Annotated in this window: 44 protein-coding genes, 1 tRNA gene and 1 pseudogene (1 of these 46 running past the window's edge); 19 read left to right on the plus strand and 27 right to left on the minus strand. The window is 73.1% G+C overall.

The window, feature by feature from the left end; translation table 11 throughout:
- The 11 genes from ACZ4XX_RS01935 to ACZ4XX_RS01985 form a co-directional block, all read right to left on the minus strand.
- Positions 1-1,244: the 5' portion of a hypothetical protein gene (locus tag ACZ4XX_RS01935; protein ID WP_468506056.1), read on the minus strand. It extends 1,477 nt beyond the left edge of the window; only the first 1,244 of its 2,721 coding nucleotides appear in the window; it begins with the start codon at positions 1,242-1,244; its stop codon lies beyond the left edge, outside the window.
- Complete coding sequence (locus ACZ4XX_RS01940; protein WP_468506057.1) at positions 1,241-4,909, minus strand: tubulin-like doman-containing protein; 3,669 nt, start codon at positions 4,907-4,909, stop codon at positions 1,241-1,243. Before ACZ4XX_RS01940 ends, ACZ4XX_RS01935 begins: the two co-directional genes overlap by 4 nt.
- Before the next feature lie 22 nt (positions 4,910-4,931).
- Positions 4,932-7,316 carry a VWA domain-containing protein gene (locus ACZ4XX_RS01945; RefSeq protein WP_468506058.1) on the minus strand — a complete coding sequence of 795 codons (2,385 nt, stop codon included), beginning with the start codon at positions 7,314-7,316 and terminating at the stop codon, positions 4,932-4,934.
- 8 nt (positions 7,317-7,324) lie between these two features.
- Positions 7,325-7,771, minus strand: a complete 447-nt coding sequence (locus ACZ4XX_RS01950) for a Pycsar system effector family protein (RefSeq protein ID WP_468506059.1) — start codon at positions 7,769-7,771, stop codon at positions 7,325-7,327.
- Between the two features lie 251 nt (positions 7,772-8,022).
- Positions 8,023-9,792 carry a hypothetical protein gene (locus ACZ4XX_RS01955; RefSeq protein ID WP_468506060.1) on the minus strand — a complete coding sequence of 590 codons (1,770 nt, stop codon included), beginning with the start codon at positions 9,790-9,792 and terminating at the stop codon, positions 8,023-8,025.
- Positions 9,789-12,194: a hypothetical protein gene (locus ACZ4XX_RS01960; protein ID WP_468506061.1), complete on the minus strand. Its 2,406-nt coding sequence runs from the start codon at positions 12,192-12,194 to the stop codon at positions 9,789-9,791. Before ACZ4XX_RS01960 ends, ACZ4XX_RS01955 begins: the two co-directional genes overlap by 4 nt.
- Positions 12,195-13,375: 1,181 nt before the next feature.
- Positions 13,376-14,101 (minus strand): Crp/Fnr family transcriptional regulator, encoded by a 726-nt coding sequence (locus ACZ4XX_RS01965; RefSeq protein ID WP_468506062.1) that lies wholly within the window; start codon positions 14,099-14,101, stop codon positions 13,376-13,378.
- A gap of 521 nt (positions 14,102-14,622) precedes the next feature.
- On the minus strand, positions 14,623-17,193 hold the full coding sequence (locus ACZ4XX_RS01970) for a polynucleotide kinase-phosphatase (protein WP_468506063.1): 2,571 nt from the start codon (positions 17,191-17,193) through the stop codon (positions 14,623-14,625).
- Entirely contained in the window at positions 17,190-18,680 is a 1,491-nt protein-coding gene (locus ACZ4XX_RS01975; RefSeq protein WP_468506064.1) for a 3' terminal RNA ribose 2'-O-methyltransferase Hen1, read from the minus strand. The genes ACZ4XX_RS01970 and ACZ4XX_RS01975 overlap by 4 nt, the downstream gene beginning before the upstream one ends.
- Before the next feature lie 324 nt (positions 18,681-19,004).
- Positions 19,005-20,147 (minus strand): homocysteine S-methyltransferase, encoded by a 1,143-nt coding sequence (gene mmuM, locus ACZ4XX_RS01980; RefSeq protein WP_468506065.1) that lies wholly within the window; start codon positions 20,145-20,147, stop codon positions 19,005-19,007.
- Positions 20,148-20,754: 607 nt separating this feature from the next.
- A tRNA-Pro gene (locus ACZ4XX_RS01985) sits at positions 20,755-20,826 on the minus strand.
- A 203-nt stretch (positions 20,827-21,029) separates the two neighbouring features.
- Here ACZ4XX_RS01985 and ACZ4XX_RS01990 point away from each other — a divergent pair.
- The gene (locus ACZ4XX_RS01990; protein WP_468506066.1) at positions 21,030-21,248 is read left to right on the plus strand and encodes a hypothetical protein; all 219 of its coding nucleotides are present in this window, start codon (positions 21,030-21,032) and stop codon (positions 21,246-21,248) included.
- 517 nt (positions 21,249-21,765) lie between these two features.
- Here ACZ4XX_RS01990 and ACZ4XX_RS01995 read toward each other — a convergent pair.
- The 3 genes and pseudogenes from ACZ4XX_RS01995 to ACZ4XX_RS02005 all read right to left on the minus strand — a co-directional run.
- Entirely contained in the window at positions 21,766-22,335 is a 570-nt protein-coding gene (locus ACZ4XX_RS01995) for a hypothetical protein (RefSeq protein WP_468506067.1), read from the minus strand.
- A gap of 688 nt (positions 22,336-23,023) precedes the next feature.
- Entirely contained in the window at positions 23,024-23,521 is a 498-nt protein-coding gene (locus ACZ4XX_RS02000) for a recombinase family protein (RefSeq protein ID WP_468506068.1), read from the minus strand.
- Positions 23,499-23,666: pseudogene (locus tag ACZ4XX_RS02005) on the minus strand (LLM class F420-dependent oxidoreductase); the annotation flags it as partial. The gene ACZ4XX_RS02000 and the pseudogene ACZ4XX_RS02005, both read right to left, overlap by 23 nt.
- 249 nt (positions 23,667-23,915) lie before the next feature.
- Here ACZ4XX_RS02005 and ACZ4XX_RS02010 point away from each other — a divergent pair.
- Positions 23,916-24,152, plus strand: coding sequence for a hypothetical protein (locus ACZ4XX_RS02010; protein WP_468506069.1), 237 nt, complete (start codon positions 23,916-23,918; stop codon positions 24,150-24,152).
- Between the two features lie 242 nt (positions 24,153-24,394).
- Here ACZ4XX_RS02010 and ACZ4XX_RS02015 read toward each other — a convergent pair whose 3' ends face one another.
- The 4 genes from ACZ4XX_RS02015 to ACZ4XX_RS02030 all read right to left on the minus strand — a co-directional run bounded on the left by ACZ4XX_RS02015 (position 24,395) and on the right by ACZ4XX_RS02030 (position 27,354).
- Positions 24,395-24,880, minus strand: a complete 486-nt coding sequence (locus ACZ4XX_RS02015) for a DUF6099 family protein (protein WP_468506070.1) — start codon at positions 24,878-24,880, stop codon at positions 24,395-24,397.
- Between the two features lie 127 nt (positions 24,881-25,007).
- Positions 25,008-25,400, minus strand: a complete 393-nt coding sequence (locus ACZ4XX_RS02020; protein ID WP_468506071.1) for a nucleotide pyrophosphohydrolase — start codon at positions 25,398-25,400, stop codon at positions 25,008-25,010.
- 54 nt (positions 25,401-25,454) lie between these two features.
- Positions 25,455-26,867, minus strand: a complete 1,413-nt coding sequence (locus tag ACZ4XX_RS02025) for an AAA family ATPase (RefSeq protein ID WP_468506072.1) — start codon at positions 26,865-26,867, stop codon at positions 25,455-25,457.
- Positions 26,868-26,922: 55 nt separating this feature from the next.
- Entirely contained in the window at positions 26,923-27,354 is a 432-nt protein-coding gene (locus ACZ4XX_RS02030) for a cell division protein SepF (RefSeq protein WP_468506073.1), read from the minus strand.
- Positions 27,355-27,530: 176 nt separating this feature from the next.
- Between ACZ4XX_RS02030 and ACZ4XX_RS02035 the strand changes: the two genes are divergently transcribed.
- Positions 27,531-28,016, plus strand: a complete 486-nt coding sequence (locus ACZ4XX_RS02035; protein WP_468506074.1) for a VOC family protein — start codon at positions 27,531-27,533, stop codon at positions 28,014-28,016.
- 150 nt (positions 28,017-28,166) lie between these two features.
- Here ACZ4XX_RS02035 and ACZ4XX_RS02040 read toward each other — a convergent pair whose 3' ends face one another.
- Entirely contained in the window at positions 28,167-29,084 is a 918-nt protein-coding gene (locus tag ACZ4XX_RS02040; protein WP_468506075.1) for a LysR family transcriptional regulator, read from the minus strand.
- Positions 29,085-29,155: 71 nt separating this feature from the next.
- Here ACZ4XX_RS02040 and ACZ4XX_RS02045 point away from each other — a divergent pair, with 71 nt between their 5' ends.
- Complete coding sequence (locus ACZ4XX_RS02045) at positions 29,156-29,818, plus strand: maleylpyruvate isomerase family mycothiol-dependent enzyme (protein WP_468506076.1); 663 nt, start codon at positions 29,156-29,158, stop codon at positions 29,816-29,818.
- A 91-nt stretch (positions 29,819-29,909) separates the two neighbouring features.
- Here ACZ4XX_RS02045 and ACZ4XX_RS02050 read toward each other — a convergent pair whose 3' ends face one another.
- From ACZ4XX_RS02050 to ACZ4XX_RS02060, 3 genes are all read right to left on the minus strand, one after another.
- Positions 29,910-30,470: a MarR family winged helix-turn-helix transcriptional regulator gene (locus ACZ4XX_RS02050; protein ID WP_468506077.1), complete on the minus strand. Its 561-nt coding sequence runs from the start codon at positions 30,468-30,470 to the stop codon at positions 29,910-29,912.
- A gap of 49 nt (positions 30,471-30,519) precedes the next feature.
- Positions 30,520-31,743: an aminotransferase-like domain-containing protein gene (locus ACZ4XX_RS02055; RefSeq protein WP_468506078.1), complete on the minus strand. Its 1,224-nt coding sequence runs from the start codon at positions 31,741-31,743 to the stop codon at positions 30,520-30,522.
- A gap of 218 nt (positions 31,744-31,961) precedes the next feature.
- A complete protein-coding gene (locus tag ACZ4XX_RS02060; RefSeq protein WP_468506079.1) occupies positions 31,962-32,651 on the minus strand; it encodes a GntR family transcriptional regulator in 690 nt (229 codons plus the stop codon).
- Positions 32,652-32,777: 126 nt separating this feature from the next.
- Between ACZ4XX_RS02060 and ACZ4XX_RS02065 the strand changes: the two genes are divergently transcribed.
- Together ACZ4XX_RS02065 and ACZ4XX_RS02070 are read left to right on the plus strand one after the other, a co-directional pair.
- Positions 32,778-34,025 (plus strand): SLC13 family permease, encoded by a 1,248-nt coding sequence (locus tag ACZ4XX_RS02065; RefSeq protein WP_468506080.1) that lies wholly within the window; start codon positions 32,778-32,780, stop codon positions 34,023-34,025.
- 73 nt (positions 34,026-34,098) lie between these two features.
- Positions 34,099-34,554: a tellurite resistance TerB family protein gene (locus ACZ4XX_RS02070; protein WP_209497293.1), complete on the plus strand. Its 456-nt coding sequence runs from the start codon at positions 34,099-34,101 to the stop codon at positions 34,552-34,554.
- A 91-nt stretch (positions 34,555-34,645) separates the two neighbouring features.
- On the opposite strand, the gene ACZ4XX_RS02075 is transcribed toward ACZ4XX_RS02070, so the two are convergent.
- Positions 34,646-35,692 (minus strand): M56 family metallopeptidase, encoded by a 1,047-nt coding sequence (locus ACZ4XX_RS02075; RefSeq protein ID WP_468506081.1) that lies wholly within the window; start codon positions 35,690-35,692, stop codon positions 34,646-34,648.
- Positions 35,693-35,697: 5 nt separating this feature from the next.
- On the minus strand, positions 35,698-36,102 hold the full coding sequence (locus ACZ4XX_RS02080) for a BlaI/MecI/CopY family transcriptional regulator (RefSeq protein WP_030322777.1): 405 nt from the start codon (positions 36,100-36,102) through the stop codon (positions 35,698-35,700).
- A gap of 156 nt (positions 36,103-36,258) precedes the next feature.
- Here ACZ4XX_RS02080 and ACZ4XX_RS02085 point away from each other — a divergent pair, with 156 nt between their 5' ends.
- Positions 36,259-36,753, plus strand: coding sequence for a hypothetical protein (locus ACZ4XX_RS02085; RefSeq protein WP_468506082.1), 495 nt, complete (start codon positions 36,259-36,261; stop codon positions 36,751-36,753).
- A 157-nt stretch (positions 36,754-36,910) separates the two neighbouring features.
- Positions 36,911-38,341, plus strand: coding sequence for a flotillin family protein (locus ACZ4XX_RS02090; protein ID WP_468506083.1), 1,431 nt, complete (start codon positions 36,911-36,913; stop codon positions 38,339-38,341).
- Between the two features lie 134 nt (positions 38,342-38,475).
- Here the strand turns inward: ACZ4XX_RS02090 and ACZ4XX_RS02095 are convergent, their stop codons facing one another.
- Together ACZ4XX_RS02095 and ACZ4XX_RS02100 are read right to left on the minus strand one after the other, a co-directional pair.
- Positions 38,476-39,741 (minus strand): cation:proton antiporter, encoded by a 1,266-nt coding sequence (locus ACZ4XX_RS02095; RefSeq protein WP_468506084.1) that lies wholly within the window; start codon positions 39,739-39,741, stop codon positions 38,476-38,478.
- A gap of 7 nt (positions 39,742-39,748) precedes the next feature.
- Complete coding sequence (locus tag ACZ4XX_RS02100; RefSeq protein ID WP_468506085.1) at positions 39,749-40,219, minus strand: cation:proton antiporter regulatory subunit; 471 nt, start codon at positions 40,217-40,219, stop codon at positions 39,749-39,751.
- Between the two features lie 213 nt (positions 40,220-40,432).
- Here ACZ4XX_RS02100 and ACZ4XX_RS02105 point away from each other — a divergent pair, with 213 nt between their 5' ends.
- Both ACZ4XX_RS02105 and ACZ4XX_RS02110 read left to right on the plus strand, forming a co-directional pair.
- Positions 40,433-41,383: a sensor histidine kinase gene (locus ACZ4XX_RS02105; protein WP_468506086.1), complete on the plus strand. Its 951-nt coding sequence runs from the start codon at positions 40,433-40,435 to the stop codon at positions 41,381-41,383.
- Positions 41,380-42,066, plus strand: a complete 687-nt coding sequence (locus ACZ4XX_RS02110) for a response regulator transcription factor (RefSeq protein ID WP_468506087.1) — start codon at positions 41,380-41,382, stop codon at positions 42,064-42,066. Before ACZ4XX_RS02105 ends, ACZ4XX_RS02110 begins: the two co-directional genes overlap by 4 nt.
- A gap of 20 nt (positions 42,067-42,086) precedes the next feature.
- On the opposite strand, the gene ACZ4XX_RS02115 is transcribed toward ACZ4XX_RS02110, so the two are convergent.
- Positions 42,087-45,170 carry a BREX system ATP-binding domain-containing protein gene (locus ACZ4XX_RS02115; RefSeq protein ID WP_468506088.1) on the minus strand — a complete coding sequence of 1,028 codons (3,084 nt, stop codon included), beginning with the start codon at positions 45,168-45,170 and terminating at the stop codon, positions 42,087-42,089.
- Positions 45,171-45,640: 470 nt separating this feature from the next.
- Between ACZ4XX_RS02115 and ACZ4XX_RS02120 the strand changes: the two genes are divergently transcribed.
- The 9 genes from ACZ4XX_RS02120 to ACZ4XX_RS02160 all read left to right on the plus strand — a co-directional run bounded on the left by ACZ4XX_RS02120 (position 45,641) and on the right by ACZ4XX_RS02160 (position 54,394).
- Positions 45,641-46,123, plus strand: coding sequence for a hypothetical protein (locus ACZ4XX_RS02120; RefSeq protein WP_468506089.1), 483 nt, complete (start codon positions 45,641-45,643; stop codon positions 46,121-46,123).
- Positions 46,120-46,977: a thioesterase II family protein gene (locus tag ACZ4XX_RS02125; RefSeq protein ID WP_468506090.1), complete on the plus strand. Its 858-nt coding sequence runs from the start codon at positions 46,120-46,122 to the stop codon at positions 46,975-46,977. Before ACZ4XX_RS02120 ends, ACZ4XX_RS02125 begins: the two co-directional genes overlap by 4 nt.
- Positions 46,974-47,996, plus strand: coding sequence for a class I SAM-dependent methyltransferase (locus tag ACZ4XX_RS02130; protein WP_468506091.1), 1,023 nt, complete (start codon positions 46,974-46,976; stop codon positions 47,994-47,996). Before ACZ4XX_RS02125 ends, ACZ4XX_RS02130 begins: the two co-directional genes overlap by 4 nt.
- A gap of 341 nt (positions 47,997-48,337) precedes the next feature.
- On the plus strand, positions 48,338-49,261 hold the full coding sequence (locus ACZ4XX_RS02135; RefSeq protein WP_468506092.1) for an AfsR/SARP family transcriptional regulator: 924 nt from the start codon (positions 48,338-48,340) through the stop codon (positions 49,259-49,261).
- Between the two features lie 105 nt (positions 49,262-49,366).
- Positions 49,367-49,885, plus strand: coding sequence for a group II truncated hemoglobin (locus ACZ4XX_RS02140; protein WP_468506093.1), 519 nt, complete (start codon positions 49,367-49,369; stop codon positions 49,883-49,885).
- Between the two features lie 337 nt (positions 49,886-50,222).
- The gene (locus ACZ4XX_RS02145) at positions 50,223-51,500 is read left to right on the plus strand and encodes a Cmx/CmrA family chloramphenicol efflux MFS transporter (RefSeq protein WP_468506094.1); all 1,278 of its coding nucleotides are present in this window, start codon (positions 50,223-50,225) and stop codon (positions 51,498-51,500) included.
- Between the two features lie 82 nt (positions 51,501-51,582).
- The gene (locus ACZ4XX_RS02150; RefSeq protein ID WP_468506095.1) at positions 51,583-52,332 is read left to right on the plus strand and encodes a methyltransferase; all 750 of its coding nucleotides are present in this window, start codon (positions 51,583-51,585) and stop codon (positions 52,330-52,332) included.
- A 124-nt stretch (positions 52,333-52,456) separates the two neighbouring features.
- On the plus strand, positions 52,457-53,920 hold the full coding sequence (locus ACZ4XX_RS02155) for an NAD(P)/FAD-dependent oxidoreductase (RefSeq protein ID WP_468506096.1): 1,464 nt from the start codon (positions 52,457-52,459) through the stop codon (positions 53,918-53,920).
- Between the two features lie 66 nt (positions 53,921-53,986).
- Entirely contained in the window at positions 53,987-54,394 is a 408-nt protein-coding gene (locus tag ACZ4XX_RS02160; protein WP_468506097.1) for a RidA family protein, read from the plus strand.
- Positions 54,395-54,509: the final 115 nt, after the last annotated feature.

The following is a 54,509-nucleotide window of genomic DNA, read 5'->3' on the forward strand; positions in this document are numbered from 1 at the left end:
AGATGGGCGAGCCCGGCGGCGAGCACACCGACCGCCGGACCGAGGACCCAGCCGAGGACCGGCCAGACCCCTGCGAGCAGGGCCAGGAGGCCGGTCACGGCGAAGGCGACCGGCCGCGACCCGCCCGCCGTGAAGGGGTACCGGCCGCCGAGCCGCCGCAGCCGCTCCCGCCCGCAGATCGCGTCCAGCCGGGCGAGCCGGGAGGCGCTGCCGACGGGCGCGGTGCGTGCCGAGAGCGCGGCGAGCCGGGCCGCCACGGAGCGCAACGGCAGTCCCTTGCCGATCAGTTCGTGGGTGTGGTCACGCAGGGCCGGCACGATTCCGGCCCGCGAGATCTCCCGTGGCATCTCCGGCAGTTCGATGCCGCGGTCCCGCAGCACTCCCCGGTGCTCGACGGTGAGCCGGCTGCCGCCCGCGGCGGCGAACGCGTCCGCGACGGCGGTCCGGAACCGCTCCAGCTCCCCCGTCACCCGCTCGATGTCGCCCGGCAGATCGACCGTACGGCCGGCCCCGGTGAGGAGTCCCGCCGCGCCGCGCACCCGGTGGTAGCCGTCGACGGCGTCCTGGACGGCCTCGTCGCAGGTGGCGAGCCGTAGCCCCGCCCGGCCCTGGGCAGGCAGCCAGCGGTGGTCGGCGAGCGAGCGGGGAAGTCCCTCGTCGAGCAGCAGCGCGAGCGCGGGCGGCACCTGCTCGGCCGAGGCGGTGCCGGCCGGGACCTCCGGTCCGGTGAGCCCCTCCACCGCCTGCCGCCAGGCGCGCGCCCGGGCCTCGTCGGTGAGGTCGTGCTCCAGGACGCGGACGGCGGGCACGGCGACGCCGTGGACCACCTCGCCGAGCGCGCGCAGCACCGCGTCGAAGACCTCGGGGGTGGAGAGGACGTCGACGAGCGGACGCAGCACGGCCTCGGCGGGGACGCCGTCCTCCATCGTGTCGAACACCCACAGGACACCGGCGGCGGGCGGACGGAGGGTGAGGGTGCGGCGTACGGTCCGCTCGCCCCGGACGCCGACGGCCAGACAGACGATGCGGGCCGGCCCGTAGGAGGAGAGCCGCTCGTACAGCAGCTGATGGGAGACGAGCCGGTCGGCCTCGTCGAGCACGAGGAAGCGGCGCTCGCCGCCGGTCTGCGGGGTGTCGAGGGCGGTGCGCACGAGGGCGTCGGGGTCGTTCGGCCCCGACGCCCGCAGGTCGAGGCAGACGGCGTGGCCGGGCAGCGGCCGTTCGGGGAGGACGCGCGCGCTCACTCCGCCTCCCCGGCCCGGTCGCGGCGGTAGGGCTCGTCGTCGAAGTCGGGTCCGTAGTCGGGACCGAAGTCGGCACCGTAGTCGGGTCCGAGGTCGGGTCCGAAGTCGGGATCGAAGTCGGGTTCCGGCTCCGTCTCCCAGTCGTCCCCGAAGGCGGAGTTCCGCCGGGGCGGCTGCGCCTCGGGGCCCGGGCCGGGGGTGTCGCCGTTCCCGTAGGCGGTACGGGGATCGGGTACGAAGGCGCTCCCGCTCCCCGGACGGGGGTCGTCGTCGTACCCCGGACGGGCGCTGCTCTCGTACGCAGGACGAGCGTTGCTCTCGTACGCAGGACGGGTGTTGCTCTCATACGCAGGACGGGTGTTGCTCTCGTACGCGGGACGGGCGCCGTTCTCGTACGCCCGGGGGCGCCGCACCCCCCGCGGGCCGCCGCCCTGCCCGTACCCCTGCGCCTGCGCCTGCGTGTGCGCCCGGCCCCGATTCTGCCCCTGGCCCCGGCCAGGGCTCCCGCCCCGACCGGACGTCGCTCCGGCCCGTGGCGCGTGGCGCTCGTACAGCAGCCGCAGGCTCGACCGGGTCGCCCGGGCCGCTCTCGGGAAGCGCATGTCGAGGGCGCCGGGGAAGGTGACCTCCCAGAAGTGGCGCAACGGAGCGAGCCACTCGATGTCCGATTCGCCGTACTCCCCGTATTCGGCGACGAGTTCGTCGATCAGGGCGAGCTGGCGCGGCGCGACCTGCTCCACGAAGTGGGTGAAGAGCGCCGACGGCGGCGCCGGGACCTGCGCGAGGCCCTTGGGCAGGGCCTGCATGAGGCGTTCGCAGAACTGCTCGATGATCTGCCCCTCGTCGAGCAGCGCCCAGCGCTCGTACGCGCGCAGCAGCCCCGCCCAGCTGGTGAGCGAGCCGTCGAAGTCCTCGAGGCGCAGGGACATCGTCGCGGACTCGCCGTCCTGCAGCCGGATGCGGACGCGGTGGGGCGAGCCGGCCGGGCCCTCCGTGTCGACGTGCCCGTTCCACATGGCGCAGAGCAGCCGGTGCAGGATGCGCTGCCGGTCGTGCTCGGTGGAGACCAGCCAGTCGTCCTCGTAGCCGAGCCGCTGGCGCCAGTGCAGGAAGTCGTCCTCGCCGGCCGAGTCACGGGCCTCGGACCAGAGGCTGAGGACGTTGCGGACCTCGGAGATGTCCGTGAGGTTCATGCCGCTGCGGAAGAAGACGACGGTGATGGAGTCGGTGTCGCCGGCCCGGCTCTCCGGGGTCACCCGGGAGGGCAGGTTGAGTGCCTGCTCCAGGTATTCGCGGGCGCGCCCGTCGGACTCGCTCGCCGGATGCACGATGAGGATCTTGAGCGGTCCGCTGCCGTCCGGGACGAAGCCCACCGGGATGAGTCCGGCGAGGCGGGAGCGGAACTGGTCGAGCCAGCGCGGGTCGATCTTCGCCTCGGCCGTCTCGTCGCCCGCGGCGGCCCGGAGCAGCAGCTCCATGGAGGGCAGCAGGGGGCGCGCGAAAGCGTCCTCGTTGGCCTCGCCGAAGAGCCGCTTGACCCGTCGTTCGACGACCTGCTTGATCTCCTTGACCGCCGCGCTCGTCGATCGGCGGACCGCGTCGAGAGCCCGTCGCCAGTCCTCGGGGCCGACGATCCGGCCGAGCAGGCTCGCGGCGTCGGCGCCCTCGGGCAGGCTCTCGCTCTGGGCGAGGCGGTCGACGACGTCGTCGTAGAAGGCGCGCAGGGTGTTCTGCGGGGGCAGCAGATAGGCGATGCCTGCGCGGTCGTCGCGGTAGAGGTCGCGGCGGCTGTCGGCGAAGGCCTTGGCCTCGTCCTGTTCGTGGTCGCGGAGCGCCTTGACGAGTTCGGCGATCTCGGAGCTCGCCTTGTTCAGGGAGGGCCGCCACTGGGCCTCGCCGTTCTGCCAGCCGTGGTGCCAGAGGGTGCGGGCCCGCCACTGGTACCAGGCCTGCTGGGCGCCGAGCGCGTCCTGGACGTCCGGGTCGCTCCACCGGGCCGGTACGACACCGCCGACAGGGCCCTTGACCGGGGGGATGTTGGGGGCGGCGGTGTGGACGTTCGGGGGGCGTTCGGGTTCGTTCCGCCGGTTGTCGATCATTCCGGTGAAGCCTTCCCTCGCCACCCGGTCGGGGTGGCCGGGCAGGCCCGTGAGGATGACCTTGATCTGGAACGGGTCCATGGAGCCGAGGAGTTCGCGGACCCCGGCGCTCGGCCGGAAGTCCTCGGTGAGGCGCGGGATCTCGCGGGCCAGACCGGAGTCGAGGCGGCGCAGGGACTCCTCCATGTCCCCGAGCCTGTTCCGCAGTTCCTGGGTGATCCTCGTCTTCCCCCGGGGGAGCTGCTCGGGCAGGGGGACGTCCGGGGCGTCCCGGGTCCAGAGGCGGCCGATGCCGGAGCGGTTGAACAGCTCCTTGACGTGGTTCTGTCCCTCCCGGTCGGGGCGCCGGGCCCGCTCGGTCATGCCGCGTACGGCCTGGGCGAGGATCCGGGCGGCGACGATCTCGGCGAGGTCGTCGACCGGCACGGTGAGGGCGGCGGCGAGGCTGGTGGACATGCCGCGGTAGCCGATGCCGGTGCGGGCCGGGGTGGAGCGCTCCACGCTCTTGTTGATGAAGCTGGCGGCGAAGGACTGGTAGTCCTCCTCGGCGCGGGTCGCCGAGCCGTTGTCCTGGCCGAGGTCGGTGCCGATCAGCGACATCACCATGGCGGCGATGGAGCGCCGCAGGTCCTCGCTGTTGATGACGGAGGGCTTGGAGAAGAGGAAGGCGGTCTGCATGGTGGCGGGGCGCAGCGCGACGACGCCGTCGCCGGGGTACGTGACGCTGAGCCGCCCGCGGTCCTCGACGTCGCCGACCTGGTCGACGGCGTCGGGCACGTTCTGGTCGTCGACGAGCCGCGAGAGGTCCACGAGCGCGCGGGCGGAGTTGAGTTCGGCCTCGCGTCCCCCGCCGGCCTCGGGCGGGAAGGCGGAGGGCATGACGACGAGCGGGTAGATCTTCACCCCGGGCACCCGGGCGTTGCGGAACTCGTGCCCGATGAGATGGATGAAGTCGTAGAAGATGCCGGCCCCGGTGCCGCCGGCGACGGAGAAGGCGACGAACACGTCGCAGCCCCGGATCTTGCCGCCACCGACCCTCCGCAGGTCGCCCGCGGCCTGCCCGATGGATCCGATGGCCTCGCGGAGCTGCCGCAGGACGGGTTCGAGCCCGGAGCGGAGGGTCGCGAAGAGCGCGGAGCGTCCGACGGTCGGCAGCTGTCCGGCGCCGCTGTTCAGCGGGGCGACGCGTGGCTCGCGGGCCTTCGGCGGCAGCCAGAGCCGGGTCTCCTCGGGGACGGAGACGCGCAGCATGCGCGTCACCTCGGGCGAGGAGTCGAAGTCGGTGGGCAGCAGGTCGCGGACGATCCTGGAGGTACGGGCGAAGGCGGCGCCCTCGGCGCCCTTCGCCTTGAACTGCGGGTAGTTGAGCAGCTCGGACTCGCTGAAGTCGGCGTAGACGAACTGCAGACAGTCGGGCAGCTGGAAGGGCAGGCGGCGGCCGCCGTCGACCAGGTCGGTGCCGTCGGGGCCGCACAGCTCCCGGCGCAGGCTGCGTTCGAGTTCGCTGCCGATGCGTCCGCCGGTGCCGCCGAGTCCGACGAAGAGCATGGGCTGGTAGATCTTCATGTCGTTCTCCTCGGTGACCCGTTCAGAAGTGGTCGCTGTCGCTGCTCGCGCCCGGTGAGGCGTCCGCGCCCGTTCCGGTGAGGCGGCCGGAGCCCGCGCCCGTGTCACCCGCACCGCCGCCTCCGGCTCCGCCGCGGGTACGGCCGGGGCGACGGGACCACGGTGTGCCCCGGCCGCCGGCCGGCGCCGGGCGCCCGCCCCGTACGACCAGCTCGTGGTCGCCGAGGCCGGCCGGCTCGCCGGGCCGCACGGGAACCTGCGCGCCGCCGCGGGGGCGCAGCAGCAGCTCGCCCGCGCCGGTGCGGCGCAGCACGTGGGCGGAGGAGCCGCCGCCGGGGACGCGGCGGAGGGTGGCCGGTGCCCCGTACGGTTCGTCGACCGCGAAGGCGAAGGCGCCGCCGGGGCTCTGCCCGCGGCGGACGGTCAGCGAGTCGAGCGGCCGGCCCTCCTGGCAGAGTTCGAGCGTGACGCCGGTGAGGTCGCGGCGGCGGTGCCGGAAGAAGAGCCGGATGCCGACGAAGGTGCCGACGAGGAGGACGAGGACGGCGCCGCCGACCACGGCCTTCCACCAGCGTTCCCACCAGGTCGGCGGCTCCACCACCTGGACGTTCAGGAGTGCGCCGCGCAGGGTGCGGTCGCCGTCCGCGGTGTCCACGACGGTGACCTGGCCGCCGAGTGCGCCGTAGGGCGTGTTCCCGCCGACGGTGAGGGTGAAGGGGATCCGGGTGCTGCCGTTCGGCGGGGCCGTCACGGTCGCCGGGGCGACGGTGATCTCGGCGCCCGGCGTCTGGTCGGCGAGTCCCAGCCGCAGGGTGTGCGGCGCGGAGTCGTTGTTGGTGACGTCGAGGGTGCCGCGGACGGTGGCACCGGGGTGGACGGTGTCGCTGTCGACGGTGAGGGCGGCGGTGACGAGCGGTGCGCCCTTGGAGGTGACGGCGTGCAGCGGGCGCCGGTCGGAGGTGATCCCGGGCGCCTCCATGCGGGTGACGAGTTCCAGGGCGCCGGTGGCGCCCGCGGGGACGGTGAGCGTGCCGGTGAAGCGGACGTCGCCGGCCTTGGCATCGGGTGCCTTGCCGTCGTCGGCGAGCCGGAAGCTGACCGGTTCGAAGCCCTCGCCGCTCAGGTCGGCCGCGACCGAGAGGCCGGCCAGCTGGCGCGGGTCGGTGATGACGACGCCGCGCCGGGTCTGCATCTGCACCTCGACCTCGACCTGCTCGCCGGCGCGCGGGGACGCCGGGTCGAGGACGACGGCGGAGCGCAGCCGGCCCTGCCAGATGGCCCGGACGGCGACCTCGCGGTCGCGGTGGCCGGGCGGCGCCTCGATGTGCACCCGCCACGGGCCGGGCAGCGGGTTCTTCACCCGCAGCGCCTCGACCGGGCCGTTCTCTCCGCTGACCTCGAAGGAGGAGCCGTCGAAATCGCCCCGGACGGGCACCTTGCGGCCCGCCGGGTCGTAGTAGGTGACCTGCACCGCGGGGTCGTGCTTGGCGACCGTGAGGGAGCCGTCGGTGGCGATCGGCGGGATGGTGACGGTCAGGTCGGCGGGCGGCTTGCCGACGGTGCCGTGTGCGATCCGGGCGCAGCGGGCGGCGGCGAAGGTCTCCTGAAGGGCCTTGTCGATCTCGGCCGAGGTGTCGACGACGCGCATGCGCGGGGCGGAGCCGGGGATCTCGGAGCAGGCGCCGCGGTGGCCGCCCTCGGCCATCGCGGTGAGGGCGGCGCGGTCGAGCTCGGCGCCGAAGCCGAGGGGCCAGATCTGCACGCCGGCCGCCCGGGCGCGGGCGAGTTCCTCGACGAGCCGCTTGGCGCCGTTGGACTGGCGGCTCTCCCGGTCGGTGCCGTACTCGGGGCTGTCGGCGACGTCGAGCTTGCCGTCGGTGAGCAGGAAGACGACCTTGGGGGTGCCGGGCTTCGCGCCGCCGGTGAGGCGGGTGACGGCCTGCCGGACGGCGGCCGGGAAGTCGGTGCCGGGGCCCATCCGGGCGGTGTCGCGGCGTCCCAGCTCCTGGACGCAGTCACTGAGCCGCTCGCGGCCCGCCGCGTCGGCGACGGTGAGCTGGCACACCTCGCGCACGGGCGACTGGCCGCGCTTCTCCGAGCTGCCGAAGCCGATGACGGCCGCCCGGGAACGCTCCGATATCTCGCCCTGGACGAGCAGCGCCGCCGCCTCGGTCTCGCGCGCCAGATCCTGGTCGGCGAGGCTCGCCGACTGGTCGACGACGACGGCGAAGTCGATGGGGTCGGGCCCCTCCGCGGGGTCGGCGGGGGCTGCGGGAGCGGTACGCGGGACCGCCCGCGCCCCGGAGACGCCGGGCGCGCCCGAGGCGGTGGTCGCCGCGAGCGGGCCGGCGAGCGCGAGGAGCGTCCCGGCGAGGAGCAGGGCGCCCCCCTTGTTGGTCCACTGCATGTTCTCTCTCACCACAGTTCGCTGAAGAGGGCCAGAAGGGCGCCGAGCGCGAGCGCGGACACGCCCAGGCGCAGCCATCGGTACTTCGCCGCGAGCACGAGGCCGTGCACGCTGGCCTGTTCGAGGAGCCAGCCGGTGGCGTCCGCGCCGGGTGCGGAGAGCCGCTCGCGCAGCGCGGCCTCCGGCGGTCCGCCGGTCAGCTCGCGCAGGAAGGTGCGGTCGGCCCCTATCCGGGTGCGGGGCAGCACCACCGAGACGAGCATCAGGACACCGGCCGTCCAGAGCGCGCCCGCGAGGAGCAGGAGGACGAGCCCGGGGCCGGAGCCGGGCAGGAGGGCGCGGTCTCCGGAGAAGACGACCGCCAGGAAGGCGAGGGCGCCGGAGAGCAGGATCGCGGCCTTGGTGTCGGCCCGGCCGATGTCCTCCCGGACGGTGGCGAGCAGCCGTTCGGCCATGAACCTGAGCTCCTCGGCGGGGACGGGAACGGGCGCGGGTACGGGCGCGGGCGTGGGCGTGGGTATGGGCCCAGGCGCGCCTGCAGGCGCAGGCCCAGGCGCGGACACGGGTACGGGCGCGGGCGCAGGCACGGCCGCGGGACCCGACGCCGCGGTGCGCGTCGGGTCCTGGTCCGGCACGGCGTCGGGCGCGGGGTCCGGCGTGGTGGGCGCCGCCCGTGCCGGGTCCTGCCCGCGCCCCGGCGCGGTCGTCACTCGTCGTCCCAGTCGTTGAACTCGGCGCTGGGCCGGGCCGGACGGGCGGGCCGCCGGGTGCGGTCGCGCCCGTCCCTGTCGTAGGGGTCGTCGCGGTCGTACCGGTCGTTCCGCTCGTAGGCGTCGCTCCGCCGGTACGGGTCGCCGTCCTCGTACCGGTCGTGTCCGTCGTCGTACCCCTCGCCGTGCCGGTCCCGCGAGCGGGCGCGCTCGCGGTCGTCGCCGTCGCGGCCCCTCTCCCGCGCCCTGTCCCGCTCCCGTTCCCGCTCGGAGCCGGACTCGACGCGGGTCGGCTCGTAGACGCGGGGCCCGCCGGGGGCCGGGGGGTCCGCGCGGTCCTGTTCCTCGTACCAGTCGGGGCGGTTCGGCTCCGGCACCGTGTCCTCCAGGGCGAGGCGGCGAGGCGGCGGGTTGCCCGAGGGGTTGAGGACCCGGTCGGTGATGCCGTCGAGGACGGTGCCGGTCTGCGTCCGCAGGTACATGAGCACCTGGTACATCTGCTCGCCGATGTCGTGCCGTTCGAGGACTCCGGTGTCGAGGAGCCGGTTGAAGACGGCCAGGTAGTCCTCCTGGCCCTCGCGCCGCTCGCGCTGGAGCTGGGTGCGGATCTCCCACTGCTTGTCGGGGTGCATCGCCATGTGGTGGGCGATCTGGGCGAGGTCGCCGCGCCGGAAGAGGTCCTCCATCTCGCGGGCGCGGTCGGCGACCAGGGCCCGGTCGGCGGCCTCCCTGCGCCGCTCGGCCTCGGCGACGCGCTCGTCGGCCTCCATGGTGACGCCGACCCGGTCGCGGCGCGACACCTCGGCCTTGACCGAGTCGTCGAGGTCGACGAAGACATGGACGCGGGTCCGCAGCCCGATGTCCGCGCCGAACCTGAGTCGGCCGGCGCTCAGTTCCTCGCGTACGGCCTCGTCGGCGCGCTGCGCCTCGGTGATCCGGAACCGCCGGGAGATCCTGCGCAGCCCGTCGAGCAGCTCGTCGTGCAGCAACTCGGCGACGTCCTCGACCTGTTCGCGGACGACGAGGTGGGGGTCCGTCACCACCCACTGGACCCTGGCGACGGCCTCGAAGAAGACGCCGTCCCCGGCGGCGGGCAACTGGAGCCTGAACTCGGTCACGTTGCGCCCGAGTCGCACTTCGAAGACGGTGTACGCGGAGCCGAGCATCGGCTTGTTGACGTCCTCCACGCGGTCCGGCCAGACCACCCGGTGGCCGCCGTTGCGGTAGAGGAGCACCGCCGCGACCTTGCCGCTCCGGCGGCGGTACGGGGGTGCGTACTCGGCGATCAGCGGCCCGCGCGGCCGCTCGCCCGGGCGGGACCCCGGCCCGGCCCCGCCGCCGTCGTCGCTCCAGCGCCCGCCCGGGCCCCGGACACGCCCCCCGCCCTGCCGCTGCCGCTGCTCTCGGTCCAGCTCCTCGTCCCGGTCCATGTCCAGGTCCTCGTCCTCGTCCCGGCCACCGGCGTGCCGGCCGCCGCCGTTCTGCCCGTCGTACCGCTGCCCCTCGTACCGCTGACCGCCCTGCTGCGGTCCGCCGCCGCGCCGCCCGTCGCCGGGCTGCCCCGCGTACCGCTGCTGCCGCTCCCGGTCGTCCCGGTCGCGGCCGTCCCGTGCCCGCTCGTCACGGCCCCGCTCTGCCCGTATCCGTTCGTCGCGCGCCCGCTCGTCCCGTCCCCTGCCGTCGCGGGCGCGGTCGTCGCGGTCCCGGTCGACCCAGCGCGTCCGCTCGTCGGGCCGGGGGTTCCTGTCCTGCTCGGGCCCGGTCATCGGTTCGCTCCTTCCGTCACGGCGTCCCACATCCGGCGCGCCGCGCCTCTGTCCAGGGGCCGGTCACGGTCCCGGACCAGTTCGTTGAGCAAGCCCCTGAGCCGGTCCCGGTCACGCCGGTCCACCGCGAGGCGCGGCAGGAAGGCGCAGACGAGGCCGAGCGACTCCGGGTCCTTCGCGGCCCGCCGGAGCATCCCGCCGAGCGCCTCCAGGGCCGACTCCCCCGAGCGGGCCGTGGTGAGCGTGGACCGCAGCAGCACGGCCAGTTCGGGGGCGAGCCCGGGCCGGGTCGCCAGCAGTGCGATCAGCAGCGGCCGGGCCGCGTGCCCGTCCAGCTCCGGGACCTCCCGCAGCCCCCACAGATGGGTGGTGCGGGTGCTGAGGGCGCGGATGACGGCGAGGTGGACGAGGTTGGCGAGGTTGAGCCGGCCGTCCTCCAGCCACTGCCGGAGCCGTCGGAGCACGGGCGCGGGTTCGCCGCAGGCGAGCAGCCGCGCCACGCTGAACGCGGCGGGCACGAGGACCTCGGCGTCGGTCGCCTCGCGGGCCCTGACGACCCGGGCGATCGCGTCGAGCGAACCGGAGACGTCACCGGCGGCCAGCACGTAGCCGTGGGCGAGCAGCGCGGTCCTGACGAGCGACTCGTCGTCGGAGGCGGCCCAGTTCTTGAGGACGTCGGCGACGGCGGGCCGGACGCGCGGGTCGCGCGCGGACTCGGCGAGCGCGGTGGCGGCCGCCATGCGGGCGACCGGATCGTCGGTCACGGCGAGCGGCACCACCAGCTCGCGGAAGCCGTGGATCCAGTCCCAGGAGCAGAGCACCCCGGCCGCGATGGAGGCCCGGACCCATACCTCGGGGCGCGGGTCGTCGCACAGCGACCGCAGCCAACGGGCCACCGGGCCACGGACGTTGTGGTAGCCGTGCCAGATCTCCCCGAGTACGGCCCCGGCGAGCGCCTCGCCCTGGAAGCGGACGGCCCGTACGGGCACCTTGGCCGGCCCGAGGTCCAGCTCGCCGTCCTCCAGGACGGCCCGCGCCTGCACCGGCCGGTGCTCGGCATGCGTCCCGAACAGGCCTCGGCCCGGCGGGCGTTCGGGGTCGAGGGTGACCGCGAGTTCCCAGGCGAGGAGTTCGGCCGCCTCGGCGGCGAGGCTGTACGCGGAGCCGTTGAAGACGGCGACGGCGATACGGAACGCCCCGGCGTTCAGGGCCGGGAGGGCCTCGGGGACGACGCCCGGACGGTCGGCGCCGGCGAACCACTCGCGCGCCTGGGAGCGGACGAAGGAGGCGCATTCGGCCAGGAGTTCCTCGTCCGTCACCTCACCGCGCCAGTGCCGGGCGAGGTGGTCGGCGAGCCGCGCCGCCTCGCGGGGCCGCAGCTCCTCCAGACCGAGGGCCTCGACGACGTCCCGCCGCGCGCCGCGCGCCCGGGCCTCGCCCAGGGCCTGGTCGGACTCGGCGCGCAGCTGGTTCCAGAGGTGGCGGTGGAGGACCTCGTCGGCCGGCGGCGGCGCGCAGTACATCCCGTACCGGCCGCGCAGCAGCCGGTCGGCGAGCTCCCCGTTCTCGACGAGGACGATCCCGTAGGCGTCCCGGCCGCGCAGCAGATCGCCGAAGCGGTCCAGGTGCAGTTCGGAGAGCCGGGTGACGGGACGGCGGGCGGCGGCGGTGTGTTCACCCCGCCCGGAGCGGGCGGCGCGCGCCTCGCCCTCGGCCTCGCGCACGTCCTCGGTGAGCAGCTCCAGGAGGTGGCCGCCGCTCTCCTGGAGGACCTCCTCGGTGATCTCGTCGACGCCGTGGCGCGGGTCGAGCCGGAAGACCTTGCCGCCGGTCAGTTCGTCGAGGAGGGCGAGCGCGGTGGCCTTGCGGCCGCTGCCGGGTTCGCCGCACAGGACGAGGACCCGGTGGTCGCGGAGCCGGTCCCGCATCCGCCGGTAGCCGGATGTGGCGCAGTACACCCGGCCCAGGTGGTCGAGCGTCTCGGGCGGTACGGGCCCCTGGACGAAGTGCGCGGTGCGTTCGGAGCCGTACAGGGCGAAGATCTGGTTGCCCTCGAAGACGGTGCCGTCGCCGTGGATGGTGGTGAGGCGGTCTGCGGCGCCGCTCGCCCAGGTGCGCACGGCCCGGCGTGCCGTGGCGGCCCCGCCGGTGTCGCTCTCGCCGCCGAGGGGCCCCCGGTCGGCGGCCGCGAAGACGCTCGGCTCGCGGGGCTGCTCGGCGCCGTCACCCCGCTCGGACCCGCCGTCCCGGTCGCGGTCCCGGTCCCGGTCCCGGTCCCGGTCGCGATCCCGGTCGCGATCCCGGTCGCGATCGCCACCCCGGTCCGGCCCGTCGGCCCGGTCGGCGTGGCCGTGCCCGGAGTCCGAGGAGTCGCCCTGCGGCGCGTCGTCCTCGTCACTCACTCCGGCTCACCCGCCCCGGAGACCGCACCCGAACCCGCACCGGAGCCCACACCCGGGCCGGAACCGGAACCGGATCGGGCAGCCGAGCCTCTGCCCGCGTCCCTGCCCGCGTCCCTGCCCGAGCCACTGCCCGAGCCCTTGCCTGAGCCGTTTCCCGAGTTCTTGCGGATTCCGGTGAACCCGCCGTGGATCGTGTTGCCGTGGATGTCGAGGAGGTCGCCCCCGACGTGGTACTCACGGTTCCCACCCACGGGCCGGGGGGGGGGGGGGGGGGGCCCCCCCCCCCCCCCCCCCCCCCCCGGCCCCCCCCCCCCCCCCCCCCCCCCCCCCCCCCCCCCCCCCCCCCCCCCCCCCCCCCCCCCCGGTCCGTGCCTCCCCCGCCGGCCGCCGCTCCCCCGCGACGGCCGGCACCCCCTCGGCCGCCGGCTCCCCCTCGGGCGGCAGCTCCCCGTCGCGCCCGATCAGCGGCGGCGCGGGCCTGCGCGGTACGTGGAACCAGGCGGCCTCGTCGGTCTCCTTGGACCGGATGCGGGCCGACCGGTAGTGGTCCGGCTCGACGTAGCGCCCGCCCTCGGCGACCACGTTCCCGTACAGCCAGTCGGAGACGACGACCACGAGGTCGATCTCCGGGGTCTCGTTCATGATCCGCTTGGCCGGGGTGCTGTCGCAGAGCCGGGCGGCGAGGTCCACCGCGCGTCCGACGAGCCCGTGCCGGTCCTGGGTCACGAGTCCCGCGTTCATCCCGATCCGGAGCCGCAGCGGCCTGGCCCTGCCCTGATTGTGGGCGCGCAGACTCTCGTACAGCGTGTCGATCCACCGGCCGACCATGAGAGTCGGCGGCACGTCGGGACGCAGGGCGGCGAGGATGCCGTCCCCCCGGTCCTCCTGGTGGAAGGTGCCGGGCTCGACGCCGACGGAGCTGTACGCGTCGTCGAAGGCGGCGTACATCGCCGCCCGCTGGTGTTTCTTCTCGGCCAGATCGAGCGTCCCGGAGCCGCAGATGTCGCCGAAGACGACGAACCGGTGGATGCCGCCCACGTCTCCGCCCACGTCTCCGCCCACTTCCCCGTTCACTCCCGCACTGCTCACTCTCGGACTCCCTGTGTGCTGCCCCGGTGCCGTTGGTGCCGTGGTGATGCGTGTCCAGACTGGCCGCGTTCCGCGACCGGCGATGTAGCCGTTTACACACCGGGCGGAGATTCGTCCGCCGGTTCTCCGCCGGGGCGCGTGCGCCCCTCCGCGAGCAGCACCAGGACCCGCATGTCGATCACGACGACGGTGCGGTTCGCGGTGCGGACCACGTCCTGCTCCCGCAGCAGGCGCAGCGCCTTGGCCACCGCCTCCCGGGTCGCTCCGATGGCCGCCGCCAGGTCGTGCTGCGGCAGCGGGAGTTCGAGCACGGTCCCGGCCTCGGCCCGCCGGCCGGCGCGCTCGGCCAGCTCGACGAGGCGGGCCGCGAGTCGCTGGAGGACCGTCTCGGAGGCGAGCGCACGCCGCTCGACGTCGGCGCTCCTCAGCCGGGTCGCGAGCTGGCGCATGATCAGCGAGGTGGCGTGCGGCCGGGCGGCGAGGAAGCCCCGGAACCGGTCGCCGGAGATCGCCACCGCCTCGACCCTGCCGAGCGCGGTGACGCTGGCGCTGCGCGGGCGCCGGTCCACGGCGGCGAGGTCGCCCACGACCTCGCCCGCACCCCGGAGGGCGAGGATGAGCCGCGAGCCGCGCTCGGTGCCCACGGAGACGACGGACCAGCCGGAGAGGAGTGCGAGGACGAAGGCGGTGGTGTCGCGTTCGCGGATCATCACCTCCCCCGGTGCGTAGACGCGCCGGGCGCCCTCGGCGATCAGGGACCGCCGGTCGGCCGCCGGGAGGGCGTGGAGGAAGGAGCGGTCCTGGCCGAAGAGACTCACCGCGCGCTCACCCCCGTACCGTCCTCGGGCCCTCCGGGGAAGACCGGCCACCGGTGATCGACCGGCGTATTCGTGTGCGTGTTCCCACCTCACGTGACGTGCCGCGTCCCACTGCTGACGCTGCGTCACGTCATGGGGTGAAGAACGCTAGAGGGTGCGGAAGAAATGCGTCAACGGGCACGGGGGGCGCAGGGGAGCGCCGCGACCGGCGCCCCTGCGCCCCCCGTCGGGGCCGGGCGAAGGCCTCGCGAAGACCGTGCGAAGGCCCTGCGGAGGCGGGGCGGAGGCGGGGCGAAGGTGGGGCGAACACACGCCGAAGCCCTCGCGGAGCCCCACCCGTCCGAGAGGGTGGCGATCTCCGCGAGGGCTTCCGGGAATCGGGGCCTCGCCGTGAGGCCCCGCAGCGTCACCGCCGCCGGGCCTCACCAGCCGTCGAGCATGGCGAGCCAGAGCCGAACAGGCCTCACAAGCCGCCGAGCATGATGAGCCGTACAGGCCTCACCAGCCGTCGAAGCGCGGCGTCACAGCCTCGGGTCCACCGGCTCCGACTCCAGTGCCAGGACCGCGAACACGGCCTCGTGGACCCGCCACAGCGGCTCCCCCTCCGCGAGGCGGTCGAGGGCTTCGAGGCCGAGCGCGTACTCGCGCAGGGCCAGCGACCGCTTGTGGCCGAGGAAACGCTGCCGCAGCCGCTCCAGGTTCTCCGGCCGGGTGTACTCGGGGCCGTAGATGATCCGCAGGTACTCCCGGCCGCGCACCTTCACGCCCGGCTGGCCGAGCCTGCCCTTGGCGTCGCGGACGAGTGCGGCCAGCGGCTTGACGACCATGCCCTCGCCGCCGGCGCCGGTCATGTCCAGCCACCAGTCGACACCGGCCCGGACCGAGGCCTCGTCGCCCGTGTCGACGACGAGCCGGCGGGTGAGCTGGAGCAGCCCGGTCGGATCGTGCTCCACGAGCCGGTCGAGCCAGGCGAGCTGCTCGTCGTGCGGGACGGCCGCGAGCGAGCGTCCGCGCGCCCCCAGGAGCTGGAAGGGCGCGAACCGCACCCCGTCCAGGCCCTCGGTCGGCCAGCAGTACCTGCGGTACGCCTCGGTGAACGCCTCCGCGTCCACCGCCCGCTCCCGCTGCTTCGCGAGCAGCCCGTCGATCCCCTCGACCCCGCGCGCCACCGCCTGTTCGAGCGCGGAGATCGCACCGGGGAAGACCGCGCCCGAGGCCGCGCCGACCGCCGCGTACTGCGCGCGGAGCAGCCCGGCCGACTTCAGCGACCACGGCATCAGTTCGCCGTCCAGCAGCAGCCAGTCCGTGTCGAGCTCGTCCCAGAGTCCTGCGGCGCCGATCGCCGTCCGCAGCCGGTCGAGCACCTGCTCGGTGACTGCGGGATCGTCGAAGAACGGCCGTCCGGTACGGGTGTGCAGCGCGCCGGTGACCCCTTCGGCGTCCACGCCGAAGCGCTCGCGGGCCGCTTCGGCGTCCCGGCAGACCAGGGCCACGGCCCGGGAGCCCATGTGCTTCTCCTCGCACACGACCCGTTCGACGCCGTCCGCCCGGTACTGGGCGAAGGCCTCGGCCGGGTGCTCCAGGTAGCCCTCCTCCTTCGACGTGGCGGTGGGCGCCATCGTCGGCGGCAGATAGGTGAGCAGCCGCGGGTCGACCGCGAACCGGCTCATCACCTCGAGGGCGGCCGCCGCGTTCTCCTCGCGCACGGCGACGTTGCCCAGGTGCCGGGTCTCCACGATCCGCCGGCCGTGCACGTCCGCAAGGTCCAGGGGGCGCCCCTGGTGTCCGCCGGGCGCCTCGGTCGCGAGCGGCCGGGCCGGCTCGTACCAGACGCGCTCGGCCGGTACGTCGACGAGTTCGCGCTCGGGCCAGCGCAGCGCGGTCATCTTTCCGCCGAAGACGGCCCCGGTGTCGAGGCAGAGGGTGTTGTTGATCCAGGAGGTGTTCGGCACGGGGGTGTGGCCGTACACGACGGTGGCCCGCCCCCGGTACTCCTCCGCCCACGGGTAGCGCACCGGCAGGCCGAACTCGTCGGTCTCGCCGGTGGTGTCCCCGTACAGCGCGTGCGAGCGCACCCGTCCCGACGTCCGGCCGTGGTACTTCTCCGGCAGACCGGCGTGGCAGACGACGAGGTCGCCGCCGTCGAGGACGTAGTGGCTGACGAGCCCCTCGATGAACCGGCCGACCTCGGCCCGGAACTCCTCGCTCTCGTGCCCCAGCTGCTCGATGGTCTCGGCGAGGCCGTGCGTCTCCTGGACCTTCCGGCCCTTGAGCCAGCGGCCCAGCTTGTTCTCGTGGTTGCCGGGGACGCACAGGGCGTCTCCCTCGGCGACCATCGCCATCACCCGGCGCAGGACGCCCGGCGAGTCGGGCCCCCGGTCGACGAGGTCGCCGACGAAGACCGCCGTACGGCCCTCGGGGTGATGACCGTCGACGTAACCGAGCTTCTCGAGCAGGGTCTCCAGCTCGGAACGGCAGCCGTGGATGTCACCGATGATGTCGAAGGGACCGGTGAGGTGACGCAGGTCGTTGAAGCGGCGCTCCAGGACGACCTGGGCGGCGTCGACCTCCTCGACGGACCTCAGCACGTGCACCTTGCGGAAGCCCTCGCGCTCCAGGCCGCGCAGCGAGCGGCGCAGTTCGCGGCGGTGGCGCTGGATGACGTGCGCCGGCATGCCCGCGCGGTCGGGACGCGCCGCGTTCCGGCTGCGGCACACCTCCTCGGGCAGATCGAGGACGATCGCGATGGGCAGCACGTCGTACGAGCGGGCCAGCTGCACGAGCTGACGCCGTGCCTCCTGCTGCACGTTGGTCGCGTCGACGACGGCGAGCCGCCCGGCCGCGAGGCGCTTGCCCACGATGTAGTGCAGGAGGTCGAAGGCGTCCTTGCTCGCGGACTGGTCGTTCTCGTCGTCGGCGACGAGTCCCCGGCAGAAGTCGGAGGACACGATCTCGGTCGGCTTGAAGTGGCGCCGGGCGAACGTGGACTTGCCGGAGCCGGTGGCGCCGACGAGGACCACGAGGGACAGGTCGGTGACGGGCAGGGTGCGGGCCGGGGTGGTGTCGGCCGGGTTCACGGTCTCGGTGGTCATGCCTGTTCCTCCTTCGCGGTGGTCGGGGTCCGGTGGTGATCCTGCTCCTGGTCCCGGGTGAAGACGGCCATCTGCGTGGGCGGTCCGACCTCGGGGTCGTCCGGGCCGACGGGGGTGAACCCGACGCCGTACCCGTACCGCTCGGCGACCGAGGCCGCCCAGCCGCGGAACTCCTCCCGGGTCCATTCGAAACGGTGGTCGCTGTGCCGGACGTGCCCGGCGGGCAGCGACTCCCAGCGCACGTTGTACTCGACGTTCGGCGTGGTCACCAGGACCGTGCGCGGCCGGGCCGAGCCGAACACCGCGTACTCGAGGGCCGGCAGCCTCGGCAGGTCCAGGTGCTCGACGACCTCGCTGAGCACCGCCGCGTCGTAGCCGGTCAGCCGCTTGTCGGTGTACGCGAGCGAGCCCTGCAGCAGCTTCACGCGGGCCGCCTGCCGCTCCCCCATCCGCTCCAGCCGGAGCCGCCGCGCGGCGACGGTCAGGGCGCGGACGGACACGTCGACACCGACGACCTCGGTGAAGCGGGTGTCCTTGAGCAGTGCCTGCACCAACTGGCCCTGACCGCAGCCGAGATCGAGGACGCGACTCGCCTCGGCCCGCTCCAGGGCCGCGAGGATCGCCGCCCGGCGCTGCTCGGCGAGCGGCACGGGCCGCTCCTCGGTGTCGGTCGACTCGTCGACCGCGTTGTCGACGTCGTCGACGTCCAGGCCCTCGGCCTCGGCGAGCCGCACGAGTTCGAGCCGCTCGCTGGCCTCACGCGTCAGGCCCCGGCGGCGGGACAGATAGCGTGTCGTGATCAGTGTCCGCTCGGGGTGACCGGCGAGCCAGCCGTCACCGGCGCGCAGCAGCTTGTCGACCTCGTCGGGCGCGACCCAGTAGTGCTTGGCGTCGTCGAGCACGGGCAGCAGGACGTAGAGGTGGTTGAGGGCGTCCGCGAGCCGCAGCTCGCCCTCCAGCACCAGGCGCACATAGCGGGAGGCGCCCCACTCGGGGAACTGCCCGTCCAGGGCCACCGGCTCGACGTCCACCGTGTCCCAGCCCAGCGGCCCGAAGAGCCTGCGCACCAGCTCGGCGCCGCCCCGCGCGGGCAGCGCTGGCACCTCGATGCGCAGCGGCAGCGCCGCCGCGGCCCGCTCGGGCATCGCCTGGCAGACGCCGTGCAGCGCCGTCTTGAAGACCTTCGCGAGCGCGACGGCGAGCAGCGAGGACGCCGCGTAGGGCCGGTCGTTCACGTACTGGGCGAGCGCGGAGTCCGGGGCGCCGCCCCGGCCCTTGCCCTTGCCGCGGCGCACCAGCGCCACGGGGTCCACCTCCAGGAGAAGTGCCGCCGTGCACCGCTCGGCGCTCGCCTCGGGGTAGAGGACGTGCGCCGTGCCGTGCGAAGTGGAGAACGTCTGCGCGCGCTCGGGATGCTTGTGCAGCAGGAAGCCGAGATCGGTCGCGGGACGCTCCGGGTTGCCGGTCGTACTGATCGTCAGGAACACACGTCCGAGTATGGTTCGCCGCCCCCGTCCCGACCAGGCATTTTCTCGCGCGGCGGGAACACGCGGGAGGGCCGCAGGAGGGCCTGGCACTCAGCCCTCGCGGCGGCAGCCCACAGGAGGGCCGAGGACTCAGCGCTCGCGGCAGGAGCCCGCGGAAGGGCCGAGGACTCAGCCCTCGCAGCACGAGCCTTCGGGAGGGCCGAGGACTCAGCCCTCGCAGCACGAGCCTTCGGGAGGGCCGAGGACTCAGCCCTCGCAGCACGAGCCTTCGGGAGGGCCGAGGACTCAGCCCTCGCAGCACGAGCCTTCGGGAGGGCCGCGGGCTCAGCCCTCGCGCTCGTCGGCGGCCAGGGACGCGTCGAGGGCGGAGATCGTCGTCGGGCCGACCCGGCAGCAGCCGCCGATGAGCCGGGCGCCGGACGCGGCCCAGTCGGTGGCCCGGGCCGGATCGAAGGCGATGTCGCCGCGCCAGTCCCGCGCGCGGGCGTCCCACCGCTCCCCGCTGTTGGGGTAGACCACCGCCGGTTTCCCGGTCACGGCGGCGGCGAGCTCCACGGCGGGCCCTGCCTCCGCCGGGTCGCAGCAGTTGACCCCGACGGCGACGACCCGGTCGTTCCCCGCGGCGACCGCGAAGGCCTCCGCCAGGTCCTGCCCGGCACGGGTCCGCCCACCCTCGACGGTGTACGAGAGCCACACCGGCACCCCGCACCCCTCGACCGCCCGCAGCAGCGCCTCCGCCTCCGTCACGTCCGGAACGGTCTCCAGCGCCAGCACGTCAGGCTCCGCCGCCGCCAGCACCTCGATCCGGGGCCGGTGGAAGGCCTCCAGTTCCCGTACGGACAGCCCGTACCGTCCCCGGTACTCGCTCCCGTCCGCCAGCATCGCGCCGTACGGCCCCACGGACCCGGCGACCCACACCTCCTGCCCCACTCCCGCCGCCGCTGCACGGGCGAGCTCCACGCTCCGGGCGAGCAGCCGCGTCGTCGCGTCCCGGCCCACGCCCCGCCGGGCGAAGCCCTCGAAGGTGGCCTGGTAACCGGAGGTGATGAGCACCCGCGCGCCGGCCCGTACGTACGCCGCGTGGGCCGCCTCGATCTGCTCGGGGCCGTCGGCCAGGAGCCGCGCGGACCAGAGCGCGTCCGAGAGGTCGCAGCCCTGCGCCTCCAGCTGGTTGGACAGCCCGCCGTCGAGGACGAGGACCCCCGACCCGAGGGCGTCGGCGAGTGTACGGACCGGCTTCATCGGATCACCCCGCTCATACACGAACCAGCCCGCACCGAGCCCGAGTTCGACCCGCCCGCCGGACATCCGGTCCACCTGGGCGGCCTGGATGGCGAGCACGCCGGGAAGCCGGAACGTCCCGGCCGTCCTCAGGGTGCCGAGGCGGATCCGCCTGGTCTCCCGGGCGAGCCCGGCCAGGGTGATCCAGGCGTCGGTCGGTCCGGGCAGCCCGTCGGCCGACCCCATGCTGAGGTAGTGGTCGGAACGGGAGAAAGGTACACACTGCTACCTACCTTGTATACGGCCTCTGACCTGCAACCATCTTCATCGTGACACGCAAAAGCCCTCGTCGCCCTCCACTGGGGAGAAGGACGACGGGGGCAGTCAGGGGGGTCAGACGCGTGCCAGCTCGGGCAGTACCGCCCGTGCGTGTTTCATCAGCACTTCGTCGTCGAGGATGCACACAGCACCGTTCGTCTCTGTGACGGTCTCGTCAGACAGGAACCGGAAGCGGCCCACGCGAACCTACCGGTGCCCGTAGACGACGTCCTTCGGGGACGCCGTGGACTCGATTTCCAGCTCCCACCTGACCTCGGGCACCGATGCGTCACCGTCCGGCCGTCCACCTTGCGCGCGATGCTGCAGGTGACGACGCACGCAACGGTCGACCCGGTGTTCTTCACGAGGATCGCGGTTCGGCCGTCGTTGCTTCTGACGTGGTTGTCCGTCGCGTTGCCGGCCGTCGACGTCAGGGCGACGCCCCCACGGGTCGGGGTGTTCACGGGGACAGCTACTCGGGCCATGTCAGCTCAAGGGGAATCAACCCCGGGCCCTGCGTCGTCGGGGTGCTACGTCGGAACGGCAGGGATCGAACCTGCGTCATCCGGCTCCCAGAGCCGGCGCTCTACCGCTGAACTACGTTCCGGATACTGCTCTGTTGACGCTGGTACACTGGCCGGGTCTTCCTTCGCCCGAATTGGAGAGTGCGTGGCAGGCGAACTGTGCGCAAACCGACCGTCGACCGAACGGTCCCAGGCTCCTTAGAGCCTGTCGCGCGCCCCGTCGGATCCACGGCAAACGCCGTATCGCGATCCGCCGTGTTCGCAGACGACGCAGGAGGACAACTTCATGACTACCACGCAGGCGACGCCCCAGGCTTGCGCCCACCCGGGCCGCGATCTGACGATCGTGGCTCTCAGTGCCGCGCTCCTCGGGCTCCTCGCCTTCACTGTGGTCACACTGCTCAACGGTGGCCCGCTTGCGGCACTCGCGGCAGGTGGCACGACGCTTGGTGCCGTCACCATGGGCGGAATCGGCGTACTGAGCTACCTGAAGCGCAGCCACTAGCAACGCCAAAGGGGCGGTCTCATCACGAGGCCGCCCCTTCAGCATGACGTCGGTCGGCTGTACCGGATGCCTCCGGGAAGACAACCGCCCGCACCCTCCCGCGATGCGAACGCAGGGCGGTAGGCGCACCACTTCTGCACCGGGATTCACACTCCGAGAATCCATCCCTCTGGAACGCTTCGGGTTCCTCCCGGAGCAGCATCGGGCTCAACCCGGAGCAGAGAGAAGGAGTGCGGATGGATAGCCCGGTACGGGAGTGGGCGACCCGCAAGGGCCGGCCAGTCTCGCATGCCGCACGACGTCGGCCGGAGCTATCCGGGCTCAACCCGGGTGCGGAGGCTTCCCACCCGCCTACGACCGTCCGTCCTTCCGGACCGTGAGGCCCGGGTGTTGGTCGTCGCGACTCAACGTCCACGCCCTCTGGAGTTAACCCCTCTTCACGCATGTTGGAGAAAAGGAAAGAGGGGGTTTGTTTGGCACCTTAGACCCCGACCCGCACCAACACATCTCCTCATCATTACGATCCTGTTACCTCGTTGAGCTCCTCCGCGGGCTCCGCCCACACGATTTCGAGGCGACCGCCCGTCCGCACACGCGTTGTTCCCCGCTTCGTGGTGACGGGCGCCGCTGTGACGTGGTCGACGAAGATGTCCGGAAACGCTCGTCGCTCGTCGACGTCCCAGCGCGACCAGATGCCGCCCGGGACGAACGGGTCCCCGTCGGTGTCCTCCGTCCACTCGTCGAGGGGCAGACGCGTGGAGACCACAGAGGCTGCCGACAGCTCCGCAATGTGCGCCACACAGCGCTCCTCGTGGTCTGCGCACTTCTTCATGGTGTCCCGAAAGGCTGCACGTGCGGTGGGTCCCCGGTAAGAATCCCGGTCCTCTGCAAGTTCCGTGATGCTCTGCTGTACGTGCTGCAACTGTGCCTCTTGCTCTGCAAGCCCAGCGGCGGTTTCCGGGGCGGCACCCTGTCGCGCGAACCGTGCGCTGGCGACGGCGAGGAGCTCGATGTCGTCGGGGTCGGACGGGTCCAGCGCAGACACGCGGGCCCGTACGCGCTCTGCCACGACGTGGTCGGTGTCCATCTGCGGCGTCCGCAACTTGTGGCGGGGTACGTCGCCCACGGCACGGCACAGATTGCACACATACGGGCTGTCGGTGCTGGAGACGGTCAGCCCCGCTCCACACTGCGCGCACCGGAGCTTCCCCCACGACCCGAGGAACGTCCGCTCGCCCGTCCTGTCGCGGCGTGCGGCCTGTGTACGGCCGTCCGGTTGAGCCTGGATCTTGCACCAAGCCGCAGGCTCCCTGAAGCCCGTGTGCGGCCGTACAGGCTCGCCGTTCTCATCTCGCAGGATCTGACGCTTCGTCGTTCTTGGGTCCACTGGGCCGATCGCAAAGCCGGCGACACGGGGGGTCACGCAGGATCCGGGTCACAACGGTGGCCGACCACTCGGACTCCGCAGTGTCGCCGCTTCCGCTCTTACGTCGACGTTGAGATGCCTCACGCAGTGCCGTCGCCTTCTCCTCGTCGAGACTCTCCAGCGGGGTACGTGCGCGATGCTCCGTCAGCTTGGAGGCGATGGCGCTCGGATTCGTTCCGTCCTCCGCCTCTTTGAGGATGTACTCGACAGCGTCGGCCGGCGAGGAGTTCGGGCCGATCTGTGCCGCGTTCTCCAGGGGACAGGATTCGAATCGTCAGCCCGTCGACCTGAGTCTCCTCCGCCTTGCAGCCGAACGGCACGGGACCCGACGAGTGCGAGCCCCGGGACTTCAGTTGAGCGGAAGCGTCACGGATGAACTCGGACTTGTCCTTCGACTCCTGGTGCGCGAGGCCAGCAATGAGCGCGAAGAATGCGACGCCGAACGGTTGTCGTGCGACGTGTCGATGAAGGGCTCTTGCGTCGACACGAGGGCAACCCCGTGCTTGGCCAGCTCCTGTTGCACCTTCATGGCCTCTGCCGCCCCCTGCCGCGTCAGCCGGGAAAGCATGTAGATCACCACGACGTCGAGCTTCTTCGCACGGGCGTCTTCGATGAGCCGCTCAAAGCCGGGGCGAATCACGTGAGGGTCGTAGCCGGAGAGCCCAACATCCGAGTAATCGGTGTCGATGTGCGTCCAGTTGCCCTGCGCGTCGAAGTAGGCCACGGACTTCTCACGCTGCATCCGCGGAGACGCCTGACTGTCCGTCTCGCTCCTGTGGCTATGCCGCTCGTAGGTGACGGCCCTGATCATGTCTTCTGCCCCTGTCCCCAGGGTCACAAGCTCCATGGATGGACCCTAGAGGCTCACCTGGTAGCAACAACACCGCTTCCGAGAAGGCGTCGAATCCGAGCTCCTCGGTGGCCCGGGCCACCGTGAGGAGGGTGTCGTCGTCGGCCCCCTGCTGGGGTTCGGTGAAGGTACGGAGATCCATGCCTCCATCCTGCACCGTCGGGTTCGTGTCAACCTCTCCGTCAGCTCCTTGCGCGCCCCGGCTCGGTCGGGTGAATATCCGGCCCTCCGGCGGGCCGCGTCCGCCCCGGCCAGTGACCGGGCCCCGGCACCCGTCGTTGGCTCGGGCGGAGCCGGACCGCCCGGCCCGCGTGCCGGCGGCCGCTGCCGGTGCGCCGCTCTCTCTCGTGGCCCCGTCCTCGGCGGCGGGGTCCGGGCCGAGGAGGCCCCCATGTCCCAGGAAGCCGCGCCGGAGCAGGCCGTTCCCGAACGGCTGGCGTCGCCGTCCGTGCCCGAGCAGAAGGGCGCCGGCGCCCCCAAGGGCCTGCTCCAGCAGATGGAGGAACTGATGGCGGCGCTCTCGGCCGACCTCAACCAGCTGGACGCCGACCTCCAGTCCACGTCCGACCGCCTCGCTCCGGACCGGGCCACCCACGACCAGCCCGATCCCCGCCGGCCCCGGCCCTGACCCCGGCAGCAGGAGCGCCCCACCCACCGGCCCCGCCCCGAACGGGCCGAGCCGCGGGAACGCAGACCCGAGCAGAACGAGTGCCGAGAACACGGACCCGAGCAGAACGAGCCCCACCGGTACTGCCCCGAGCGGGTCGCGCCGCGGGAGCACGGATTCAAGCGGACCGAGCCGCGGGAACACGGGCCCGAGCCGGCCGCGTCGCGGGAACACGGGCCCGAGCGGACCGCGTCGTACGCCGTTCACCACCGGCCCCGTCCGGGGCCCGCGCGGTCCCGGGCGGCGTCGGGCGGGCGGGCCCGCTCCCCGTCGCGCACGGCGAGGCGCCGCAGCATCCCGCGGACCCGGTCGCTCGACTCGTCGGCGGCGTCGATGGCCTCGATGCACTGCCAGTAGAGCCCTTCGTCGTCGGTGGCGCAGGCCACGCCGACCAGCGCGATGCCCACCTCGCCGAGCAGCTCCCCGAGCGCGGTCAACGCCCCGCGCGGGTCCGCCACCTCCGACAACCGGGCCGCACGCGGCCCGTCGGCACCCCACGCCGGATACTCCCCGATCTCGCTCAGTCCCCTTGCCTCGCCGCGCAGTTCCTGCGGCCCGCAGAGCGCGAGACGATTCCCTATCGCCTGGGCGAGCGCCTGCGCCTGCCAGGCCTCCGCCACGATGTCCTGTGCCGATCCGCTCTCCGCCAGCGCGTGCCGGCCAAGCGCGACGAGTCGTTCCGCTTCCATCAACGCCGCCCCCGTTCGTACGACTTATCTGCCCACTCAATCCACTACCCAGAGTGAGGCGGCCTGAGCCCCGACACCAGGGGAATTCGGAAATCTGTGGACAGGAGGCTCGACGGGGAAAAGTCGATCACTCCGAAGAGTGACGATCTCTGCTGGAGTCCTCTTCCTCACCCCCTTCCGCCCGCCCTTCGCCCCTCCTCCGGACCGGAAATCGGACCTCGTTCCGGTCGATCTTGGCTGCGAGCGCGGCCAGCGGATCGACCCCGAGCACGTCACAGAACTGGAGGAGGTAGGCGAGCACGTCCGCCACCTCGTCCGCGACCCGGTGCGCCGACTCCGGGTCGTCCATCACCCGCTCCGCCTGCTCGGGCGTCGACCACTGGAAGATCTCCAGGAGTTCGGCCGCCTCCACGCTGAGTGCCGCCGCCAGGTTCTTGGGCGTGTGGTAGGGCTGCCAGTCGCGGGCCACCGCGAACTCGGCCAGCCTGCGCTGCAGTCCCGCTACGTCGTTGTCCGTCACGCGCTCAGGTCTACCACCAGGCCCGTCACGCGTTCAGGTCCACCACCGGGCCCGTCACGCGCTCAGATCCACCACCGTCACCCCGGGCGTCCGGCGCGCCCGGGCCGCCGTCCGCGACCCGACCGTGCCGGCGACCCGGACGTGTCCGTCGACGGCGATGCCCGCGGCGAGCCCGAGCAGTTCGCCGGCCTGCCGCTCGTCGAGCCCGCGGTCGAGGCCGTCGGCGAGCAGCGTCAGGGACTGCATGGCCTCCGGCACTTCGGCGATCCGGTCCATCGCGAGGACGCCGGGGCCCGTGAGCAGGGTCAGCGCGAGCGCGAGATAGCGCAGTTCCCCGTCCCCGAGCCGCGCGAGCGGGGTCGAGGGCCGGCCGCCCCGTTCGAGTACGGCCCGGACGGTGCCCTCCGGGAGTTCCTGCACCCCGAGTCCGGTGACGGGTCCCACGCAGCCCGCCGCCGCCACGGCCGCGAGGCGGTGGTGCCGGCGCGGGCAGTCCGTGTGGGTGCGGTGCAGGACCTCGGCGAGGTTGCCGCAGCCGCGCCGCAGCCGCCCCTCGCCGGGCGGTACGGGAGCACGCATCCGCTCGGGCCGTGGGTCGCAGGCGAACGCGGACCGCAGCCCGACGACCACCTGTTCGGCGGCGGCCAGCACCTCCAGCTGCCCGGGGGTCTTGCCGGCGACCCGCAGCGGCAGCAGGGCCGTACCGAGGAGGTCGTCGGGGAGGGGCGCCCGGGTGACGGGGGTGGTGCCGGCGGTGTGCCATTCGGCCTGCACGGTGGGGCGGCCAGGATCGCGCAGCGCGGTGGCGAGGAGGGTGCGGCCCCGGCCGGTGAGCCGTTCGCCGACGATGCGGAGCCGGGGTTCGGCCTGGACGGCGAGGTCCAGGTGGACCGGGCCCTCGGGTCCGTCGACCGTGCAGCCGAGGCGGAAGCCGCGCCGGCCCTGGGCGTCGGGCCGGGCCCGTTCGGGGACGCAGTCGGCGGCGTCGGGGAACACCTCGTCGAGGGTGTCACCCGCGCTGAGCCTGGCCAGCGCCTCGTACGCCCGCAGGGCGGTGGACTTTCCGCTGCCGCTGGGCCCGGTGAAGAGGGTGACCGGCCCCAGGGCGTGCACGGCGGAGCGGTGACCGGCGAACGCGGACAGCCGCAGCTCGGTGACGGCGGGCCGCGCCCGGAGTCCCCCTCCGCCTCCCCCGCCGGCGGCCCTCTTCTCGGCCCTCTTCTCGGCCCTCCGCCCGGCCCCGCCCTGCGACGGCAGCCGGGGCGCGGCCCCCGCGGAGGGCGCACGGGTGGCGGGGGCGCGGGTGGAAGAAACGCCGGTCGAGGGAGCGCCGGTCGTGGGGGTGCCGGTGGACGGTGCGCCTGGCGTGGGGGCGCAGGTGGACGGTGCGCCCGGGGAAGGAGCGCGGGAGGAAGGGGCAGCCGTGGAGGAGGAGTGGTCGAGCGTGAAGCCACCGGTGAGGTCCATGCCCGGACCGTACGCAGCCCATTCCCTGACGAACCGTTACGGCTAGATGACCTTCCTACGATCGGGGGACGCCGGCGGTCCGGCCGCCCACGACACTCTCCTCGTCCTCGCCTTCCGCACCCTCGACCTCCGTACCGGCCGGGGCGAGGAGAAAAACGTTCCGGTCGACGCGGTGCATCCCGCTGCCGAGGCCGAAGACCACACCACTGCTGAAGTCGAGGATGCGCTTGGCGACCTCGGTGTCGGCACTCGTCAGATCGAGGAGCACCGGGATCTGGGCGATGAGGTACTCGGCGACCTCACGGGCGTCGGCGAACACCTGCACGCGGAGCACGACCATGCGGCGCTGCTCGGCGGATTCGTACTGCTCGGGGATCGTGCGGTGGTCGACCCTGGACGGCCATTCGTCACGGCCGCGCAGGGGCACGACCTGGGCGAGGCCCTCCCACTGCTCGTCGGTGACGTCGTACCTCTCGTACCTACTCATGGGCACATCCTCCCGCTCCTCACCCGTTCGGCCCAACAACGACACGAGGTGATGACCCGGAGGGTGTACCGGGCCGCCTCGTTCGCCGAGCCAGGTCCTTCTAGGCCATGAACCGGCCTAGATCGGGATTAACGTCACCGGCACGTTGAGGCACTCGCACCCCAGGAGGCAGCCAGATGTCCGTCGATCCCGTTCCCCAGGGTTACCACACCGTGACGCCGTGGATCATCTCGCGCGACTCGGTGCGGCTCATCGAATTCCTGAAGCAGGCCTTCGGCGCGGAGGAGCTCGCGTGCCTCGCGGGCGAGGACGGCAGCGTCCAGCACGCCGAGGTCCGGATCGGCGACTCGGTGGTGATGATGTTCGACGCCCGACCGGAGTGGCCGGCGACCCCCGGCTTCCTCCGTCTGTACGTGGACGACGCCGACGCCGTGCATCGGCGGGCCGTCGCGGCCGGCGGCACCTCCGTCACCGAGGTCACCCATCTGTTCTTCGGCGACCGGGTCGGGCGGGTGCGCGACCCGCTGGGCAATCTGTACTGGATCCAGACCCGTGTGGAGGACGTGAGCCCGGAGGAGATGGAACGCCGCCTCGGCGACCCGGAGTTCATCCGGGCCATGGAGTACGTCCAGAGCGCGGACTTCTTCCCGGGCAGGGACTGATGCGCGAGGCCGGGACCGACGTCCGGGGCCGGGGCCGATCGCCCGGGACCAGCTGGAGGTACGCCCCGACCGGAGGGTCGTGGATGCCGATGAGGGACGGTTCGGTGTGACCCTCGACGGATCGACGGATCGACGGCTCGACGACAGGACCTAGCGGTGGCGGGGTTTCGGGAGGGCTTCGCGCAGGCGGTCGAGGAGTACCCGGGCCGCGGGGCTCGCAGGGCCGGTGGCCTGCCAGGCGAGCGCGAGGCGGCCGCGCATCTCGGGCTCGACGATCCGCAGAGCGCGGAGCGGCCCGTCGAGGGGTGACACGTCCTCTCCGGCGGGCAGCACGGCAACGCCCAGGCTGCGCGCGGCGAGTTGCGCCAGGACGTCCGGCGCCGCCGCCTCGAAGGTGACCCGGGGCCGGAATCCCGCCTGCGCGCAGCCCCGTTCGAGCGCCGCGCGCACCCCGGTGCCGCGCGGCAGGCAGATCAGCGGCCGGTCGCGCAGATCGGCGAGCGGGACGGTCGTGGGGTCGACCCGGTCGAGCAGCGGATCGCCGGGCGCGACGACGGCGACCAGGGGGACGTCGATCACCATCTGGAAGGCCGCTCCCGGGGGTGGCACCTCCGCCGCCGTCCCGAGGAAGGCGATGTCGAGCTCACCGGCCAGGAGTGCGGCCTGCATCCGTTCCGTGGTGTCCTCGGTGAGCGCCACCTCCACCGCCGGGTGGTCCTCGTGGAAGTCCGCGAGGAAGCCGGCGATGTCGAAGGCGTGCCCGGCGGCGCCGGACACCAGGCCGAGCGTGACCCGGCCGCGCAACAGATCCGTGTACGCGTCCACCGTCTGCCGCACGGCGTCCGCGGCGGCCAGTGCGGCGCGGGCGTAGGGCAGGACGGCCCGGCCCACCTCGGTCGGCGTCACCGAACCGCCGGAGCGGTCGAGCAGGGGCTGCCCCAACTCCTTCTCCAGCTGTCGGATCTGGGCGCTGAGGCCGGGCTGGGACAAGTGCAGCCGTGCTGCGGCCCGGGTGAAGCCGCCCTCTTCGACGACGGAGACGAAGTAGCGCAGCCGGCGAAGTTCCATAACCGTTGATTCTAGATCGCAGCAGAACCGTCTATTGGCGTTATCGCCGGGCGGACCGCAGGGTGGGTCGCATGGAGAAAGCGACCGCCCGCAAGAAGAACAGCATCGAGGTCAGGGCCGCGATCGCGGCCGAACGCCGGGAACTGGCCGACCTGTTCGACGGTCTGTCCACCGAGCAGTGGAACGAGCGGAGTCTGTGCGCCGGTTGGCGGGTCCGCGAGGTCGCGGCGCACATGTCGATGGGGTTCCGGCTCTCCCTGCCCGCGACGCTCGGCGAGTTGGCCATGGCGCGCGGGAACCTCCACCGCATGACCGACCGGGTCGCGCGCAGGGATGCGGCGGCCCATTCCACCACGGCGCTCGCCGCGTTCCTGCGGGAGAACGCCGGCCACCCGTGGACCCCGCCCGTCGGCGGGTTCGCGGCGGCGCTCGGCCACGACGTGGTGCACGGCCTGGACATCACCGTCGCTCTCGGCCTCGACCGGCGCGTCCCCGAGGACCGGCTGCGCATCCTGCTGGACCAGGTACGGCCCAGCGGCCTGAGGTTCTTCGGCGCCGACCTCGACGCGGTGCGTCTGTGCGCCGACGACCTCGACTGGTCGTACGGCTCCGGCACTCCCGTGTTCGGCGCGGCCCAGGACCTCCTGCTGCTGGCCTACGGCCGCAGGCTTCCGGCCGGCCGGCTCCGGGGGGAGCCGAGCGGCCGCTTCACCCGCCCCGCCGACGACGCGTGATCCGCGCGGGCACGCCGCTGCTCCGGGGCCGTGTCGCCCCGCGCGGGCACGCCGCTACCCCTGAGGGGCGTCGCTCCGCGCGGGCACGCCGCTACTCCCGAGGTGCGTCGCTCCGCGCGGCCTCGACGTTGGCGACCATGCGGCGCAGGACCTTGAGTGCGGCCACGTACTCCTCGTCGCTGATGCCCTGGTGCACGACGGCGCGCAGTTCGGTGACGAGCTCGCGCAGCCGTACCCTCGCGGCTTCTCCCGCCTCGGTGAGGTGGAGCCGCCGGCCCCCGCCGCCGTCCGCTTCGCTGCGGAGCCAGCCCCGGTAGAGCAACTGGTCGACCACACGGGAGATTTCGTGCGGGCCGTCCGCGAGCGGTGTCAGCTGGGCGATCACTTCCTCGCGGCTGGGGGCCGGCTGTCCGCCGTTCACCCGGTTCAGCACCCAGTACTGCGGCTGTGTGGTGTCGATCCCGGCCATGGCGTCGCGCAGATGCCCGACGACGGTGTCGTGCGCCAGACCGCTCCAGTAGCCGACGGGCTGCGAGGGCAGCAGATCGTCGGTGGCGGCCGGGTCGGCCGGAGCCTGGTCCGTGGCCGTGTTCGGGGCCACGGCCGCAGCAGTAGCCGTGGTCGTGACGTCGGCGGAATGCGGCGAGTTCATGATCACGAAGCTACACGCCGAAGCCGAACGCCGGAGCCGCCTTCCGAAGCTACAGGCCGAAGGTCTCGGCCAGCCTGTGCAGGCCCTCCCTGATCTCGTCGGCCGCATGCGTGGTGAACGAGAGCCGCATCGCGCCCGGGTCCGGCTCGCCGCAGAAGAACGGCGCCCCGGGCACGTACGCCACCTCGTGGCCGACCGCGGTCTTCAGGAGCGCCGTCGCGTCGTGGCCGGCGGGCAGGGTCACCCAGATGAACATGCCGCCCTCCGGCCGGTTCCACCGGCTGCCCTCGGGCAGCGCTGCCGGCAGGCCTTCGAGCATGGCGTCCCTGCGCTCGTGGTACGCGGCCCGCATCACCGCGACGTGCGCGTCGAGATCGCTGTCGCGCAGATAGCGCGCGGCCGCGGCCTGGTCGATGGTCGAGGTGTGCAGGTCGGCGGCCTGCTTGGCGATCACGCAGGCGCGCCGGAGACCGGCGGGGGCGCGCAGGTAGCCGAGCCGGAGGCCGGGGGCCATCACCTTGGAGAAGGAGCCGAGCAGCACGGTGCGGTCGGCGGCCGCGGGGTCGGCGGCGATCCAGGGGACGCGCTCGCCGTCGTACCGCAGCTCGCCGTACGGATCGTCCTCGACGATCCAGAAACCGGTCCGCGCAGCCGCCCGGGCGACGGCGGCACGGCGCTCGGCGGGGAGGGTGCGGCCGGTGGGGTTCTGGAAGGTGGGCACGAGATAGAGGAGGGTCGGCTTCTCGCGGGCCGCGATCTCCTCCAGCGCCTCGGGGATGATGCCGTCGTCGTCGGTGGGTACGGGAACGACCCGTGCACCGGCGAAGCCGAAGGTCTGGAGGGCGGCGAGGTAGCAGGGGTCCTCGACGAGCACGACGGCTCCCGGCTCGACGAGGGCGGTGGTGAGGAGCGTGAGCGCCTGCTGCGATCCCGTCGTGACGAGCAGGTCGTCGGGGCCGGTGGGGAGTTCGCGTGCGGTCAGCCGGGCCGCGACGGCGGTACGCAGCTCCGGGTCGCCCTCGGTCGTCGAGTACTGGAGCGCGTACTGCGGGTTCTCCGCGAGGACCCTGTCGTACGCCGCCCGGATGCCCGCGACGTCGAACAGCTCGGGGGCGGGCAGCCCGCCGGCGAAGGAGATCACCTCGGGCCGCGCGGTCAGCGCCAGGATCTCCCGTACCGGCGAGGCGCCGATGCCTGCCAGCCGGGAGGCGGTGGCCGGCGTGGGAGCGGCGGAGGCGGAGGCGTGCGTGGACCCGGAGGCGGCAGAGAGCATGCCGTCAGCATAGAGAGGACGGCGAGCCTGTCCAGGCTGTCCGAACTCCGGTCGTGGCATGACCGGTTGAGGCGCCGGGGCGGCGCCGGGGGCAGCGTCGCCGCCGGACGGAACCCGCACCCGGTCACCCTCGCCGTTCGCCCCCGCCGGTCACCCGCCGCCCGCCACGGGGCCCTGCCCCGGCCCCGCGAATTGACGACCGACGACCTCCGCGCCGCCTACCCCCGTCGGCCGACCGGTTCGTCGCGGGCCTCGGCCCACAGCGACCGCACGTGCCCGAGGTGACGCCGCATGCACGCCTCGGCACCGCGCGCGTCTCCGGCGATCATCAGGTCGAGGAGTTCGAGGTGCTCCTCGGCGGAGGAGACGAGCTTGCCGGCCTCGTCCAGACCGGTCAGACCGTAGAGCCGGGAGCGCTTGCGCAGGTCCCCCACCGTCTCGACCAGCCGGTCGTTGCCGGAGAGCGCGAGCAGCGCGAGATGGAAGCGGCGGTCCGCCTCCAGATAGCCGATGAGGTCGTGCTCCCGGGCACACGAGACGATCTCCTCGGCGACCGGGCGGAGCGCCTCCAGCTGCTCCCGGTCGGCCTTCCTCGTGATGCGCCCGATGGTGGGCACCTCGATGAGGGTGCGCAGTTCGGTGAACTGGTCGAGGTCCCGCTCGCTGACCTCGGTGATACGGAACCCCTTGTTGCGTACGGGTTCGACCAGGCCCTCCCGGGCCAGGTCGAGCATGGCCTCGCGGACCGGGGTCGCGGAGACGCCGAGGTCGCCGGCGAGTCCGGGGGCCGAGTAGACCTGGCCGGGGCGCAGCTCGCCGGCGATCAGGGCCGCGCGGAGAGCGTGCCCGACCTGGTCACGGAGCCGCTCCTGGGCCCTGACGAGGCCGTACTGCTTCAGGTCACCCATCGTGCGCCCTCCGAGAAGTCACGGGGGATCATCGTACAATGTCACGTTTCTTCTGAGCCGGGGAAGGAGAGACCCACCGAGCACCCCCCTGAGGAGCCGCCGCGGCCGACCCGGATGATCGAACGCATGCTCGCCCCATCCGTTTCCGTGCTCTCCCTCGCCGTGGTGCTGATCTGCGCCGTCGTCCGCCCGTTCCGCCTGCCCGAGGCGGTCTTCGCCGTACCCGCCGCCGGCGCCGTGCTCGCCGTGGGCGCGGTCACCCCCGAGGCCGTACGCGAGGAGGCAGAGCGGCTCGGGCCGGTGATCGGCTTCCTGGCGGCCGTCCTGGTTCTGGCCAAGCTCTGCGACGACGAGGGACTCTTCCACGCCTGCGGCACCTGGATGGCCCGCTGGTCCCGCCGGCGCCCGCAGCGGCTGCTCGGCGCCGTCTTCGCCCTCGCCTCGCTGATCACCGCCGTCCTGAGCCTGGACGCGACGGTCGTCCTGCTCACCCCGGTGGTCTTCGCGACGGCCACCCGGATGGGGGCCCGGCCCGGGCCCCACGCCTACGCGAGCGCCCATCTGTCCAACACGGCCTCGCTGCTCCTGCCGGTCTCGAACCTCACGAACCTGCTGGCGTTCACGGCCACCGGGCTCGGCTTCACCCGGTTCGCGCTGCTGATGCTGCTCCCCTGGCTCACCGCGATAGCCGTCGAGTACGGCGTCCTCCGCCGCTTCTTCGCGCGCGACCTGGCCGCCGCGGCCGCCCCCACCGACCCCCCGGCGCCCGTGGCCGTCCCCCGCTTCGCCCTGCTCACCGTGGCCGGAACCCTGGGCGGTTTCGCCCTCGCCTCGGCCACCGGCGTGGACCCCGCGTGGGCGGCCGCGGCAGGCGCCGCCGTGCTCGCCGTACGGGCGCTGGCCCGCCGCCGCACCACACCACGCGCGCTCGTGGGCTCGGCCGCGCTGCCGTTCCTCGCGTTCGTCCTGGCGCTGGGGGTCGTCGTCCGGGCCGTCGTCGAGAACGGGCTCGGCACCGCCCTGGCCCACGTCCTCCCCGACGGCACCTCGCTCCCGGCCCTGCTCGGCTTCGCCGCCGTGGCCGCGGTCCTGGCCAACCTCATCAACAACCTCCCTGCGACCCTCGCCCTGGTCCCGCTCGCGGCGGCCTCGGGCCCCGGCGCGGTGCTCGCCGTGCTGCTGGGGGTGAACATCGGCCCCAACCTCACGTACGCCGGCTCCCTCGCCACCCTCCTCTGGCGCCGCATCGCCCACGAGCACGACCACCCCGTGGGCCTCGGGGAGTTCACCCGCCTCGGCCTCCTGACGGTCCCGGCCACCCTCGTCGCCTCGACGGTGGCGCTGTGGGCCTCGCTCCAGCTCCTCGGCGTGTGACGGTCCCCGGGAACTCCACGTCCCACTGCTACGTTCTACAAGACCGTAGAAGTAATCGACGTCTGGAGTGCTCATGGCCCTGTGGGACCGCATCAGGGAATCCGCATCGACGATGCAGACCCAGCTGGTGGCGAAGAAGAACGACCTGAAGAGCGGCGCGTTCCGGGACGCGAGCATGGCCATGTGCGCGCTGGTCGCCGCCGCCGACGGGACGATCGACCCCGCCGAGCGCCGCCGGGTCGCCCAGCTCATCTCGACCAACGAGGTGCTGCAGAACTTCGACGCGCTCGACCTGCAGCGCCGCTTCGACGACAACCTGAACAAGCTGACGGCCGACTTCGACTTCGGCAAGGTGAGCGTGCTCCAGGAGATCGCCAAGGCGAAGAAGAAGCCGGCCGAGGCGCGCGCCGTCGTCCAGATCGGCATCGTCATCGGCGGCGCCGACGGCGACTTCGACAAGACGGAGCAGGCCGTGGTCCGCGAGGCCTGCTTCACATTGGACCTGCCGCCGCACGAGTTCGACCTCTAGACCCTGTCGTCGGACTCCCGCCGATCGGATGACCCGATCGCACCGCGAGCCCGCACCGATCGGCCGGACACCCCCCGTCGCGGCCAGGCGGCTACATCGGCGCGGCAGCCCCGCGCAGCACCAGGAAGAGCGTGACCGCCGAGTTCGCCGAGGACAGGGCGGAGACGGTCGCGCCGAAGGCGGCGCACCAGGCGGCGAGGCCCACGGCCGTGCCCACCGGCGGCCACGCGCGGCCCGCCGGAGCCGGTCGCATCAGGGCCGCGACCCGTCGGGGCACCGGGCCGGCGTCCCCGCCCGTCAGGGCGGGGAGGGTGGCCGCCGGAGCGCGTGGCGCGAGGAGCGCCGCCTTGCCGATCGCGCGGGCGACGGAGCGGCGGCTGCCGACCTCGGCGGCCGCCTCCTCGTCGGCCCAGCGCTCGGCGGTGTAGGAGACGGCGGTACGCAGCGGCCGCAGGAACGGGTTCGCGCGGGCCGCGAGATGGACCGTCAGGAGGTGCCGGTGGTGCCGGCCGGCCAGGTGGGCCCGCTCGTGGGCGAAGAGCGCCCGTCGTTCGGCCGGGGCGAGGCCCGCGAGCATGCCGGCGCTGACCACGACCCGGCCGCGCCCCCGCGGTTCCCTGCCATGGCCGCGCGCCTTGCCGCCATGGCCTGGCGCCCTGCCGCCACGGTCCCGCGCCCTGTCTCCACGGCCCCGTGGCCCGCCCCGTACCCGGCCGCCGGGCACCGCGTACACGTACGGCGTGCGGTCCGGCAGCACCGCGACGGGCGTCGGCGGCAGCCCGCCGAGCGCCGCCACGACCCGGCGCCGTACCCGCATCTGACGCCAGGCCGCCGCACCGCACGAGACCAGGACGGCGAGCAGCGCCGGGATGGCCGCGCGGCCGGCGATCTCGTCGTACGGGAGGGCCGCGCGCACATCCGGGTCCGACCAGCTGTCGGGGAGCGGGTTGCCGGGGAGTTGCGCGGTGCCCACGATCATGAGCAGACCGAGGCAGAGGGTGCTGCACACGGCGGAGACACCGGCGACGGCGGCCAGCAGCCGCGTCGCGGTACGAGGGTGGAGCCGCTGCTCTGCGAGGCGGGCGACCGGCCAGGCGGTGAGCGGAAGGACCAGGGGAAGGAAGACGAAGACTCCCATGGCGGCTAGCCTTCCTCCTCCTCGGCGGCCTTGGAGAGCAGTTCACGCAGGAGTCGTTCCTCGTTCGGCGAGAGGCCGGTGACGAAGCTCGCGAGGACCGCCTGCCGGTCCGCCTCCGCGTCGAGCACCTTCCGCATCCGCAGGGCGGCGAGCCCCGCCTCGTCGGCGACCGCCGTCCACCGGAAGGAACGGCCGGCGCGCTCGCGCTCGACGGCGCCCTTGGCCCGGAGGCGGGTGAGGATGGTGATGACGGTGGTGTAGGCGAGACCTCCGCCGAGGCGTTCCCGTACCCACGCCACGGGCACGGGTTCGGACGCCTCGCGCAGCACGGCAAGCACCTGGGACTCCAGTTCGCCCTGTCCGCGCCTGCGCGCGGAGGGCTCCGCTCCGCCCTCGCTCCGGTCCGTCACGACACCCTCCTCCACGTACAGAACAGCAGCCCATCGTACTGAACGGCCGGGCCGCTCCCGGGAATCAATGGGTGCCGGCACCCATGTCCTACACGCTCCTTACATGGAACAATTCAGGAGTAGGGAGGATCGCGAGGAATCAAGGGGGATCGACGCGTGGGATGGTTTCTTGGATTCGGCATCGCCGGGCTGATCGTCCTGGCGCTCTCCCTCGTCTTCGACGGCGTCCTGGAAAGCATCGGCGGCGGCCTCGACGGATTCCTCTCGCTCCCGGTGATCGCCGGATTCGTGTCGGCGCTCGGGTTCACGGGCGCGATCGCCACGGGCGCGGCCGGTGCCGGAGCGGTCGTCGCGACCCTCACGGGCCTCGTCGCGGGCGCCCTGGTGGGCGTGGCGACCTGGCGGTTCAGCCGGGCGCTGCTCCGGGACGGTGGCGCGCCCGCACCGCGGGGCGAGGACCTGACGGGCACGTCGGGGGCGGTGGTCACGGCGATTCCGGCCGGGGGCTACGGCGAGGTGCTGCTGTATCTGGCGGGCCAGCCGGTGAAGTACGCGGCGAAGGCGGCCGCGCCGGTCGAGCGGGGCGCCGAGGTGTGGGTGGAGTCTCTGCTGTCGGCGACGTCGGTCACGGTCCGCCCCGTGGAGCGCTGACTTCCGCCGCTGCGCCGCCGCCCGACGCACCACTTCTTTCATCGAGTGCGTTCTTCCTGCGCCTCGCGATCAGCCTGCTCTTCGCGTTCAGCCTGCGCTTCGCGTTCGTCACACCGAACTCATTCATTTCGTTCATCTCATTCGAAGGGATTTCTGCATGAGCCCTGTCCTGACCGCTGTCGTGGGAATAGTCGTCCTCGTCGTCCTGCTCGGCCTCGTCGTCGTCACGCGCTACAAGGTGGCCGGCCCCAGCGAGGCGTTCATCATCACCGGCCGGCGCGGCAAGAAGGCCACCGACCCGGCCACGGGGCGGGTGTTCACCGACAACAGCGGCCAGAAGGTCGTGGTCGGTGGCGGTGTGTTCGTCGTCCCGTTCGTGCAGCAGAAGTTCACGCTCGACCTGTCGAGCCGCCACATCCCGGTCGCGGTGCGCGGCGCGGTCACCCTGCGCGGTGTGAAGGCCAACCTCGAGGGCGTCGCGATCGTCAAGGTCGGCGGCACCGAGGACTCGATCCGCGCGGCCGCGCAGCGGTTCCTGATGCAGCAGAACGGCATCGTCGGCTTCACCCAGGAGGTGCTGTCGGGCGCCCTGCGGTCCATCGTGGGCCGGATGTCGGTCGAGGACATCATCAGGGACCGGGCCGCGTTCGCCGGTCAGGTCGCCGAGGAGGCGGAGGCCAGCCTCTCCGGCCAGGGCCTGGTCCTCGACGCCTTCCAGATCCAGGACATCACCACCGAGGGCTCGTACCTGGAGGACCTCGGCCGCCCCGAGGCCGCCCGCGCCAAGCAGGAGGCGGACATCGCCGAGGCCGTCGCACGGCGCGCCGCCGAGCAGGCGAGGCTGAAGGCGGAGGAGGAGATCGCCATCGCGCAGCGGACCCTCTACCTGAAGCAGGCCGAGATCAAGGCCCAGACGGACGAGGCCGCCGCCCAGGCGAACGCCGCGGGCCCGCTCGCCGAGGCCGCCCGCCAGCAGGACATCCTGACCGAGCAGGAGAAGGTCGCCGCGCGCCAGGCCGAGCTGACCGACCGCCAGCTCGACACCCAGGTGCGCAAGCCCGCCGACGCCGCCCGCTACCAGGCCGAGCAGGAGGCCGAGGCCCGCCGTATCGCCCTGGTCAAGGAGGCCGAGGCGGACGCCCAGCGGGCCAGGCTCACCGGTGAGGGCGAGAAGGCCCACCGCGCGGCCCTCGCCGACGCCGTACGCATCGAGGGCGAGGCCCAGGCCGCGGCGATCGCGGCGAAGGGCGCCGCCGAGGCCGAGGCCATGCAGAAGAAGGCCGACGCCTACGCCGGGTACGGGGACGCGGCCGTCCTCCAGATGCTCGTCGAGGTCCTGCCCCAGGTCGTGGCGAAGGCGTCCGAGCCGCTGTCGGCCGTGGAGAAGATGACGGTCATCTCGACGGACGGGGCGGGCCAGTTGTCCCGCACGGTCGCGGACAACGTCGCCCAGGGCATGGAGCTCCTGTCCTCCACGACCGGGGTGGACCTCGCGCAGCTGCTCCAGGACATCACGCGGAAGCAGCCGGCGGGTCAGCCGGCGGAGCGGACCGCGCCGCAGGGGGAATCGATCGAGATCGCGGGCTGAGCCGACTCAGCTGTCTCAGCCGGCCCAACCGGCCCAGCCGTCTCAACCGACTCAGCTGCCTGAGCTGCCTGAGCTGCCTGAGCTGCCTGAGCGGAACGATCCGGCTGAGACAGGCCTCACGCGTTCACACGCGTTCACACGCGGTCGGAGGCGGACCCGGACTCGGGTACGCGTACGGGCTCGGGTCCCGTCTCCGGCTCCCGTACGGCCACGCCCTCCGACGCCGAAGCCGACGGCTTCGGTCCGCGGCCCCGGAGCAGATACGCGGCGACCGGTTCCGTGTAGCGGGCGGTGAGCGGCCCGATGACCACGAGGATGAGCACGTACGCCGTGGCGAAGGGGCCGAGCTGCGGCTGCACCCCCGCGGTGACGGCGAGGCCCGCGATCACGATGGAGAACTCGCCGCGGGCCACCAGCGTGCCGCCCGCCCGCCAGCGTCCCTTGACCCCGATGCCCGCGCGGCGCGCGGCCCAGTGCCCGGTGGCGATCTTGGTCAGCGCGGTGACGACGGCCAGGGCGAACGCCGGGAGAAGCACCGGCGGAATGCTGGCGGGGTCGGTGTGCAGTCCGAAGAAGACGAAGAACACCGCGGCGAAGAGGTCGCGCAGGGGGCTCAGCAGGGCGTGGGCTCCGTCGGCGACCTCGCCGGAGAGGGCGATGCCGACGAGGAACGCGCCGACGGCCGCGGAGACCTGGAGCTGCTGGGCGACACCGGCGACGAGCAGCGTCAGGCCGAGCACGACGAGGAGGAGCTTCTCCGGGTCGTCGCTGGAGACGAACCGTGAGATCAGCCGCCCGTAGCGGACGGCGACGAAGAGCACGGCGCCGGCCACGCCCAGGGCGATGGCGAGCGTGGCGCTGCCGGCCGCCAGACCGACCCCGGCGAGCAGGGCCGTGATGATGGGCAGGTAGACCGCCATGGCGAGGTCTTCGAGGACCAGGATGCTGAGGATGACCGGTGTCTCGCGGTTGCCGAGGCGTCCGAGGTCGCCGAGGACCTTGGCGATGACGCCGGACGACGAGATCCAGGTGACGCCCGCCAGGACGACGGCGGCGACCGGCCCCCAGCCGAGGAGCAGCGCGGCGGCGGCGCCGGGCAGCGCGTTGAGGGCGAAGTCGACGAGCCCGGCCGGATACTGCGTCTTGAGGTTGGAGACGAGGTCGCTCGCCGTGTACTCCAGGCCGAGCATGAGGAGCAGGAGGATCACCCCGATCTCGGCGCCGATGGCGACGAACTCCTCGCTGGTGCCGAGCGGCAGCAGGCCGCCCTTGCCGAACGCGAGCCCGGCGAGGAGGTAGAGGGGTATCGGGGAGAAGCTGAACCGCCCGGCGAGCCGCCCGAGCAGGCCGAGACCGAGGATGATGGCGCCGAATTCGATCAGGAAGACCGCGGAGTGCACGCCGCCCTCACTCCCGACCGAGGATCGCTGCGGCCGCGTCGACGCCCTCGCGGGTGCCGATGACGATGAGGGTGTCGCCGCCGGCGAGCCGGAAGGCGGGCGTCGGGGACGGTACGGCCCCGGAGCGGCGCAGTACGGCGACGATGGAGGCGCCGGCCTCGGTGCGCATCCGCGTCTCGCCGAGCAGGCGCCCGTTCCAGTACGAGTGGGCGGACAGCTCGATGCGTTCGGCGACGAGTCCCAGGTCGGTGGTGTGCAGGACGTTGGGGCTGTGGTGCGCGGGGAGCAGCGCGTCGATCAGCGAGGCGGTCTCGGCCTCGGTGAGGTGGACCGACTGCGCGCAGGCGTCGGGGTCGTCGCCCCGGTAGACGTTCACGGTCCGGGTTCCGTCGCGGTGCGCGATGACCGACAGCTGGCGGTGCTCCCGGGTGGTGAGGTCGTACTGGACGCCTATGCCGGGCAGGGGTGTCGTTCTCATCCGCGGAGCAGGCAAGGGCCCGTCCCTTCCGTTGTCATGTCAAAGGGTGATCAGATCGGTGGTCGGGGGCCATGGTGCCATCCGCCGGGAGGCCCGGAACATGGGTGTCGGCACGGATGGACAAGGCGCCGGAAACTGGTCAGGATGAGGCGGGGACATGGATCCCGCCGCAGGTCAGAGGCCCGGAGCAGGCAAAGGGAGAGAGTCGCAAAAGTGTCGCTGTACTGGCGCATCTTCCTTCTCAACGCCTCGGTGCTGGTCGTCGCCGTACTGCTGTTGCTGGGTCCCGTCACCGTCTCGACGCCCGTCCTCCTGGGTGAGGCGATCGTGCTCGTGGCGGGCCTCGTCGCGATGCTCCTCGCGAACGCGTTCCTGCTGCGGCTCGGCCTCGCCCCGCTCCAGCGCCTCACCCGCGCGATGCGGACCGCCGACCTGCTGCGGCCGGGGCGGCGGGCGATGGTGGCGGGACGCGGCGAGCTCGCCGACCTGACGCGTACGTACAACACGATGCTCGACCGGCTCGAGGCCGAGCGGGCCGCGAGCACCGCCCGGGTCCTCTCGGCGCAGGAGGAGGAGCGGCGGCGGATCGCGCAGGAGCTGCACGACGAGGTGGGGCAGACCCTCACGGCGGTCCTGCTCCAGCTGAAGCACGCCGCGAACCACGCTCCGGAGGAGCTGCGCACCGAGCTCCACCAGGCGCAGGAGACGACCCGGACGAGCCTGGACGAGATCCGCCGCATCGCGCGCCGGCTGCGGCCCGGGGTGCTGGAGGAGCTGGGGCTGCACAGCGCGCTCAGATCGCTGGCCTCGGAGTTCTCGACGCCGGGCCTGACGGTGCGGGCCCGCATCGAGCCCGGCCTCCCGAAGCTCGACCACGAGACGGAGCTGGTGCTCTACCGCGTGGCGCAGGAGGGCCTCACCAACACGGCCCGCCACGCGGGTGCGACCCGGGTGGACCTGCGGCTGCGCAGGCTGCCGCACGGCGGGGTCGGCCTCCTGGTCAAGGACGACGGCCGGGGGATCGGCCGGGCGCCGGACGGCGCGGGCCTCAGCGGCATGCGGGAGCGGGCCCTGCTGATCGGCGCGGAGCTGGCGATCCGCGAAGGCGAAGACGGCGGTACGGAAGTCCACTTGAGCACACCGAGCGGTAAGGCGACGCCATGACGGCCCCCACACCTCCCCCGGCCCCGGCAACCCCGTCCCCCACCCGGATCCTCCTCGCGGACGACCATGCGCTGGTCCGCGGCGGAGTCCGCCTCATCCTGGACGCGGAGCCGGACCTGACGGTCGTCGCGGAGGCGGCGGACGGCGCGGAGGCGGTGGCCCTGGCCCGCTCCGGCTCCGTCGACCTGGCCGTCCTGGACATCTCGATGCCCCGTATGACCGGCCTCCAGGCGGCTCGTGAACTCAGCCGTCTCCAGCCGGAGCTGAGGATCCTGATCCTCACGATGTACGACAACGAGCAGTACTTCTTCGAGGCCCTGAAGGCCGGCGCGAGCGGCTACGTCCTGAAGTCGGTGGCGGACCGCGACCTGGTGGAGGCCTGCCGGGCGGCGGTCCGCGACGAGCCCTTCATCTACCCCGGCGCGGAGACCGCCCTGATCCGCACCTGGCTCGACCGCGCCGAGCAGGGCAGGCCCCTGCCGGACAAGGCCGTCACGGAACGCGAGGAGGAGATCCTCAAACTGGTCGCGGAGGGGCACAGCTCCAAGGAGATCGGCGACCTCCTCGTCATCAGCCCGAAGACGGTGGAACGCCACCGCGCGAACCTCCTCCAGAAGCTCGGCATGCGTGACCGCCTCGAACTGACCCGGTACGCGATCCGGGTGGGCCTGATCGAGCCCTGAGGTCTTCCGGGGACGGTTGTCTACGGATTGGCGGTCGGGGTGAGGGCGGTCCGGTGCTGGTAGAGGAGGACCGGTGCCGGATCCGGGGGTTCGTCGGCGGGGTAGAAGCGGGCCAGCTCGTGCCGGCCGCTGATGCGTAACTTCCGGTATGAGTGGGTGAGATGGGACTCGACGTTCCGCAGGCTCACCTGGAGCTGCCGCGCGATGTCACGGTTGCTCATACCGCGCGCGGCCAGTTCGGAGACCTGCCGCTCCGTGGGGGTGAGCAGCGACTCCGTCGAGTCCTTGCGGGGGTCGGGGCGGCCGCCCGCGTCCCGCAGCTCCCGCTGCACCGCCTCCACGAGGCCGTCGGCGCCCAGGGAGATGCCGACCTCGTTGGCACGGTGGAGCAGTTCGCGGGACCGGCGGGGCGTACCGCTCTGCCGGTGGGCGCGCCCCGCCGTGTACAGGGCGTGGGCGAAGAGCAGGGGTGCCGGGGTGGGTTCGAGGAGTTCCACGGCCCGGTCGGCGAGCCGCTGCGCCTCGCGGCCCGAGCTCGCCGCCGCCTCGGCGGCCAGGGCCCGGCCCAGCGCGAAGGGGGCGCCCCAGCGGTGGGCGAGCGCGGTCTCCTCCTGGGCGGCACGGCGGGCCGCGGCCACGTTGCGCCGGGCCAGCTGGAGCGAGGCGCGAGTGGAACGCCAGGGCAGGATCGCCGGGTTGACGATTCCGCGCCGGGCCAGCTCCTCCTCGCAGTGGGCGAGCAGCACCAGGCCGCGCCGTGCCTCGCCGAGCCGGCCGAGGGCTCGGCCGGCGCTGTGCAGGAGGTGCAGCCGCCACCAGGTGACCGGCCGGTCACCGGGCAGCGGCGGGGCGTCGTCGAGGAGGGCTCCGGCCGCAGCGATGTCGTCGCGTTCCATGGCGACGTCGATGAGCACGCTGCGGGCGAGCGGCCCCACGTGGAACCGGGCGGCGCGGATCCGGGTGAGCAGGTCGAGCGCCTCGCGGGCGTCGCCCTCGGCCCGGGCGAGCTGCCCGCGGTGCAGCTGCACCAGACCGCGTACGGCCAGCGCCTCGGCGATCCGGGTCGTACTGCCGTCGGCGCGGGCGAGTCCGACCTCGGTGTCGATGTGCCGCCGTGCCTCCTCCCCGTCGCCCGCCCACAGTTGGGCGAGCAGCGCCTGGTACCAGCGGGCGGAGCCGTACGGGGCGAGGGGGACGGACAGCAGCCGGTCGGCGATCCGCCGCGCCGCGGTCGCCGAGTCGCCGGTGGCCGTACGCAGGAGGAGGACGCGCAGCAGCCGGTCCTCCTCGCCGGGATGGCGCCCGGGGTGGGGGTGGCGTCCCGCGTCGCCGGGAGCGCCGCCGTCGTGGAACCGTACCTGCGCCGCCGCCTCGCGCAGACGTGCCGCGGCGGTCGGGTCGAGGGTGCCCGCCGTCTCCCGCCGGGCCTCCTCCAGGATCTCCAGTGCGCCCGCGGTGTCGTCCAGGCGCAGCCGGAGGTCGGAGAGCCGCAGCGCGTGCCGGAACCTTTCGGCCGGCGCGGTGACGGTGGAGGTGTGCGCGGTCAGGGCGCGCGCCGCGGCGGGCAGGTCGAGGCCGCTGAGGGCCTGGATCCGCAGGGCTTCCGCCCGGTCCTCCTGGCCCTCGGGCACCCCGTGCAGGACGGCCTTCTCGATCAGTCGGCGGGCGCCCGCGGGGTCGTGCTCGACCACGTCCTGGGCGACCTCCATGAGGAGTTGCGCCATCCAGGGTTCGTCGAGGCGGTGGGAGCGCAGCAGGTGGGCGGCGACGTCCTCGCTCGGATCGCCGCGGTGCCGCATCCTGCGGGCGGCGAGCCGGTGCAGTTCGGCGCGCTCGGCGCACGGGATGTCCTGGTAGAGCAGCCCTGCGAGGAGGGGGTGGCGGAACTTCATGTCGTGGGGGCAGAGCAGTCCGGATTCCGTGAGTCTGCTGATACATCGACACGCGTCTTCGGTGGGGACGCCACAGAGGTCGGCGAGGAGGGCTGCGTCCACCGGACCGCACAGGACGCTGGCGGCGCGGGCGATCTCCAGTCCGTACGGGTCGATCCGCCGGAGCATGCACAGGATGCGCTCCTTGACGGCCTGGAGCCCCAGGCGCTCGTCCGAAGGGTCGCCCGGCGCCCGGCCGGCGCGCGCGTCGGCGGAGTCCCCGGGATGCCCTGGAGACGCGTGATACCTGGGATATCCGGGACTTCCGGAGGGCACGGAGCGACCGGGCCGCCCCGGCACACCGGTCAGGCCGTAGGGACCGGCCAGACCGTAGTGACCGGGCAGACCGTAGTGACCGGGTTGACCCGGGTGGCCGGGGCGACCGGGGTGAGCGGGCGGTCCCGAAGGCCCTCCGACGTGGCCCGTGGCCGTAGGGACGAGCAGTCCGGAGCGGCCCGCCGGGCCCGTGCGTATCTGCTCGGTCAGCAGGTACGGGTTCCCGCCGGTCCCGGCGACCAGTGCGTCCACGGCCTCGTGACCGTGACCGTGGCCGCACAGCGACGTGGCCAGATCGAGCGCCGCGCTCGGGCTGAGATCGCTCAGATGGATGTGGCGGTCGGGGCGCAGCCCCTCCATGAACTCGACCAGAAGGTGCTGGTCGCTGGCCGGTTCGCCGCAGCGCTTGGTGGCCAGCAGGACGACGGGCAGGTTCTCCAGGCGGCGGCTCAGGAAGCCCAGCCACAGCAGTGACGGGCAGTCGACGTGCTGGACGCTGTCGACGGTCAGCAGGATCGGGGTGCGCCGCGCCGCCCGGCCCACGTTCGCGCACAGCTCCGCGAGGAGCGGGTAGTCGGGCTCGGTCCGGCCGTCGCCCTGAGGGGCGCCGTAGGCGGCGAAGGTGCGGTCCCAGCCGTGCGCGGTCTCCGGCAGCGTCCCGAGCAACTGGTGCACGACCCCGAGGGGGAAGCGCTGCTCGGCCGGGGAGGCGGTGGCGGAAAGGACGATCATGCCCTGGTCGCGGGCCGTCTCCTCGGCCCAGCGCAGCAGCGAGGTCTTACCGGTGCCGATGATGCCCTCCACCAGCGCGACGGCGCCCGCGCCCGCTCTCGCGGCGTCCAATATCTCGGTGATGGTCTTCGATTCCTCGCTCCTGCCGAACAGCTCCTTGGGCACCGCCCCACACCTCCCTGCCGAACAGTGGAATGACTCGGACAGGGTCGCCACTTCGGCAGGGGGAGGCCATGCGGAAAAGCTGTGGAGCCGGCGCCGTCAAGGCCCTTTTCAGGTCATGGCCCGAACCGTCGCCGTCATGCTGGAAATGCCTTCTTCAGACGACATGGAGACCGGTAGAAGTCCTCCACGCCGATCCCCCGAACACCGGTGAACGGCCCACACCTCCGAGGATCCCGACGCTAACACGGGGGCGGCGATATTTGTACAGCGGATCTCGCCGCACGGATTCCGAACGTATTCCTTCGGCCATTGCTTCGGTGGTCCCGTATTGAGGTGAATGGGGACCGCACGGGTACGGTCGGCACCGATGTGCGGCGGTGACCAGTGAACGGCCCGGAAAGCGGTTGCCGACGATCCGCGAGTTCACCACCGGCCAATTGGCGTGAATCTGATGGAGGGAGCGGTACCGCGTGTCCGCGATCAGCGAGGAGCTCCGCACCGAACAGTTCGTCATGTCCCTGCGCGGAGTCGTGCCGTACGTGTACGAGCAGGCGTGGCAGTCCGTCCTGGACGCCACTCCCCTGTCCCGCACCGCGCTCCACCGCGGGCCGGACGGCCTGCTGCGCCGCACGCTGCGGCCCGAGGCCCGCTTCCGGCTGCAGCTCGTGGACTGGCGGGCCACCCGGGCCGAGGTGCAGGACGCCCGGCTCGCCGAACGCCTGGCCGGGGAGTCCGCCGCCGGACTCCCCCTCGACCGGGCCCCGTTGATGTGCGCCACCCTCATCCGGCGTTCCGACCGCGACTGGACCTTCGCCTGGCGGTACGCCCGCGAGCTGATGGACCGGCGGGCGGGGCTCCGGATCCTCGAGGAGGCCGCGGACGCGTACGCGGTACTGCTGCGCGGCGGGACCCCGCGCCGCGCGGCCGCCGCCCGGGGACCGGTGACCCGATGACCGACGACACGTCCGTGCGGCTGTTCTGCCTCCCCTTCGAGGGCGCCTCGGCGGGCGTCTACCTGCCCTGGGCCGAGGCCCTCGGGACCTCGGTCGTCGTCACCCCCGTCGAACTGCCGGGACGCGGCCGCCATCCGCGCGGCCGCCCCTGCGGCCGGCTCGAACCCCTGCTCGCCGAGATCATCCCGTACGTGGCCCGCATGCGTGACCGCCCCTTCGCCCTCTACGGGCACGGCTTCGGCGCCCTCCTCGCGTACGAGATCGCCGCCCGCCTGGAGTGGGAGTACGACGCGGTGGCCGAGCGGCTGTACGTCTCCGGGGCCGGCGTCCCGTACCGTCCCGCGCCGGAACACGCCGTCTCCCAGCTGCCGGACGCCGAGCTGCTGCGCCGGCTCGCCCGACGGGGCCGGATCCCCCCGGGCGCCCTCGACCCGTCGCGGGCACCCCGGGTGCTGCCCGCGCTCCGCGCCGACCTCGCCGTCCTGGAGTCGTACCGGCGCGACCCCCGCCATGTCGTGCACTGCCCGGTCACGGCCATGGGCGGCAGCGAGGACCGGAGCGTCAGCGGGGCCGATCTGGCCGGGTGGCGCCGGTGCACCCGGCGGTCCCTGCGGATGGACACGGTCCCCGGCGACCACTACTTCCCGCTCACCGCCCGGTGGGAGCTGCTCGACACGTTCAGCCGGGACCTGATGCGCCCCCGGGTCCGTGCGTCGCGCGCTGCCGGCGGCGGCCGTCCCCGAGTATCGGCCGGTTCCCGCCCGTACGATCCGGCGGTCGGTCCCGGAACCGGCAACAAGAGTTGTCCGGTGTCCCCGGCGTCCCCATCCTGGCCGGCGGAGGTGACCGTATGACACCCACGCATGGCACCGGAGGCCTCGCCGGTGACGCCCTCGGCGCCACGGACAGAGCCGAGCACGAAGGCGGACACGGAGCCGAACCCGCGGGCGGACACGCAGGTGGAATCGCCGTCGGACACGCGGGCCAACCCGCAGGCGAGTACGAGGCGGAGGACCGGGCCGAGCACCCGGCCGAGCAGGAGGCCGCACTGCACGCCGGCTTCATGGCCGAGGCGGCCCACTGGCTGCACGGGCTGTTCGGCCCCGCGGACCGGGCCACGGCGGCCGTCCGCCGGATCCTCGACGTCGGCAGCGGCCCGGGCGTGGCCTCCCACGCCCTCGCCGAGGCCTTCCCCGAAGCCCGCGTGCTCGCCGTGGACCGGTCGGCCGCCCTGCTCGCCCGGGCCGAGGCCCGGGCCGCCGAGCACGGGCTGACCGACCGGATCACCACGCAACGGGCCGAACGGCCCGAGGAGTTCGCCCGGTCGGGTCCCGTCGACCTGATCTGGACCGGGAACGTCTGCCGCCACCTCGGCGACCAGGAGGCCGCCCTGCGGAGCCTGGCCTCCGCGCTGCGGCCCGGCGGGCTGCTCGCCGTCGCCGAGCGGGGTCTGCCGCCCCGCTTCCTGCCCCGGGACATCGGCATCGGCAGACCCGGACTCCAGGCGCGCCTCGACGCCGCCGTCGAGGAACAGGTCACCGCCCGGCGGTCCCGGCTCCCCGGCGCCACCTCCGTCGTCGAGGACTGGCCCTGTCTGCTGGCCTCGGCCGGGCTCGTGCCCGCCGGGACCCGTACGTTCCTCATCGAGTTCCCGGCCCCGCTCGACGTGCCGGTGCGCCGGCATCTCCACACCCGGCTGCACGGGCTGCTCGCCGACCTCGGTGAGCGCCTCGACCTGGTGGACCGGCTCACCGTGGAGCAACTCCTCGACGGGGACGCCTGCACCGGCGTCCTCTGGCGCCCCGACGCCTTCTATCTGACCGCCGTCACGGTGCACACCGCACGGCTGTGCAGGCCCTCTGCATCTGCCTGAATCCGGCCGGCGAATTTGTCACCTTGGCGAAAAGCGGATCCGAAAGGTAAAGACGAACGAATTAACTAAGGAGATTAGCAGTACCACGGTTCCGGTAATGCCCCCGAAGCGCGTCCCCTCACGCTCGGGGGCTTCGGCATGCCCAGAATCATCACCCCTCACCCGTTACATGTCACCCGCCACAGGTCACCCGTAGGGACTCCCCTCCGCAGATTCTTCGGTCAGCCCTACGGTCCCACCGTATTGAGGCCCTCGCCCCCGCACTCCTACGTTCCTCACCAGAACAGCCGCTTCGGAAAGGGACCGATCCGGACGGCACTCGGACGATGGACGGAGGACGCGTGAAGATACGGATTCTCGGCCCGCTGCACGCCGAGACGGACGGAGTTCCGGTCGTCCCGAGTGCGGCGAAGACGCGGCAGATTCTCGCGCTCCTCGCACTGCACCCCGGCCGGCCCGTCCCGGTGGCCACCCTCAAGGAGGAACTCTGGGGCCCGCTGCCGCCGTGCAGCGCGCACAGCACCCTCCAGACCTACATCCTGCGGCTGCGCCGGGCGCTGGCAGCCGCACTCGGCGGACCGTACGGGTCGGAAGGGGCCGCCGAGTCGACCGAGGCGACCGGGACGGCGACCGGGAGGACAGGTGCCACCGGGGCCGCGACCGGGAGGACCGGCGCCACCGGTCCGGCCCGGGCCCGGGCTCTGCTGGCCACCGGTCACGACGGCTACCTCCTGCGGATCGCCGAAGAGAACGTCGACGCCTTCGCCTTCCAGCGCGCCGCGCAGGCCGGACACACCGCCTTCGCCGACGGCGACAGCGCCCGTGCCGCCCGGTTGCTCCGCGAGGCCCTCGCCCTGTGGAAGGGACCGGCCCTGGTGGACGTACGGGCCGGGGCGGCGCTGCGGATCCACGCGGCGCGCCTGGAGGAGAGCCGGCTGCTCGCCACCGAACGCCGGCTCGATGCCGAACTGCGCCTCGGTCTGCACGGCGAACTCCTCGCCGAACTCGTCGAGCTGACCCGCCTCCACCCCGCCAACGAACGGCTGCACGCCCAGGCGATGGTGGCGTTCTACCGCGCGGGCCGGCAGTCCGAGGCCCTCCAGCTCTACCGCGGCCTCAGACGTCGGCTCGTCGAGGCGCTGGGGCTGGAGCCCGCCCCGCAACTCCAGCGGCTGCACCAGGCGATGCTCTCGGTCGATCCGCGCCTGGACACCCCGGCCCACGGCGGCAGGCCGACACCGACCTTCGACCTCTACGCGGCCTGACCCCTCCCCCTCCGGCTGCCCCCTCCCCTCCCGCTTCCCCTTTCGCACCCCCGGCACCCCGGCATCCCGCCCCAGCCGCACGAAACTCCCGAGAGAGGCGACACAGTGACGGACCAGCACCAGGACCCGGCGCCGGCCACGGCGCAGGACGAGGCCCGGAACCAGAACCGGGTACCCACCCTCTACGAATGGATCGGCGGCACCGAGGCGCTGGAGCGGCTCACCGAGGCGTTCTACGCCCGTGTCCGCAAGGACGAGCTCCTCGCCCCGCTCTTCGCCCACATGGACGACGACCACCCCCAGCACGTCGCGACCTTCCTCGGCGAGGTGCTCGGCGGGCCCACGCACTACACGGAGCAGCACGGCGGCTACCCCCACATGGTCTCCCGGCACCGGAACCGGGCCATCAAGCCCGAGCAGCGGGCCCGCTGGGTGGAGCTGATGCTGACGGCCATGGACGAGGTCGGACTGCCCGAGGACGCCGAGTTCCGCTCCGCGTTCGTCGGCTACATCGAGTTCGGCTCGCGCCGCGCGATGGCCAACTCCCAGCCGGACGTCGGCCCCGCCCGTCGTACCACCATCAAGAAGTGGGGCTGGGGCGAGGGCGTGCCCGGTGAGGAGTGATCCACTGTCCGCCCGCCGGACCCGGCGCTTCCCCTGGCCCCCTCCGCGTCCCGGTATCGGCAACAAATGTTGTCCGTCCGCGGAGCCCGGTTCCAGCATGGGCGTCACTGGTGATCACCACGATCCGGCGGACCGCCGAGGCCGGCAGACCGGCGCGCGCCCGCCCTGATCCGTATGCCCGAACCGTCAGAACGAGGAGTCCGCTCATGCGTTTGGCCACCCCCGGGGCTGTGCGACGCGTCCCCCCGCACCCCGTCGCCACCCCGTGCCCCACCACCGTCCCGCACCTCGCGCCGACCCCGTACCTCGCCGTCACGCAGCAGGGAGGCGGCCACCGATGAGCGTCCACACCGAACCGCAGGAAGCCGCTGCCCCGAAGGCCAACGGCAGGCTGCCGCTCGCCGTCTACCTTCTCGCGTTCAGCCTGTTCGCGATGGGCAGCGCCGAGTTCCTGCTCGCCGGCGTCCTCCCGGACATCGCCGACGACCTCGACATCTCGCTGTCCTCCGCCGGTGCCCTCATCTCGGCCTTCGCCATCGGCGTGGTGATCGGCGGCCCGCCGCTCGCGGTGCTGACCCTGCGCTGGCCCCGCCGTACGACCCTGGTGATCTCGCAGGCCGTGTTCGCCGCCGGGGTGGCCGTCGGTCTGCTGACCGACGACTTCACGGTGCTGCTCGTCACGCGCTTCCTGATCGGCCTGGCGTACGCCGGGTTCTGGGCGGTCGCCGCGGTCACCGCGATCTCCCTCGTCACCCCCGACCGCACCGCCCGGGCCTCCGGCGTGGTGGTCAGCGGTCTCAGCATCGCGATGGTCGCGGGCGGCCCGGCCGGCGCCTTCCTCAGCCACTTCACCGGCTGGCAGGGCGGCTTCTGGGCGGTGGTCGCCCTGACCGTGCTGAGCGCGGTCGCCACGATCGTCGCCGTGCCCGCCACCAAGGCGGCACAGGAGCCCAGTGTGAAGCGTGAGCTGCAGACGATGCGGCAGCCGCAGCTGTGGGTGGTGTACGCCGCGACCCTGCTCAGCACCGCCGCGTACATGATCTCGTACAACTACCTCGCGGCCTTCCTCACGGACGTCACCGGTGTGGACTCCGTGTGGGTGCCCGCCATCCTCGTCCTCTTCGGCATCGGGGCGTTCATCGGCCTCTCGATCGGCGGCCGGATCGCCGACGGGCGCCCTCACCACGCCCTGCTCATCGGGGCCGGCGGGATCCTCGTCTGCTCCGTGCTGCTCGCTCTCCTCGCCGACTACGCCGTGGCCGTCGTCCCCCTGGTCCTGCTCCTGGGCGTCGCGGGCTTCGTCCTCAACCCGGCTGTCTACGGGCGGGTGTTCACGGTGGCGTCGGGTGCTCCGACCCTCGCCGGTGCCACCGCCGTCTCCATGTTCCAGCTCGGCATCAGCGTGGTTCCCGTCCTCGCGGGCGTGGCGCTCGGCGCCGGTGCCGGTCTCACCTCGATCCCGTGGCTGGGCGCGGGACTCGCCGTCCTCACCATCCCGGTCGTCCTGGTCGAGCGCGCGATGGCCCGCAACCGGGCCGCCCGCGAGGCCGGGCCCGCGAACGCGTCGGCGGGGGCGGGAACACCCGCGAACGCGCAGGCGGTCGCGGACAACTGATTGACCGTCATGACACACCACCGGTAGCCGCGGAGAGCTCTCCCCCGGGACTCTCCGCCGGCTCCCCCACAGGGAGGACCCCATGGACAACGAGCTGGGCTACGAACTCGGCACCTGGGTCGTGTCACAGATCCAGAGCCCCGACCGCCCCACTCAGTCGACCTTCTCGCTGCTCGACAGGGAATGGGACCTGTTGCCCGAGGTGTTCCCGCCCTACACGGACCCCGGTCCGGGCCTGTTCGCCTCCTGGGTTCCGTACGAGCGGGGCACCCGCTTCCTGGAGCTGGGGTGCGGCGCCGGTGTCGCCGCCGTGCTCGCCGCGCAGCACGGGGCGGCGCGGGTGCTCGCCACCGACATCAACCCGGCCGCCGTGCGGAACGCCCGGCTCAACGCCGAGCGGCACGGAGTCTCGGACCGGTTCACCGCGCTGACCAGCGACCTCTTCGACGCCCTCGACCCCGCCGAGCAGCTCGACACGGTGTTCTGGAACACCCCGTTCATCGAGGCGCCCGCCGACCGCCCGTACGCCGGGCACATCGAGCGCGCGGTCTTCGACCCCGGGTACGGCCTGGTGAACCGGTTCTTCCGCGACGTGGTGCGCCATCTGGCCGCCGACGGTCGCATCTACCTGGGCACCAGCGAGGCCATGGGCAACCCGTTCAAGATGCTGCGCGCCGCCGACGAGGCCGGATTCGAGGGCAAGCGGCTCCGTACGGAGTCCGTCGAGCTGCCCGCCGCCGAGTTCGGCGACTCCCCCGTGGTCGAGGCGCACACCGACGAACGCGGCATCGTCCACATGGACTTCACCCTCTACGAGTTCCGGCGCCGCTGACCGTCCGGCGCGCCCTCCGCCCACCAAGGCCCCATACGCACCACACGCACCAGCAGTTCCGACGCCATCGACCCACCCACACCCATCGGGGCGACCTGACGGAGCCCCGGGAGATTGGACATTGATGAACGCCAACAGGAACGCAGACGTGGACGGCACCGGCTACGACACCGTCATCGCCGGAAACGGAGTCCTGGGACTGTCGCTCGCCTGGGTCCTGGCGCAACGCGGACAGCGCGTCGCCGTGCTCGGCCAGCCCCACCGACCGTGGGCCGGATCGGCCGCGGCCGGCGCCATGCTCGGCTGTTTCGGTGAGGTCACCACCTCCCTGCTGGCCACCGAGCACGGCCGCCACAAACTCGAACTCGGCATCAAGGCGACCGAGTTGTGGGGACCGTGGCTGGAGGAGCTGGAGGAGCAGACGGAGGGCACGCCGATCAGGACCGCCCAGGGCACCACCGTCGTCCTCAACACCATCGGCACCGCCGAGATCGACGACGCCAACTACAACGCCATCCGCGCCGAACTCACCCGCTACGAGGAACCGTTCGAGGACGTGGAGCCCGCCGACCTCGACTGGGTGGACGCCGAGCCCATCTCCCGCCCGCTGAAGGCCTTCCACATACCCGGCGAGCACGCGGTCGACGCCGCCTCCCTCCTGGAGAGGCTCGAATCGGCCGCCGTCCGGGCCGGTGCCACCCTCGTCCCCGAGTTCGCCACCCGGGTCGAGTACCGGGGCGAGCGGGTCACCGGAGTCGTGCTCTCCTCCGGCCGCACGATCGCCGCCGACCACATCACCCTGGCCGCCGGCGCCCGCACCCAGGAGCTGCTCGACAGCCTGCCCGTCGGCCCCCGCGTCCCCCGGCTGGTCAGCGGCTACGGAGTCTCCTCGCTGATCAAGACGCAGGACGGCACGAGTCCGGACAGCGTCATCCGTACCCCGAACCGCTCCTTCGCGTGCGGGCTGCACGTGGTGCCCCGCGGCGACGGCCACGTCTACGTCGGCGCCACCAACGTCATCGCCGTCGAACCGCGCGACACCGCCGAGATGCGCGACCTGGTCTTCCTGCTCCAGTGCGCCCACCGCCAGGTCCGCCGCAACCTCTGGAACAGCGAGGTCACCAAGGTCCAGGTCGGCAACCGGCCGGTCTCCATGGACGGCTTCCCGCTGCTCGGCGACGGCGGCATGCAGGGCCTGACGATCATGACCGGCACCTACCGCGACGGACTGCACCTGTCGCCGCTGCTCGCCCAGGACTTCGCCGCCCGCATCCTCGGCGAGGAGCGGACGGCCGACCTCGACCGGTTCGCGCCGCTGCGGCAGCCCTACCGGACCGGGACGCGCGAGGAGATCGTCGACCTCCTCATCGACCACCAGATGGGCATCGGGTACGAGCAGGACTGGACGATCCCCGTCGAGTGGCACCAGTGGATCGAGATGGACCTGCGCCCGGCCACCCTCGCCTGGGCCGACGAGCTCGACCCCGAGTTCACCCCGCCGGCCGAGCTGCTCTTCGCCTCCCGCTTCGACCCGGAGCTCGTCAGCCTGCTGCGCAAGTACTACGCGACCTGCCGCGAATACCGCTGACCCTCCGTCGCACCAGGCGCAGTACCGCCTCGCCCCGTCCCTCCCGCCCTCCCGAAAGGACACCCCATGGCCGTCGAGAACATCGACCCGCCCGGACTCACCAAGCCCTACGGCTGGCGGCAGCTGGCGGTCGGCACCGGAAGCCGCGTCATCTTCCTGAGCGGCCAGACCCCGCGTACCGCCGACGGCGAACCGGTCGGCATGGGCGACCTGGCGGCGCAGACCGAGCAGGTCTACCTCAACATCGCCACCGGTCTCGCCGCGGCCGGCGCCTCCTTCGACGACGTGGTGAAGCTGACCATCTACGCGGTGGACTGGTCCCTCGACAAGTGGGACGCGGTCACGGCGGGCGCCGAGCGCGCGGCCGCCAGGCTCGGGGCGGACGTCGTCCGGCCGACCACCCTGGTCGGGGTCGCCACCCTCGCCGAACCCGACTTCCTGATCGAGATCGAGGCCACGGCGATCGCCGAGTAGCCGCTCGCACGACCGCACCACGCACAGCAGGGGCGCGACGTGGCCGGGGGGGGACGGCCGGGGGTGGGTGGGGGGGGGGGGAAAGGACAATTGTCTTGTCGGAAGATCTTCTATC

The sequence above is a fragment of the Streptomyces sp. NPDC029956 genome (assembly GCF_055574655.1).

Excerpts from the sequence above, each read along its gene's own strand:
- ACZ4XX_RS01940 (WP_468506057.1), bottom strand. The coding sequence starts at position 4,909 with ATGAAGATCTACCAGCCCATGCTCTTCGTCGGACTCGGCGGCACCGGC.
- ACZ4XX_RS01945 (WP_468506058.1), bottom strand. The coding sequence starts at position 7,316 with ATGCAGTGGACCAACAAGGGGGGCGCCCTGCTCCTCGCCGGGACGCTC.
- ACZ4XX_RS01950 (WP_468506059.1), bottom strand. The coding sequence starts at position 7,771 with ATGGCCGAACGGCTGCTCGCCACCGTCCGGGAGGACATCGGCCGGGCC.
- ACZ4XX_RS01955 (WP_468506060.1), bottom strand. The coding sequence starts at position 9,792 with ATGACCGGGCCCGAGCAGGACAGGAACCCCCGGCCCGACGAGCGGACG.
- ACZ4XX_RS01970 (WP_468506063.1), bottom strand. The coding sequence starts at position 17,193 with ATGACCACCGAGACCGTGAACCCGGCCGACACCACCCCGGCCCGCACC.
- mmuM (WP_468506065.1), bottom strand. The coding sequence starts at position 20,147 with ATGGGGTCGGCCGACGGGCTGCCCGGACCGACCGACGCCTGGATCACC.
- ACZ4XX_RS01990 (WP_468506066.1), top strand. The coding sequence starts at position 21,030 with ATGACTACCACGCAGGCGACGCCCCAGGCTTGCGCCCACCCGGGCCGC.
- ACZ4XX_RS01995 (WP_468506067.1), bottom strand. The coding sequence starts at position 22,335 with ATGGACACCGACCACGTCGTGGCAGAGCGCGTACGGGCCCGCGTGTCT.
- ACZ4XX_RS02000 (WP_468506068.1), bottom strand. The coding sequence starts at position 23,521 with ATGGAGCTTGTGACCCTGGGGACAGGGGCAGAAGACATGATCAGGGCC.
- ACZ4XX_RS02010 (WP_468506069.1), top strand. The coding sequence starts at position 23,916 with ATGTCCCAGGAAGCCGCGCCGGAGCAGGCCGTTCCCGAACGGCTGGCG.
- ACZ4XX_RS02015 (WP_468506070.1), bottom strand. The coding sequence starts at position 24,880 with ATGGAAGCGGAACGACTCGTCGCGCTTGGCCGGCACGCGCTGGCGGAG.
- ACZ4XX_RS02025 (WP_468506072.1), bottom strand. The coding sequence starts at position 26,867 with ATGGACCTCACCGGTGGCTTCACGCTCGACCACTCCTCCTCCACGGCT.
- ACZ4XX_RS02030 (WP_468506073.1), bottom strand. The coding sequence starts at position 27,354 with ATGAGTAGGTACGAGAGGTACGACGTCACCGACGAGCAGTGGGAGGGC.
- ACZ4XX_RS02035 (WP_468506074.1), top strand. The coding sequence starts at position 27,531 with ATGTCCGTCGATCCCGTTCCCCAGGGTTACCACACCGTGACGCCGTGG.
- ACZ4XX_RS02040 (WP_468506075.1), bottom strand. The coding sequence starts at position 29,084 with ATGGAACTTCGCCGGCTGCGCTACTTCGTCTCCGTCGTCGAAGAGGGC.
- ACZ4XX_RS02045 (WP_468506076.1), top strand. The coding sequence starts at position 29,156 with ATGGAGAAAGCGACCGCCCGCAAGAAGAACAGCATCGAGGTCAGGGCC.
- ACZ4XX_RS02050 (WP_468506077.1), bottom strand. The coding sequence starts at position 30,470 with ATGAACTCGCCGCATTCCGCCGACGTCACGACCACGGCTACTGCTGCG.
- ACZ4XX_RS02055 (WP_468506078.1), bottom strand. The coding sequence starts at position 31,743 with ATGCTCTCTGCCGCCTCCGGGTCCACGCACGCCTCCGCCTCCGCCGCT.
- ACZ4XX_RS02060 (WP_468506079.1), bottom strand. The coding sequence starts at position 32,651 with ATGGGTGACCTGAAGCAGTACGGCCTCGTCAGGGCCCAGGAGCGGCTC.
- ACZ4XX_RS02065 (WP_468506080.1), top strand. The coding sequence starts at position 32,778 with ATGCTCGCCCCATCCGTTTCCGTGCTCTCCCTCGCCGTGGTGCTGATC.
- ACZ4XX_RS02070 (WP_209497293.1), top strand. The coding sequence starts at position 34,099 with ATGGCCCTGTGGGACCGCATCAGGGAATCCGCATCGACGATGCAGACC.
- ACZ4XX_RS02075 (WP_468506081.1), bottom strand. The coding sequence starts at position 35,692 with ATGGGAGTCTTCGTCTTCCTTCCCCTGGTCCTTCCGCTCACCGCCTGG.
- ACZ4XX_RS02090 (WP_468506083.1), top strand. The coding sequence starts at position 36,911 with ATGAGCCCTGTCCTGACCGCTGTCGTGGGAATAGTCGTCCTCGTCGTC.
- ACZ4XX_RS02100 (WP_468506085.1), bottom strand. The coding sequence starts at position 40,219 with ATGAGAACGACACCCCTGCCCGGCATAGGCGTCCAGTACGACCTCACC.
- ACZ4XX_RS02110 (WP_468506087.1), top strand. The coding sequence starts at position 41,380 with ATGACGGCCCCCACACCTCCCCCGGCCCCGGCAACCCCGTCCCCCACC.
- ACZ4XX_RS02125 (WP_468506090.1), top strand. The coding sequence starts at position 46,120 with ATGACCGACGACACGTCCGTGCGGCTGTTCTGCCTCCCCTTCGAGGGC.
- ACZ4XX_RS02130 (WP_468506091.1), top strand. The coding sequence starts at position 46,974 with ATGACACCCACGCATGGCACCGGAGGCCTCGCCGGTGACGCCCTCGGC.
- ACZ4XX_RS02145 (WP_468506094.1), top strand. The coding sequence starts at position 50,223 with ATGAGCGTCCACACCGAACCGCAGGAAGCCGCTGCCCCGAAGGCCAAC.
- ACZ4XX_RS02150 (WP_468506095.1), top strand. The coding sequence starts at position 51,583 with ATGGACAACGAGCTGGGCTACGAACTCGGCACCTGGGTCGTGTCACAG.
- ACZ4XX_RS02155 (WP_468506096.1), top strand. The coding sequence starts at position 52,457 with ATGAACGCCAACAGGAACGCAGACGTGGACGGCACCGGCTACGACACC.
- ACZ4XX_RS02160 (WP_468506097.1), top strand. The coding sequence starts at position 53,987 with ATGGCCGTCGAGAACATCGACCCGCCCGGACTCACCAAGCCCTACGGC.